This window comes from Mesorhizobium sp., from assembly GCF_004962245.1.
Classification (GTDB): domain Bacteria; phylum Pseudomonadota; class Alphaproteobacteria; order Rhizobiales; family Rhizobiaceae; genus Mesorhizobium.
Window position 1 is genome coordinate 63,526 of sequence record NZ_SUHQ01000023.1, and the last position, 54,370, is coordinate 117,895.

The following is a 54,370-nucleotide window of genomic DNA, read 5'->3' on the forward strand; positions in this document are numbered from 1 at the left end:
CAGTTCTCCAGCGCTTCCTTGATCGCGGCGTTGCCGCGCGTGACCGCATTGTCAAGCGCCTGCTGAGCGGTTTGCTGGCCGGCCAGCATCTTTTCGAGTTCCTCGTTCTGGATATCGCGCACCTGCGGCAGATTCGGCAGGCGTACGCCCTTCGAGTTGTCGGTCGGCGCCTTGCCCGTCATCTGCAGGATGGGTGTCTCGCGGCCGGGGTTCTTGTCATAAAAGCCGGATTTCTTGGTCGCCTCATACGCGGCGAGCGTCACCGGCAGGTATCCCGACTTCTGGTGCAGATATTCTTGCACGTCGGTCTTGGACAGATAGGCGAAGAAGGCCGCGACGCCCTTGTATTGCTCATCCGACTTGTTGCCAAACACCCACAGGCTGGCACCGCCCGGCGTGGTGTTCTGCGGTGCGCCCTTGGCGTCGGTATCATAGGGAAGCTGGCCGATGCCATAGTTCATGCCGGACTTGACGATGTCGCCGAGGCCACCCGACGATTCGGTGAAGATGCCGCATTCGCCGGCAAGGAAGATCTGCTTGGCCTCGGAGGTGCGGCCGCCATATTTGAAGGTACCGTCCTTGGCGAGGTCTGCGAGCGCCTGGAAGTGGTTGACGAAAATCGGTGCGTTGATCTTGAGTTCGACATCACCGCCAGCCAGACCGTTCTGCTGGGTGGCCCACGACACATCATTCCATGCCGCGAAATTCTCCAGATGGATCCAGGTCAGCCAGGTAGAGGTATAACCGCAAGAAGCGGCGCCGCTCGCCTTGATCTTCTTGGCAGCTTCCCACACCTCGTTCCAGGTCTTGGGCGGGTTGTCTACATCGAGCCCTGCCTTCTGGAAGATGTCCTTGTTGTAGTAGAGGATCGGCGAGGAAGAGTTGTACGGGAAGGACAGCATGGTGCCGTCCGGCTTCGAATAATAACCGACGATGCCGGGCAGGTATTGGCTCTTGTCGAAGGTCATGCCAGCACCCGTCATCACATCGGCCACTGGCTTGATCGCACCCTCGGCCGCCATCATCACGCCGGTACCGACGTCGAACACCTGCAGGATATCGGGCGCCTGTCCGGCACGGAAGGCAGCGATGCCCGCATTCAGCGTCTCCGGATAGGTGCCCTTGAACACCGGAACGAGCTCATAATCGCTCTGGCTGGCGTTGAAATCCTTGGAGATCTTGTCCACAACCTCGGCGTTGGCGCCGGTCATGGCGTGCCACCAGCTGATCTGCGTGACTGCAAAGGCGGAGGTTGTGGAAAGCAGGGTCAAGGTGGCGGCAACACCGGCCGCGAAGCCGAAGAACTTCATGTTTCATCTCCCGTTTGTCGTTGGCGAAAGGGGCACTCTCGCAAAGGCAATATGTGCCGCTCGTGACAATTGGACAACGGTTTTGTTGCAGATCGAAGAACTTGATCTCCACTTAAAGTGGTGCACGCCTCCGAATGGGAGCCGATGGAAAGGAATTGCCAAGCCGGCTTACCATTCGACAATGGCAACGGAGACCGGCACAATCGCCAGCGCTCAGTCCGCCCCGCCGAGCGCCGTCTCGACCAGTCGCTTGGCGTCCGGTCCAGACCATTCGGCCGGGCCGTTCATATGGGCGATCAGGCAGCCTTCGCCGTCGATCAGCATGGTCACCGGCAGGCCGAGCGCCAGGCCGCGCGTCTTGAGATCATTGAACAGCGTCATCGTCGAATCGCGATAGTAGCCGAGCGCTTCGACGCCGGTTTCCTCAAGGAACTTCTTCGGCTTGGTGTCGTCGCCGGCATCGACGTTGACCGCGACGACCTCGAACGCGTCGCTGCCCATTTCTTTCTGCAGCGCATCGAGCGCCGGCATTTCGGCGCGGCAGGGCGCGCACCATGTCGCCCACAGATTGAGCAGCACAGTCTTGCCGGCATGGTCGGCGATCGTCATCGGCTTGCCGTCAGGGTCGTTGAAGGCAAGGCCTTTCAGCGATTGCGGCGGATCGGCCGGCAACAGCGCGGCAACCTGGCCGGTGGCGGCCGCCGCGACCGTCTTGGCGCGATCGGCCTTGGCGGCGCAGGCGGCATCGTCCTTGCTGTCGCCAACCGCGACTGGCGCGGGTGCGATGTTGCCAGAACCGCTCTCGCTGACATATACCGCGACCGCGCCGGCAAGCACGCCCGCCACCAAGGCGGCGAGGATGAGGCGCGGGGCCGGGAAAAATCGATTGCCGTCTGCCATTTTCTGAATACTGCTCCGGAGCACGGGTTATAGCGATGAGCGACAAGAAGGCCAGCAACCAGATGTGGGGCGGACGTTTTGCCTCGGGTCCGGCCGCGATCATGGAAGCGATCAACGCGTCGATCTCGTTCGACCGCAAACTCTACGCGCAGGACATCAGAGGCTCGATCGCCCACAGCGAGATGCTGGCGCAAACGGGCATTATTTCGACGGCCGATCAAGAAAAAATCGCTCACGGGCTGAACACGATCCTGGCAGAGATCGAGGCCGGCACGTTCGAATTCTCGACCCGGCTGGAAGACATCCACATGAATGTCGAGGCTCGCCTTGCCGAACTGATCGGTCCGGCCGCCGGCCGCCTGCACACTGCCCGCTCGCGCAACGACCAGGTGGCGGTCGATCTCAGGCTGTGGGTCAAGGACGAGTGCTTTCGCGTCGCCGAGGCGCTGAAGGGCCTGATCACAGCGTTCCTGGAACGCGCCGAGGAGCATGCGGCAACGGTGATGCCGGGCTTCACTCACATGCAGGCGGCGCAGCCGGTGACCTTCGGCCACCACTGCATGGCCTATGTCGAGATGTTTTCGCGCGACCTGTCGCGCGTTCGCGACGCCATCGAGCGGATGGACGAAAGCCCGCTCGGTGCTGCCGCCCTTGCCGGCACCAGCTTCCCGATCGACCGGCACCAGACGGCCAAGGCACTCGGCTTCCGCGAGCCGATGCGCAACTCCCTGGACAGCGTTTCGGACCGCGATTTCGCGCTGGAGTTTTTAGGCCTGGCGGCGATCTGCGCGACGCATCTGTCGCGGCTGGCCGAAGAGATCATCATCTGGTCGACGCCGCAATTCGGCTTCGTCAGGCTGTCGGACTCATTCTCCACCGGCTCCTCGATCATGCCGCAGAAGAAGAACCCCGACGCGGCTGAACTGGTACGCGGCAAGACCGGCCGCGTCACCGGCCATCTGGTCGGCCTGCTGACGGTGATGAAGGGTATGCCGCTGACCTACGGCAAGGACATGCAGGAGGACAAGGAGTCCGTGTTCGACGCCGCCGAGACGCTCGACCTGATGCTGGCGGCGATGACCGGCATGGTGCGCGACATGACGGTGAACGCCGCCGCCATGAAGAAGGCCTCCGGCGCCGGCTATTCGACCGCGACCGACCTTGCCGACTGGCTGGTGCGCGCGCTCGGCCTGCCTTTCCGCGAGGCGCACCATGTCACCGGCCGCGCGGTGGCGCTGGCCGAAGAGAAGAAGATCGGGCTGGACAGGCTGCCGCTGGAAGGTTTGCAGTCCATTCACCCCGGCATCACGGCGGACGTGTTTTCCGTGCTTGCCGTACAGAATTCGGTGAAGAGCCGCACGAGCTTCGGCGGCACAGCGCCGTCGGAAGTGAGGAAGCAGATCCGGTACTGGAAAAAGCACATCGCCAAGGCGTGATGCCAGGGTGCAATGCCAGCAAAACTCGGCTAGAAGCGGCAGGCAAAAGTTTCGGACGGATGGCACGGATGACCGGAAGCAGGATTTTGGTGACACTGACGCTGCTGGCGGCGATGGCGGCCGTTACAGCCTGCGGCAGGAAGTCCGGGCTCGACACGCCCTATGAGGCGGCCGTGCAGGCACGCAAGGACGCCGCGAAGGCCAAGCAGCCCGTGCCGCCGGAGCCGGAAAAACCGGTCGAGGACAAGAAGTTCGTTCTCGATCCGCTGATCTAGAGCCGATGAGATCACCCGATCTCATCGTGCTCCAACTTCCGGAACCACTCTTGTGAACCATTTCGATTACCGCGACGGCGTACTGCATGCCGAGGACGTGGCGATATCAGATATCGCCACAAGCGTCGGCACGCCGTTCTATTGTTATTCGACGGCGACGCTGACCAGGCATTTCCGCGTGTTTGCGCAGGCCTTTGCCGGGCTCGACGCGCTGGTCTGCTACGCCATGAAGGCGAATTCCAACCAGGCGGTGCTAAAGATCCTGGCCAAGCTCGGTGCCGGCGCTGACGTGGTCTCCGAAGGCGAATTGCGCCGCGCGCTGGCCGCCGGCATTCCGGCCAACAAAATCCTGTTTTCGGGCGTCGGCAAGACCGCGCGCGAAATGGATTTTGCGCTCTCGGCCGGCATTCTCTGTTTCAATGTCGAATCCGAGCCGGAACTGGAAATGCTGTCGGCCCGAGCCGTGGCACTGGGCAAGATGGCATCGATCTCGCTGCGCATCAACCCGGATGTGGATGCCAGGACCCACAAGAAAATCTCCACCGGCAAGGCCGAGAACAAGTTCGGCATTCCCTGGCAGAAGGCGCGCCAGGTCTATGCCCGCGCAGCACAACTGCCCGGCATCAAGGTCACCGGCATCGACACCCATATCGGCAGCCAGATCACCGAGTTGCAGCCCTTCGACGACGCCTTCGCGCTGCTGGCGGAGCTGGTCGGCGCGCTGCGTGCCGACGGGCACGCCATCGAGCATGTCGATCTTGGCGGCGGCCTCGGCATTCCCTACCGCGTCGACAACAGCCCGCCTCCCCTGCCGGACGCTTATGCCCAGATCGTCAGGAAGCACGTCACCAAGCTTGGATTGAAGGTGATGTTCGAGCCGGGCCGGCTGATCGTCGGCAATGCCGGCATCCTCGTCTCGCAAGTGATCTTCGTGAAGGAGGGCGATGCCAGGAATTTCCTGGTCGTCGACGCCGCGATGAACGATCTGATCCGGCCGACGCTCTACGACGCCTTCCATGACATCAAGCCGGTGGTGCAGCAGCCGGCCGCGGCGCCGCGCATGACGGTCGACGTCGTCGGTCCGGTCTGCGAGACCGGCGACTATCTCGGCCTCGACCGCGACCTGCCGCGGCTGAAGGCCGGCGACCTGATCGCTGTCGCCACCGCCGGCGCCTATGGCGCGGTGCAGGCCGGTACCTACAACACCAGGCCGCTGGTGCCCGAAGTGCTGGTCGACGGCGACCGTTTCCATGTCGTGCGCCCGCGCCAGACCTATGACGAGCTGATCGGACTGGATTCGCTGCCCGACTGGCTGGAATAGACCATGATCCCGAACCAAAGGTCCGCGTCAGCGAAAAGTGGGAACCGGTTTTCGGAAAAGATCATAGTCAAACAAGAATAGAGCGCCTGCAGCGCTACAGCCGGTGCTGAACAAGCGCTCTGGTCTCGGCAATCCTGTCCTCGTCGCGGCGATAGAACGTCCACTGCTTGATGCGCTTGCTGCGCAAAAGGCCCGCCTGGGTGAGCACCCGCATATGCTCGCTGAGCGTTGCCTGGGTGATCCCGAGCTTTTCCGCGATCAACAGCGCGCAGACGCCGTCCTCGACCAGATCGCCATCCACCTGCGGCGGAAAATGCGCGCGCGGGTCCCTCAGCCAATCGAGGATTTGCAGCCTGCGCTCGTTGGCGATCGCCTTGAAGACATTGACCTCTTGCATTTAGCCATTTTGCTAAGTTACTAAGTGATGTCAACCCTTGGGAGCAGGACATGCTGAACGGCAATATGATCACACGCGAACGCATCATGATCACACGCGAACGCATCGCTTCGATGGAACCGCGCATCCGGCCATTCGTGCGCCACACTCCGGTGCTGCGTGTCGACATGGCCGATTTCGGCCGCCCGCCTCTTAGCGTTGACCTGAAGCTCGAATGCCTGCAGCATTCCGGCTCGTTCAAAGCGCGCGGCGCTTTCACCAATCTTCTCGAACGGCCGGTTCCCAAGGCTGGCGTCGTCGCGGCATCGGGCGGCAATCATGGTGCTGCAGTCGCCTATGCCGCCATGCGGCTTGGTCACAAGGCAACCATCTTCGTTCCCGAAGTGAGCCCGCCGGCCAAGCTGGAACGCATCCGCGGCTACGGCGCCGAACTGGTCGTTGGCGGCGCGCGCTATGCCGAGGCGCTGGCTGCCAGCGAAGACTTTGCCGAAAAGTCCGGCGCGCTGCAGATCCACGCCTTCAACCAGGAGGAGACGCTGGTCGGGCAAGGCACGCTTGGCCTCGAGATCGAGGCCGATCTGCCTGAGCTCGACACGCTGCTGGTCGCCGTTGGTGGCGGCGGCCTGATCGGCGGCATCGCCGCCTGGTTTGCCGGCCGCATCAGGATCATCGCCGTCGAGCCCGAGGGCGCACCGACGCTTTATCGCGCCTTTGAGGCTGGCCGGCCCGTCGATGCGCCGGCCGAAGGCATCGCCGCCGATTCGCTGGCGCCAAAGCGCGTCGGCGAAATGATGTTTCCAATCGCCGAGGCCTTCGTCGAGCGTTCCATACTGGTCAGCGACGACGAGATCATCGCCGCACAGGCGGCGCTTTGGGACCGGGTGCGAATCATCTCCGAGCCGGGCGGCGCCGCGGCCTTCGCGGCAATCCTGTCCGGCCGCTACGCGCCGGCTGCGGGCGAGCGTGTCGCCGTGCTGGTCTGCGGTGCAAACGCCAATCCGGCTAAATTCTGACGATAACGAGGGCAGTCCTGTTCACGTTTTCGGGAACCGCCTCGCCTTCGCCGTGTTTGCTGGTATGTTTCGAGTCGTGAGGTTCGGGCTATCCCGCCCGAGCAGGAAGGGCCGATGACGGAACGACCCACCTTCACCAGCGATCGCAGCCTGGCCGGGCGCCTTGCCCTGAGCCGGTTGGCAACGCGGGTCTCGATGACGGTCGAGCGTGGCTGGCCGTTGCTGCTTCCGCTGGTCATTGTTGCCAGCCTGTTCCTCAGCGTCTCGTGGCTTGGCCTCTTCCTTCTGCTGCCCGATACGGCGCGCATCGGCCTCCTGGCAGTGTTCGGCATCGCAGCCCTTGCCGCGCTCTATCCCCTGAGCTTCTTCCGGGTGCCGTCCAGCGCCGAGATCGACCGGCGCATCGAGGCGGCCAACCAATTGCTGCACAGCCCGGTGCTGGTGCAGACCGACCGGCCGAGCGGCCGGGAAAGCATTTTTTCGCAAGCGCTGTGGCGCGAGCACCAGAAACGCATGGCCGAAAAACTCGGCAACCTCGGTGGCGACCTGCCGCGCACGCGGGTTCCAGAGCGCGATCCGTGGGGGCTGCGCGCGGTGGCGGCGCTTCTGTTGGTCACCGCCTTTGCCTTCTCCTTCGGACCGTCGGGCGGCCGCATCGCAGACGGGTTCAGTGCCCACGCGGCGCGTGACGCCGTGCCGCCGCGCATCGACGCCTGGGTGACGCCGCCGGCTTACACCGGCAGGCCGCCGGTCTTCCTCACCGCCCCAGCCGTCGCCAACCCGGTCGCCGCCAGCCCGGCCCTCGCCAACAATGGCAATCAGGCGGCGTCCGCCTTCACCGTTCCGGAAGGCAGCGATGTCTCGCTGCGCGTCACCGGCGGTTCGGGCGAGGAAACGCTGAGCTACGCCGACGCCGGCGGCAACGCCCGCACCATCGAGCCGACCGGGCAACAGGCCGACACGACCAAGGCGGCGGCAACCCCGGCGACGCCCTCCACAGTACGCCAGTTCACCGGAAAGCTGACGGCCAACGGCACGCTGACGCTGAAATCGGGCGATGACGAACTCGGTCAATGGGCTTTCGCGGTGATCCCGGACAAGCCGCCGCAGATCCGCTTCGTCGGCGAGCCGAAACGCGCTGCCAACGGCACATTCGAACTCAACTATCAGATCGAAGACGACTATGGCGCGGCCACCGCCAAGGCGGATTTCGCGTTGGCCGACCCACCGGCGCCGAATGCGCATCCGCTCTATGGCCCGCCCGAAATGCCGCTGTCGCTGCCGCGCCGCGGCGCCAAGGGGAATGCAGCCAAGACCACGAAGGACCTGACCGAGCATGTCTGGGCGGGCGGCAACATCAAGCTCGCGCTTGTCGCCACCGACGATGCCGGACATGCGGCAACCAGCGAAACCAAGACCCTGGTGATGCCGGAGCGGCCTTTCTCCAACCCGCTGGCGAGGGCCGTGATCGAGCAGCGCCGCATGCTGGCGCTCGACACCAACACCAAGAGCCGCGTGCTCGACCTGATGGACGCGATCACGCTCAGGCCCGAAGACACCTTCGACAACATGGCGCACTACCTCGCTATCATGAGCGCCCGCAGCCGGTTGAAGATGGCCGACAACGACGACCAGTTGCGCGACGAGGTTGCCTATCTGTGGGAGATCGCGCTCGGCATCGAGGAAGGCAATCTTTCGGCGGCCGAGAGGCGGCTGCGCCAGGCGCAGCAGGCGCTGCAGGACGCGATAAAAAACGGCGCCAGCGACGAGGAAATCGACAAGGCGATGAAGGAACTGCGCGAGGCGATGAACCAGTTCCTGCAGGAATTCGCCCAGCGTGCGCAGCAGAATCCGAACGCGCCGCAGATGCAGCAGAACGGCCAGGAACTGCGCCAGAGCGACATCGAACGCATGATGGACCAGATCGAGAATCTGGCGAAATCCGGCGATCGCGACAGCGCGCAGCAATTGCTCTCGCAACTGCAGGACATGATGAACAATCTGCAGGCCGGACGTCAGCAGCAGGGCGGCCAGCAGAACAGCGAGATGCGCCAGCAGATGGACAAGCTCGGCGAGATCATGCGTCGCCAGCAGGAGATGATGAACGAAACCTTCCGCATGGATCAGTTGCAGCGCGGCCAGCGCCAGCGCGGAGAGAACCGCGACGAGCAGTTCGGCGAGAACGGTGAGCAAGGCCAAATGGGCGAACAGGGCCAGCCCGGCCCGGGTGAAGACCGCGATCCCCTCGGCCGGCCGAAGCCGATGACGCCGCAGGAATTCGCCGACGCGCTGAAGCAGTTGCAGGAAGGTCAGGGCAAGCTGCAAGGCGACCTCGACCAACTGAGGAAAGGTCTCGAAGGCATGGGTCTCGAGCCCAATGAAGGATTTGGCGACGCCGGTAAATCCATGGGCAATGCCGAACAGGCGCTTGGCGAGGGCGACGGCGACCAGGCCGTCGGTCACCAGGGCCGCGCGCTGGAGGCGTTGCGCAAGGGCGCCAAGGACATGATGAAGCAGTTGCAGGCCATGCAGGGCGACGAGGGCGGCAGCGAGCAAGGCGGCCGCCAGCAGAACGCCGACCGCGATCCGCTCGGCCGGCCGCGCGCCAGCGAAGGCCCCGATGATGGAAGTTCGGTGAAGGTCCCGGACGAGATCGACGTGCAGCGCGCCCGCCAGATACTCGATGCGATCCGCAAGCGGCTCGGCAACGCGCTCAGCCCCGAAATCGAACGCAGCTATCTGGAACGGCTGCTGGAGCTGAAGTAAAGCCGCCGCTTTTACCGTCGGAAGATCGCCATGCACGGACCGAGGTGGCCACTATCGCCGGGCTGCAATCTTGGCGATATGCTCTACCGGTTGATGAACGCCTCGCGGATCGCTTCTTCCATGCCGTCGATGGCCTCGCCGGAAGCGTTCGGATTGCGGCGCAGCACCACGTTCGAGGAATCGATGTCGCCGAACCCGTCGGCAGCCGTAAGTTCGCGGCAGCCGACCGGGATGTTGCTGCGCGAGATCGGCGCGATTGCCAGCCCGGAGGTGACGGCGAGCCGCAGGCCGCCATTGGTATCGCTGGTATAGGCGACGCGATAGGCGAGGCCGCGCTGTTCTAGTGACTTGATCGCGAAATCCTTGCACCAGCCGGCACGATTGTAGAGCGCGATCGGCACTGGGCGCTCCTCATGCATGTGATGCAGCTCCGACGTCACCCATACGGTGGGGTCATGCATCAGCACCTCACCACCGGAGAGATCCTGCCATTCGAACACTACCGCCAGGTCGAGCGCGTCGGCGGCGAGCGCCGCGATCTGCGCACCGGAATGCGCGTAGCGGACGGTGATGTCGACCTGAGGGTGGCGCTTGGCAAAGGCACCGAGCGCGCGCGACAGGATCGCATGGCCGTATTCCTCCGGGATGCCGATGCGCACCGGCCCGCCAAGCGGCGCCGCGACCATCGATGCCGCCGTCTCGTCCAGCAGCGCGACGATCCGGCGGGCGTTGACGATGAGTTCGCCGCCGCGGCGCGTCAGCACCACCCCCCGCGAGCCGCGCTCGAACAGGCTGTCGCCGACCACATCTTCGAGCTTTTTCATCTGCATCGAAACCGCCGACTGGGTCCGGCCGGCCTGCATCGCAGCCTTGGTGAAATTGCCGGCGTCGGCAACCGCGACGAAGGTGCGCAGCAGGTCGCTGTCGAGCGTGGGCTTCATGCATCCGCCATAAGAAAATTTGATTGCTGGTATCATTCCAATTCGTTTGCAACATGTCAAACGCCGGATAATAGTCGCTTCACCCATTGGATATGCGGCTGCGAAATCGGCCGCGGACCAATCAAAAGTCCTCACTCGTACCCGCTGCCCGAAACGGTGGCGGGTTCTTTTTGCCCGAACGCAGACTCACGCCGCACACGCAGGGAGCCCGTTGAACGACATGCAGAACCGGATCGTCCTCGGCATGGCAAGCCTTTGCCTCGGCGTTCTGGTGTTCTCGCTCCAGGATCCGCTGATCAAGGCCGTATCAGGCACCTATCCGGTGACCGAGGTGATGGCGATCCGCTCCATCGTCGCCCTGCCTATTCTTCTCGTGCTCGTTCATGCCGATGTCGGGCTCAGGGCGATCTTCTCGAAGCGATTTCGCATGCTGACGATGCGCGCCTTCATCCTGTTCACCTCCTATACGGTCTACTATCTGGCGATCGCCGCCCTGCCGCTTGCCGACGCGGTGGCGCTCTATTTCATGGCACCGCTGTTCATCATGGCGCTTGCCGGTCCTTATCTCGGCGAACGGGTGGCGTGGCAGACGCTGGTCACCGTCATGGTCGGGATGCTCGGCGTGCTGGTGATGCTGCGGCCCGGTGCCGGGCTGTTCGACTGGGCGGCGCTGCTGTCGCTGGCCTCGGCGGTGCTTTACGGCTTTTCGCAATTGATGGCCCGCAAGATCGGCGACACCGAATCATCCACAGTCATGGCGTTCTACCAAAACGGCGTCTACCTCTTGGGCGCGGCAGTGCTCGCCGGGCTGTTCTGGCTGGCGGGAATAGGCCACGCCACGCATCCGAGCCTGGAGTTCCTGGTCAGGCCGTGGATCTGGCCGACGCCAATCGATTTCCTGAAGATGGCCGCCTGCGGCTTCGTCGCTTCGGCCGGGATGGTCCTGCTGTCGCAGGCCTACCGGCTGGCGCCCGCCAACAGCGTCGCCACCTTCGAATACACCGGCATCATCTGGTCGCCGCTGTGGGGCTTCCTGTTCTTTGCCGAAGTGCCGCGATCGACCACCGTCATCGGCGCGGCCCTCATCATCGGCGCCGGCCTGTTCGCGCTCAACGCCAATCGGCGCCGGAGCAGTCAGCCGGCAATCGCGGCGACCTGCGATCCAGCCTGAGCGCAATTAGCCTTTCTTCAAGCGAAACAGGCGAGCGCCTGTTCGACGCGCACGCGGATTTCGGCCAGCGTGAACGGCTTCTGCACGACGTCCACAATGACGCCGTTCAATTCCTCGGCGCGCTCGCGCTGGTCGGCATAGCCGGTCATCAGCAAGATCTTCATCGCCGGGAAAAGGGACGCCGCCGCCTTGGCCATCTCGATGCCGTCCATTTCCGGCATGCGGATATCGGAGACGACAAGGTCGTAGCCGCCTCGCGCCGCGCGGATCAGGGCAAGCCCTTGCGCGCCGTCGGCGGCGATGTCGATCATATGCCCGGCGCGTTCGAGCGCGCGGGCGGCGAGGGTGCGGACGGACTCATCGTCCTCGACGATCAGGAGCTTTGCCATAGGCAATGTTTGGCGGGGAAAAGTTGACTTTTCCTGAACCGCAAACGACGCCTGAGACAAAATCTAATGTATGTCGCCCAAAAGTGCGCAGCGGTTGCGGCAACGACATGCTTAAAAACAAGGGCTTAGAGCGCGTCGCATGAATCAGACGCGGCGCGCTTTAGGCGTCGCCCTTGACGATGCCGACAAAGGGCAGTTCGCGAAAGGCGTGGGCGACATCCATGCCGTAGCCGACGACGAAATAGTCGGGGCAGTCGAAGCCGACATAGTTGGCATTGAGCGCGGTCTGGCGGCGCATGCGCTTGTCGAGCAGCACGGCAATGGCGCAGCTTTTGGCGCCGCGCGACAGCATCAGGTCGCGGGTGAAGGACAGCGTCTTGCCGGATTCGAGAATGTCGTCGATCAACAGCACGTCGCGGCCGGCGACCTCATTGTCGATGTCGCGCAGCACCCTCACCTCGCCGCTGGTGGTGCCGGCGCCATAACTGGAAATGAAGATGAACTCGACCTCGGGCGACAGGCCGACATCGTGCATGGCGCGGATGAGATCGGCGGCGAAGATGAACGATCCTTTCAGCACCGAAATCACCAGAAGGTCCTGATAGTCGTGCCCGGCGATCTCCTTGGCGAGCTCCAGATTGCGGCGGGCAATCGCCGACGCCGAAAACAGAACCTCGATATCCTTGCCGCGCACGACTGGCATTGGCAGCCTTTCCAAAAATATTCGCCTAGTTGGCGAAAGCGACCGAAACGGCCCTCACTCCGTTTCTAGGCACCTCGAGCCGGCTGGAAAAGCCAAATCTTTCACCGGGCGCCAGCGAACGGCTGGAGGTTGCCAGCGTGTAGCGGGTGATGCGCCCATCCTTGCCGGTGACCCGGATCTCCAGCGGCGGCGGTGGCGACGGGCCAGCGCCGTCATTCGCGGCTTCGCCGTCGACGAACAGGACGGGCCTAAGTCCGGACGCATCGACACGCGACGTGACGCCTGAGATGCTGAATGCATCGCCCGTTTCCGGTGCAGCGAGAAGAAACGGCGCCTGGCGCACCAGCGCGTGCCCGCCCGAAACCCAGAAGGCTGCAAACACGGCACTGAGGCCGGCGATCCAGAAGATCGGCCCGCCGCGCGATGCTCGCGACCGTTCCATCGCGGCTTCAGGTTTGCGCAGCATGTCCATGCCTTCGATGGATGGCGTGGCAATCACGCGCGAAAGCGGCGGTGAAGGGTCTATGCCGGCGGCGAAGCGCGGCAGCACCTGATAGTCGGCATCGACAATGTCATCGGCTGGGCCGCGCATGATGCGTTCCGGTGCGGCAGCCGCATCGGTCATGATTTCGCCGGAAATCGGGCGCGCGGTTCGATCCTCAGCCATACGGCCCCAGCACTACAGCACCTGTTCGCTCTTCGTTTCTTTTGCGTAAACGGAAATGGTTAACGCTTCCCCTCCGGAGCCCTTGTGACGCGCCCAAAAAACCTCAGAGTTAACCGCCGGTTAACCATGCCGGCCGATGGTCTTTTCTCAGAGAAGGCTGGCTCGTCGCCACCACAAGTTTCAGGTCGTCGAACGTGATCCGCTTCGAAAATGTCGGCCTCCGCTATGGCATGGGTCCGGAAATCCTCCGCGACATCTCCTTGCACATACCGGAGCGCTCCTTCCAGTTCCTGAGCGGCCCTTCGGGCGCCGGCAAGACGACGCTGCTGCGGCTTTTGTTCATGTCGCTTAAACCGACGCGCGGGCTGATCACCATCTTCGGCAAGGACCGCTCGCGCATCTCGCGCACGGAGCTGCCGCATCTGAGGCGGCGCATCGGCGTGGTGTTCCAGGACTTTCGCCTGCTCGACCACATGACGACCTATGAGAATGTGGCCTTGCCGCTGCGCGTGCGCGGGCGCGAGGAGGCGAGCTACCGCACCGATGTGACCGAGTTGCTGAAATGGGTCGGCCTCGGCGAGCGCATGCATGTGCTGCCGCCAGTGCTGTCGGGTGGTGAGAAGCAGCGCGCCGCGATCGCCAGGGCGCTGATCGAGCAACCCGAGATCCTGCTTGCCGACGAGCCGACCGGCAATGTCGATCCGCCGCTGGCGCGGCGCCTGTTGCGGCTGTTCATCGAACTCAACCGGCTGGGCACCGCGGTGGTGATCGCAACGCACGATCTCGGCCTGATGGAACAGGTCGACGCGCGACGTATGATCCTGGCTGGCGGAAGGCTGGATATCTATGACTGACCTTTCCGTTGACCACGTCGAAGACCAACACGCCGAGCGGGCTCGGACGACGCAGCGCGTTCAGCGCAAGATGGCACCGATCGTGCCGGCGCAGAACATCGCCGGCCGGGCACTGGTCCTGGTCATCGCCATCATGACGTTCCTCTCCTGTCTGACTTTCGGTGCGGTGACGCTGGTGCGCGATACCGCCTCGGTCTGGGAGAACCAGATCTCGCGCGAGGCGACGATCCAGATCAAGCCGGTCGACGGCCTCGACATGGAGGCGGCACTTGCCCAGGCCTCGCAGATCGCCAGCGAATTTCCCGGCGTGAAGGCTACCCGGATCGTCGACCGTGACGCCACGGCGCGGCTTTTGGAGCCTTGGCTGGGTTCGGGTCTCAACATCGACGACCTGCCGGTGCCGCGTCTGGTCATCGTCACCATAGACGAGAATAACCCGCCCGACTTCGCGGCGATGCGCGCCGCGATCACGCCGAAACTGCCAAGCGCAGCTCTTGATGACCATCGCACCTGGGTCGACCGGCTGGTGGCTATGGCCCGTACCACGGTGACCATTGGCGTCGCCGTGCTGGCGCTGATGCTGTCGGCAACGGTGCTGACCGTGGTGTTCGCAACGCGCGGCGCCATGGCCGGAAACGGCCACATCATCGAGGTGCTGCATTTCGTCGGCGCCGAAGCGCGCTTCATCGCGCGCGAATTCCGCCAGCATTTTCTGGTCACCGGCATGAAGGGCGCAGCCGCCGGAGGTGCGGCGGCGGTGTTCGTCTTCATCGTCTTTTCATGGTGGTCATCACGCAATATGGCGACGCCGCAGGCCGATCAGGCGACCGCCCTGTTCGGCAATTTCGCCATCGGTTCGGCAGGCTATCTCGGCGTTGCCCTGATGGTGCTGGTCATCGGTGTTCTGACGGCGGCGACCTCCCATGTCACCGTCGTCACCTATCTCAGCGACATCGATGTCCGCCAACCGGACGCGGGGTGATCACGGATAGAGAATTAGCGTAACGTAATGTGTGCTTTTTCACCTACTAAACGCCGCATTTCGGGGTTAACGATAAGATGATGGACGCGCGCGACTCGACCGGAACGGCTGGACAGTTGCCCTTGGTGATTACGCGTTCCCGCGAGCGCACCAAGTCCAGCCGATTGGTTGGCGCATTGCGCATCTCCGCTCTCTTTCTCCTCGTGCTTGCAACGCTGTTTGCCGGCGGTTTCGGCTGGTTCGCCAACACCGTCAGCCATCTCACGACGCCCGCCAATCCGGCAAAGGCCGATGCCATCATCGTGCTGACCGGCGGCCACTCGCGTCTCGACGCCGCTATGGGCCTGCTTGCCTCCGGCAAGGGCGAGCGGCTGCTGATCAGCGGCGTGCATCCTTCCGCCAGCCGCCGCCAGCTTCAGGTCGCGACCCGCGGCGACAAAAGATTGTTTTCCTGCTGCGTCGACATCGATCGCGCCGCGCTCGACACGATCGGCAACGCCGAGGAAAGCGCCAAATGGGTGGAGGACCACGCCTATGGCACCGTGATCCTCGTCACCAACAACTATCACATGCCGCGCAGCCTGCTGGAGATGGGCCGGCTGCTACACAAGGCCAAGCTCGAGCCCTATCCGGTGGTCAACAGCAATCTTGGCAATGGCGGCTGGCTGACCAAGCCCAGGGCGCTGCGCGTCCTGTTCACTGAATACAACAAATATCTGCTGGCGCTGGCGCGCGGCATCGTGCCGGTGAAGCCAACGCCAACCGGCATCGCGCTCGCAGAAATTTCGACAGCCGAAGACTGAGCAGTCTGCGCATCGTGCCTCATCCACGCAGGCGCGCGATCTCCCGTTCGAGCCATTCGATACGCTTATCCCGTTCGGCCAGCGCCGCCGCCACATCGGCGGCTTCGAAACGTTGTGGAATGTGCTGCGGGCAATTGGAATCCCAGGCCGAAACCGTGAACAGGATGATTTGCTCGGGGCGCGCCTTGTAGCCTTCCGGCATCAGCTTCGCCATCAGTTCAGGGTCGTCCTCGACGACACGCGCGCTGCCCCAGATCTTGATGCGCTGCCGGTGGGCATAGTCGATCAGGAACAGAAAAGCGCGGGGGTTATCGTCGAGATTGCCCTGGGTGATGAATTGCCTGTTGCCGGCGAAATCCGTGAATCCGATGGTCCGATCGTCGAGCACCTTGAGAAAGCCGGCCGGCCCGCCGCGATGCTGGATGTAGGGCTGGCCGTCACCATTGGCCGTCGACAGGAAGATGCTGGTCTGCGCCTCGATGAAGGCGGCGAGATCGGGCGTGATGTCAGCTTGCCAGCCGCCGCGCGCCTCGACACGGGCATAGGCCTCGCGTGAGCCCTTACGGGACTGGATCGCCTTGACGGTTGGGGTGAAGGCGACATCGCTGGTGAAGGCGTGAGCATTCATGGGAAGGCTCCTTCAAAGGCCGAGTTCCGTTAGAGAGGGATGGTCGTCCGGCCGTCGGCCGAGCGGCCAATGGTATTTTCGGTCGGCCTCGCGAATCGGCAGATCGTTGATGCTGGCGATGCGCAAGCGCATCAATCCATGTTCGTCGAACTCCCAGTTCTCGTTGCCGTAGCTGCGAAACCACGAGCCGCTGTCGTCGTGCCATTCATAAGCGAAACGCACGGCGATACGATTGTCGCGGAAGGCCCAGACCTCCTTGATGAGCCGGTAGTCGCATTCGCGATCCCATTTGCGTGCCAGGAAAGCCTGGATGGCCTCGCGCCCTTGCAGGAACTCGGCCCGGTTGCGCCAGCGGCTGTCGACTGTGTACGCAAGCGCGACCCGTGCCGGATCACGGGAATTCCAGGCATCCTCCGCCATGCGTGCCTTTTGTGCGGCGGTCTCGGCGGTGAATGGCGGGAGCGGCGGGCGGCTTTCAGACATGAGAACTCCTTGCGAGGGCTGACGCTGCGATCGACGATACGCTGGTCGCTGAATTCAGGCTGCCCTGCGGGCGGAAACGACCGGAAAGTCGATCTCCGTCCTGGCAACCTCATTGATATAATTGGTCCAGACATTGAGAGCGACATGCTGGACGATCTCGATGATCTGCGCATCATCGTAGCCTGCGAGCCTGACCGCGCTGAGATCCTCGTCACCGATATGGCCGCGGTCGCGCGCAATCTTGGTGGCGAAACGCACGGCTGCGGCGGCCTTGGAATCGTTGGACCCGCCGCCGCGGTTGGCGACCATCTCGGCATCGTCAAGCCTGGCAAGGTTCCTGCCGAGATAAGTGTGGGCGGAAAGGCAGTAGCTGCAGCCATTGATCTCGGCGACCGCCAGGGCGATGCGCTCGCGCGTCGGCGCGGGCAGGCGGCCCTTGGCAAGCGCTCCGGACAGGCCGAGATAGCCTTCGAGCGCAGCTGGGCTATTGGAAACGAGCCTGAAAAGGTTTGGGACGACGCCGAGTTGCTTCTCGACGGCATGCAACATCGGCTGCGACGCAGCAGGCGCGGCCTCTATGGATGCGGGTGTGGGGATACGGGGCATTGGCATTTCCTTCTCGTCGATCAGTTTCGCACCGAAAATGGACCCTTCCATCTTCCGGATGTAGATGGCATATGTACAATCAATCCTTCCATTTTTCGGGAGAAGTATGGATCGCCTCGAAGCCATGTCGCTTTTCGTCGCCGCGATAGAGGCCGGCAGCCTTTCGGCCGCCGGACGCCGTTTCGGCATCCCGCTTGCAACGGTCAGCCGCAAGGTCTCCGACCTGGAGCGGCATCTGAAGACGCGTCTCCTGAACCGCTCGACGCGGCAACTGACGCTGACCGACGCCGGTCACGCCTACCTCGCTGCCTGCCGTCGCATTCTCGACGAGGTCGGCGAGGCCGAGCGGACCGCCGCCGGCGAATACAGCACCCCGACGGGCGAACTGATCATCACCGCACCGATCGTCTTTGGCCGCCTGCATGTGCTGCCGGTCGTCACCGGCTTCCTCGGCGCCTACCCCGACGTGGCCATCCGCCTGATGCTCGCGGACCGGATAACCCAATTGACCGAGGAGCACATCGATCTCGCCGTCCGCATCGGCGAGCTTCCCGACTCGAGCCTGGTGGCCACCCGCGTCGGCTCGATCCGGCGCGTTGTTTGCGCAAGCCCGGCCTATCTGGCTAAGCACGGCACGCCGGACACTCCGAGAGACCTCGTGGCACACAGCTGCATCACCTTCGAGGGGCTCACCGCTCCCGCCGCATGGACTTTTGCCGCCGGCAAGACCGAACTCGCTGTTCCGATCCGCTCACGGCTTCGGGTCAACACCGCGGAAGCGGCGATCGATGCCGCGATTGCCGGCGTCGGGATGACCAGGGTGCTTTCCTACCAGATCACGGCTGCCGTGCGGTCGGGCACACTCTGCGCCGTGCTGGAGGCATTCGAGCCACAGCCATGGCCGGTGAGCCTCGTGCATGTCCGCCAGGGCCTGCTGCCGGTGAAACTGCGTGCGTTCCTCGATTTCGCCGCCCCACGCCTGAAGAAGCGGCTGGCGCAAGCGACGTGGCAGGCCTGACGAGCGGATAGCGCTCATCAAAATCGGGGCGATGTCCGTCGTCGCACCGTTTCCTTTTTGCCCGCGCTTGGTGTACCAACGCACACCTCCTCACCGGGCCCTTCCTGCATGCTTTATGTCCGCTCGCTGGCGTTCAACTTCGTCTTCTACGTCAATCTGATCGTCCAGATGATCCTCTGGACCCCGTACTATTTCCTGTCGCCGCGCCACCGGGCCTGGTTCGTACCGAAATTCTGGTCGCGCACCTGCATGTGGCTCTATGACAAGATCGCCGGCACCAAAAGCGAGATCACCGGCCAGGAAAACCTGCCCGACGGTTCCTTCATCCTGGCGCCGAAGCACCAGTCCTTCTGGGATGCGATCGCCTTCTTCCCCTTCCTGCAGGATCCGCTCTACATCCTGAAGCGGGAACTGACCTGGATCCCCTTCTTCGGCTGGTACATTCTGAAAATGCGGATGATTCCGGTCGACCGCGGCAGCCGCTCGAAAGCGCTGAAAGCGGTGGTTGCAGCGACCAGGCAGGAGCTGGCGCGCAATCCCCGCCAGTTGATCATCTATCCCGAGGGCACGCGCCGGGCGCCGGGCGACGAACCGGCCTATAAATACGGCATCGTCGAGATCTATGCGCAGCTTGGCGTCCCGGTGGTGCCGGTCGCCCATGTCGCCGGCCTCTACTGGCCACGCCGGAAATTCCTGCGCTATCCCGGCACGATCAAGGCCCGCTTCCTGCCGGCGATCCCGCCGGGCCTCGGCAAGGAGGAATTCATGGAACGGCTGATCGGCGAGACGGAAGCCGCCTGCGACCAGTTGCTCGTCGAGGCGTCCCGTGCGCCGAACCCGCCGCCCATGCCGCCGACGGCGGTGAAGCGGCTGAGGGAACTGGCCTCCGATACCCCGGCCTGAGCCACTTGCCAGATCGACAGGTCCCCTAGGGAATCACGGCCAGCGCGGTGGCCAAAACCAGTGTCGCCGCGAATGTCAGATTGATGATTCGCGAGGCCAGCGGCTTGCGCAGGAACCGCGCAAACGCTGCCCCGGCGAGAAGCCACAGGACATGGATGGCGATGATCATCAAGGCAAGGACCACCAGCTTGAGCCCTGAGTCGAGATCACCGGCCGATGACGTGCCGGCGAACACGGCGGCAATCGCCACATAGGCTTTTGGGTTGGCGACGGCCAGAAGAAATCCGCCCAGGAACGTAGGAAGCACTGTCTCGCTGGTACGCGCCGCCGGAGGCGGAGCCGTTGCAATCTTGAAGGCGAGGTAGAGGATGTAGGCTGCGGATGCGGCAGCCAAGAGCGGTGTGAGCTTCGGCACGGAGGCAAGCATGGCCGTGATGCCCGTCGCCACAATCAGAAGCACGGCGACCGTGCCCAGAATGATGCCCGAGGCGTAGCGGAGCGAATCGCGCAGGCCAAAGGCGGCGCCAACGGCGGTGACGCTTATCGTCGCCGGCCCCGGACTGCCCATGACAACCGCCGCTGCCAGGACAAGCGAGAGCAATTGCTGCCATAGGTACGGGTGGGAAAAAACTTGTCCGGCCATGCGTCGTCCCCGCATCTTGCGACGATGCAGGGACGATACGGCAAGGCAGCGCCGAGCGTCTTGAACGATCGTGCACCCCCTCCGCGGCCAGGGTGTCCCAGGGTGTCCTTGACGCATCCGCTGCTTAATGTCCTGGGATACGCAAGCAGCCAACTCACATGGGGCTACGCACTCGCGCCGTCGAGCTCGGCGATGTCGTCTGCACTGAGCTTCAGCGATGCGGCGCGGACGAGGCTGTCGACCTGGTCCAGCGTCGTGGCGCTGGCGATCGGCGCCGTGACGCCGGGCCGCGCGATCACCCAGGCGAGCGCCACTTCCGCCTGCTTGGCCGAGTGACGCGCCGACACGGCGTCGAGTGCCGCCAGGATGCGCATGCCTCGCGCATTGAGGTAGTCCTTCACGCCGTCGCCACGCGCGCTTTTGCCGAGATCGGCTTCGCTGCGGTACTTGCCGCTCAAAAACCCCTTGGCGAGGCTGAAATAGGTGATGACGCCGATAGCCTCGGCCATACACAGATCGCGGAGCGGCCCATCGAAGGAGGCGCGATCGTGGAGATTGTATTCCGGCTGCAGCACCGCGTAGCGCGGCAGGCCGCGCAGGCTTGCCACATCGAGCGCGGCGCGCAACTGGCCGGCATCGAGATTGGAGGCGCCGACATAGCGGATCTTGCCCTTGGCGAGCAGCTTCTGGTAGGCGCCGAGCGTTTCCTCGTAGGGGGTGGTCGGGTCCGGCCAGTGCGACAGATAAAGATCGATGACATCGGTCTGCAGCCGCTTCAGCGACGCATCGATGGCCTTTTCGATATAGGCGGCGGAGAGGTCTTTCCTGCCCTGCCCCATATCCGACCCGACCTTTGTGATCACCACGACCTCGTCGCGGTTGCCGCGGCTCTTCATCCACTTGCCAATGATGGTTTCAGATTCGCCGCCCTCGTTGCCGGGCACCCAGCGCGAATAGGAATCGGCGGTGTCGATGGCGTTGAGGCCCGCGCCGACGAACCGGTCGAGCAGGTCGAAAGAGGTTTTCTCGTCGGCGGTCCAGCCGAAGACGTTGCCGCCCAGAACCAGTGGCGCGATGGATAGGTCGGTTTGACCGAGACGACGTTTCAGCAAGACTGATCTCCGTGGGGAATGGAAAGGAACGGGCGAAAGCCCCATGACGGGCTTAACCTATGGCGTGCCGCACCGACGTCAAAGGGCCGGCCGTCTTTTCCCCCGATCAGCGCGCTTCACAAAGGCGCGACCCGCCGCGCCACCTCTTCCAGCCAGTGGTCGCGGATACCCAGCGCCTCGAGGTGCTCCAGCGTGCTGGACACGTAGTCCTCGTTCTTTCCCGACTGGCCAACGGCGCCACGAACGACGGTCGCCGCATCGGCCGCGTCGAGCGCGCCGGCATATTGCTCGTGGCTACGGTCGACCACATAGGCGACCGCCGAGACCATCTCGCCCCCACCCCTATTACACTCATCGAGGCGAATGCTAAGCGTGCGCTCGAGATAGACATTGGTGACCAGCTCGCGGTCGCGCAGATAGGCGATGACCTCGTTGCGCAGATCGCCGGGAACGCGGAAAGCCAGCCCGATGCAGGAGCCGCCGCGATCGAGGCCGAGCACAAGGCCGGGCCGTTCGCGCGTGCCGCGATGCACGAACGAGTAGACGCACAGCGACCGGCGGTAGCCGTGAAGGCGGGCGCGGCGCGTCTCGACATGCGCGAATCCCGGCCGCCAGATCAGCGAACCGTAGCCAAAAACCCAAAAATCGCCCATATCGCCACGCCTGGTTGCAACACCCGCACTGGAATCACCCCGCTGCAATCGGTGTTTTTTGAATTCATCTCCAGCTACCTGATGTTGCCGGAAACGACAGTCCCTCTGCAACACGCGCCAACGAGAGCCTCAGCATGACGTCAAGTGACGAGCGCCCGCCGAATTTTCGCCGCCGCCTCTTCTGGCTTGGTGCTGTCATCGTCGTGCTGTTCGGCCTCTACAGCGCCGGTTGGTTCTACCTGGCAGACAAGGTCAAGATCGAGGCCGACAAAGCGGTGGCCGAGCTCAACGGCAATGGCATCGAGGCGGACTGCGCCAACCTCACGGTCAGCGGCTATCCGCTGAGCTTCGCTGTTTCCTGCGACAGTCTGGCTTATCAGGACGACGCCAGAAACGTCGCCGCCTCGCTCGGCAGCCTCAACGCAGTCACGCGCATCACCCAGATCCTGTCGCCTGGCGCCGACCTGCGCGGGCCGCTCAGGACCTCCGTCCCGGGGATGACGCCGCTGTGGATCGACTGGGATAATCTGCGAGCGAATGTGAAACTGTCCTGGCCCCTGCCCCGGCGCGTTTCACTGGAGGCCGAGGGCCTTTCCGCCCAGACCGATCCGGCGGATGGCACAGACCCGGTCGAGCTGTTCAGCGCAGGGACAGCGGCCGGACAATTGCGTCCGAATGGCCAGGACATCGACTATGCCGGGAGTTTTACCGATCTCGAAATCGATCCGCAGGCGATCGATGGCCGCGTGCTGCCGCCGCTCGACGGCGGCGGCGATGTGACGCTGAAGAACGGCGTGGCGCTGATCAAGACGCAGCCAAGGAGCCTGCGCGGCCAGGCGATCGATATCGGCAAGCTCGATCTGTCGTCGGGAACCGCGCGCATCACCGTTTCCGGGCCGGTGTCGATCGATGCCGACGGCCTGATCGACGCCGACCTGATGATCAAGCTCAGCGACCCGAAGGCCGTAGCGGCAATCCTCGGCAAGGCCATCCCCGAGCAGAAGAGCCAAATCAAAACGGGCTTTGCCGGGCTGGCGCTGCTTGGCAACGAACCGTCGATGCCCCTCAAGATCGTCAAGGGCAAGGCATCGCTCGGTTTCATCCCGCTGGGCAAGATCAAGCCGGTCGATTAGACCATGATCCCGAAGCTGCAGTTCGGAAAAGATCATGGTCAAACAGGAAGATAGATGAACACCCCGGTGAAGCTCCTGAGTGTTGGCGCGCTGACGCTCGATACGATCCTTCGCGTCGATACGCTTCCGACACATCAGGGCAAGTTCATCGCGCCCGACGGCGTCCAGATCGCCTCGGGCATGGCTTCGAGCGCGGCCTGCGTCGCACGCCGTCTCGGCGCCGAGGTGTCGCTGTGGGCAAGCACAGGGGATGACGCCGTCGGCGATCAACTGGTCGCCAGGATCGAGGCCGAGGGCGTCGATTGCAGCTTTGTCCGGCGCGTCAGTGGAGCACGGTCGGCGCTGTCGGCCATCTTGGTCGACACGCATGGCGAGCGCATCATCGTTCCTTTCTACGACAAGCTGGCCCAGGCCGACCCCAAGGCGCTCCCCACCCAAGATCTCACCCCATTCGACGCCGTGCTGGTCGACGTGCGTTGGCCGGGCGCCGCGGCTCTGGCGCTCGAGGCGGCGCGCGCAATCGGCCGTCCGGCCATACTGGACGCCGACACCGCGTCACGGGACGTGCTGGAACGCCTGTTTCCGCTGGCCTCGCACATCGTCGCGTCGGAGCCGGCGGCCGTCATTCTCTGCGGCGAGGAGCGAAGCCCGCAAAAGGCCTGCGAAGCGCTGGCCAGACGCACCGATGCATTCGTCGCCGTGACCGGCGGCGCGGCAGGAAGCTGGTGGTTTGACCGCTCGGTGGGCTCCGTGCGCCATGTCGCGGCGCCAAGGATCAAGGCCGTGGATACGCTTGCCGCCGGCGACGTGTTTCACGGCGCCTTCGCCGTCGGGCTGGCGGAGGCGATGCCGGTCGAACAGAGTTTGCGCTTTGCCAGCGCCGCCGCCGCGCTCAAATGCCTGCGCTTCGGCGGCAGGCTCGGCGCACCGGACAGGGCCGAGACGCTGGCGATGGTCGCCGCCCATTGGCCTGCCGACTGACCGGCAGGATCGAGGCAATCTATCCCTTCGGCGGGTGCTCGACCGCCTGCCGGCCGAAGTCCGGTACGTCGATGTCCTGGCCGGCCTCGATGATCGAGCGGCGGACGGCGCGGGTGCGAGTGAACAGGTCGAACAGCTTTTCGCCGTCGCCCCAGCGGATCGCCCGCTGCAGCGAGGCCAGATCTTCCGAGAATCGCGCCAGCATTTCGAGGATGGCATCCTTGTTGTGCAGGCAGACATCCCGCCACATGGTCGGATCGGAAGCGGCAAGGCGAGTGAAGTCGCGAAAGCCGGAGGCCGAATATTTGATGACCTCGGACTTGGTCACCGACTGCAGATCGTCGGCGGTGCCGACGATGTTGTAGGCGATGATGTGCGGCAGATGCGAGACGATGGCCAGCGTCATGTCGTGATGCTGGGGATCCATCGTGTCGATGTTGGAGCCGCAGCGGCGCCAGAATTCCGAGAGCTTTTCCAAGGCTGCCGGATCGGTGCCCGGCAAAGGCGTGAAGATGCACCAGCGGTTTTCGAACAGCTCGGCAAAGCCGGCATCCGGACCCGATTTTTCAGTGCCGGCCAGCGGATGGCCGGGAATGAAATGCACACCAGCCGGCACATGCGGCTCAATTTGCGCGATGACCGACGCCTTGGTCGAGCCGACATCGGTGAGGATGGCGCCCTGCTTCAGCGCCGGTGCGATTTCCTCGGCGACCTCGCCCGAAGAGCCGACCGGTACCGAAACGATGACCAGGTCGGCATCGCGGACCGCCTCTTTCGCATCTATCGTGTAGGAGGAGCCGAGACCGAGTTCCCTTGCCCGCGCCAGCGTGGTTTCGCTTCGCGTCGAGATGGCAACGTGGCGGGCAAGGCCTTCGCGGCGGATGACGCGTGCCAGCGACGAGCCGATCAGGCCGATGCCGACCAGCGCGATCTTTTCGAACATCGGTGATGTCATGGTGTTCTAGCTTTTCAGAAATGTCGTGAGAGCGGCGACAACGCCGCGATTGGCCTCTTCGGTGCCGATGCTCATACGCAGTGCATTCGGGAAGCCGTAACCGGAAACGCGCCGCAATATGTAGCCGCGCGCGGAGAGGTAATCGTCCGCAGCTTCAGCCGAATGCTTTTTGTCCTCGGGAAAGTGGATGAGGACGAAATTGCCGACGCTCGGCGTCACCCGCAGCCCGAGCTTGGTCAGTTCCTCGCTCACCCATGACAGCCAGGTCTCGTTATGCGCTACGCTGCGCTCGACATGGGCACGGTCGCGGATCGCGGCAATGCCGGCCTCGATCGCCGTCGCGTTGACGTTGAAGGGACCGCGCACGCGGTTGATCGCGTCGACGATGTGCATCGGTGCGTACATCCAGCCGACCCGCGCGCCGCCGAGGCCGAGCTTGGAGAAGGTGCGGGTCATGACCACGTTTTCCGCGCCGGCTACAAGTTCGACGCCGGCTTCATAGTCGTTGCGGCGGACATATTCGGCATAGGCGGCATCCAGCACCAGAAGCACGTTCCGGGGCAGGCCGGCATGCAGGCGGCGCACCTCCTGGAACGGCAGATAGGTGCCGGTCGGGTTGTTGGGATTGGCGAGGAAGATGATCCTGGTACGCGGTGTCACGGCGGCGAGGATCGCATCGACGTCGGCGCGCTCGTCGGTTTCCTTGACCGACACCGGGACGGCACCTGCCGACTGGATGTAGATCTTGTAGACCATGAAGCCGTGTTCGGTGATGATGGCTTCGTCGCCGGGCGCGAGATAGGTCTGCGCAAGCAGGCCCAGAATTTCGTCGGAACCATTGGAACAGATGATGTTCGCCGGGTTGAGGCCATGCACCTCGGCGATCGCTTCCCTGAGGCGCCTGGCGGTGCCGTCGGGATAGATGTCGAGCCTTGCAGCGACGTCGCGCGCGGCCTCTATCGCCTTCGGCGAGGGGCCGAGCGGGTTTTCGTTCGACGACAATTTGTGGACCTTGGCGACACCGGCCGGCGCTGTGCTTTTGCCCGGCACATAGGCTTCGATGTCCATGATCCCCGCGCGGGGCGTTGGACGTGCCTGATCCGATGCCTGGTTCATATTGCAAAAATCCGTCGAGAGAGCGCTTCCGCCCGGAGGCCGCAGCGGAAATACAAGCCGTGGCCTGGAATGTCGAGAGGCGGCAATCATGGGTGAGCGGCTGGTCGTGTCGGCTGACCGTTGACGCCGGGGCGCGCCGGTCCTAGAAGAGAGGCGAAATACCGTGGTGATTTGGCCGGTCGGCTTGCAGCCACGTTAAACAACTCGCTAAAGGGCCGTTTGCATCCTGTAACCGGCTTTTGCGAAGGCAATGCCGGTTTTTTGTTGTCCGTTGCCGGCCGGACAACCGCATCGGCCCGAAAATCGGAATCGATTTTCGGAAAGCGCGATGGGTTGGTGTAAGAGGGACGCGATGGTCGCGCTGCGCGCTAAAAGAACCAACAACGAGGCCGACGAGCCGTCGAGCCCGGTGTTGCGTTTCGGTGCCGACAAGCCGCTCAAGCTCGACGCCGGCACGCTGCTGTCGCCGTTCCAGATCGCCTACAAGACCTACGGCACGCTCAACGACGCCCGCGCCAACGCCATCCTCGTCTGCCATGCGCTGACCGGCGACCAGCATGTCGCCAGCACCAATCCGGTGACCGGCAAGCCGGGCTGGTGGGAAGTGCTGATCGGCCCCGGCAGGATCATCGACACCAGCCGCTACTTCGTCATCTGCTCCAACGTCATCGGCGGCTGCCTCGGCTCCACCGGTCCCGCCTCGACCAACCCCGCCACCGGCAAGCCCTACGGGCTCGACCTGCCGATCATCACCATCCGCGACATGGTGCGGGCGCAGTTGATGCTGGTCGACCATTTCGGCATCGAAAAACTGTTCTGCGTGCTCGGCGGCTCGATGGGCGGCATGCAGGTGCTGCAATGGGCGTCGAGCTATCCGGAGCGCGTTTTCTCAGCGCTGCCGATCGCCACCGGCGCGCGCCATTCCTCGCAGAACATCGCTTTCCATGAGGTCGGCCGGCAAGCGGTGATGGCCGATCCGGACTGGCATGGCGGCAAATATTTCGAGCATGGCAAGCGCCCGGAAAAAGGACTGGCGGTGGCGCGCATGGCCGCTCACATCACCTATCTGTCGGAGGCGGCCCTGCACCGGAAATTCGGCCGCAACCTGCAGGACCGTGAAGCGCTCACCTTCGGTTTCGACGCCGACTTCCAGATCGAGAGCTATCTGCGCCATCAGGGCATGACCTTCGTCGACCGCTTCGACGCCAATTCCTATCTCTACATGACCCGGGCGATGGACTATTTCGACCTCGCCGCCGACCATGGCGGACGGCTGGCCGACGCCTTCGCCGGCACCAAGACCCGTTTCTGCCTGGTCTCCTTCACGAGCGACTGGCTGTTCCCGACCGAGGAGAGCCGCTCGGTCGTTCACGCGCTGAACGCGGCCGGTGCCTCGGTATCCTTCGTCGAGATCGAGACCGATCGCGGCCACGACGCCTTCCTGCTCGACGAGCCGGAGCTGTTTGCCGCCATCAACGGATTCATCGCCTCGGCGGCCCGCGCCAGGGGGCTCAGCGCATGACCCGGAAAAGTTGCAGACTTTTCGGATCAGGATCATGCGCCAAGCAAAAGGCGGGACCATGAGCGTCAACCATGCCCAGCGCGTCGACCTCGAAGTCGTCGCCGATCTCATCCCGGCGCAGTCGCGGGTGCTGGACGTCGGCTCCGGCGACGGGCTGCTGCTCGAATTGCTGCAGGCAACGAAGCAGGTCGACGGCCGCGGGATGGAATTGTCGCAGCGCGGCGTCAACGAATGCGTGGCGCGCGGCCTGTCCGTCATCCAGGGCGACGCCGACAAGGACCTCGAATTCTATCCCGACAAGGGTTTTGATTTCGTCGTCCTGTCGCAGACCCTGCAGGCGACCCGCAACCCGAAGCTGGTGCTCGACGAGTTGCTCAGGATCGGCAAGCACGCCATCGTCTCCTTCCCCAATTTCGGCCACTGGCGGGTGCGCCTCTCGCTGTTTCTCAACGGTCGGATGCCGGTGACCAAGGACCTGCCCTACTCCTGGTACGACACGCCCAACATCCATTTCTGCACCATCCGCGACTTCGTCAATCTCTGCGACGAACTCGGCGCAACGGTGGAGAAGGCAACCGCGCTCGACGCCAACGGCCAGAAGATCGGCCTCTCGATGCCATGGTGGTTCTGGAATTTCTTTGGCCAGCAAGCGGTCTTCCTGCTGAGGCGATAAGAGCCGCTCGCGGCCGGCCCTTCCCTATTCAAGAACGTCGGTGGCCTTGTGCGGATGCCTGACGCCGTCGACGAAGAACACATCGGACCGGGAATTGTCGGTACGCAGCGGCAATATCTCTTGATAGGCGGGCGAGTGGTACCATCCGCGCGCATGCTGCAAGTCTGGAAACTCGATAATGACGAGGTGCCCCGGCCAGGTGTTTTCAACCACGTCCACCTCGCTGCCGTGCACGATGAAGCGCCCGTCAAACGGCTCCAGTGTGGCATCGATCTTCTGCAGGTATTCGACGATTTGCGGCCCCGGCGTGACCTGGTGCATATGGGCGACGGCATAGGCGGTCATGGCTGTACTCCCTGATGGATTCGAAGCCGGACTACCGGCTTGATAGAAGTAGTTTGCCGAGACGTTGCGCGCTGGTCGATTACCCCGAAGGTAATGATACTGGGTACAAGAACCGCCCCCACCTCCCGGCAAAATCTTACCGATTAAGCTCCGGAAAATACGGATCGGAAAAGAACCGCCGGTCGCGCTCGCCTTGCAAACAGTCGATGGGAGCTGCCGCTCCGATCCGGATCGGCCCGGGATCGGCCCAGGGATGGGCAATACCACTGACCTCGAGGACCAGCTTGCGGCGTATGGCGGTCACGAATTCGGAGGCGGCATAGACCGGCAGCACGAAGGAGCCGGGCCCGCCGGTAACGCACTCGGCATAATATTGGTCGAGATGGCTGAAGCTAGGCGACGGGCTGATCAGGATCGGCAGGCCGTTGACGACGATGCCCTTCGCCACCGCGGCGTCGCGTGTCGTGGTGACGGGCATCCCGATATTGTTGGGGCCATCGCCTGAAATGTCGATGACCCGGCGCGGCGCGTCGAAAGCGGTTCCATCGAAGAGCTTCGCGCCAAAGGCGAGCGCACCGGAAATCGAGGTGCCGCGAAAGCTCCTGAAAGGGCGGGCCTCGATCTTGTCGGCGAAAGCGTCGGCGCTCTCTGCACCGTCGACAACCTGCCAGGCAATGACCGCATCGTCGCGGACGGTGCCCGCCCATTCGAAATAGGTGAGCGCAATGCGGCCGGTCACACCCAAACGCACCGCATTGATGAAGTCTGGGTGGCGCAGCGCCTCGACGTAACCGGCGCGCTGCAGGGCGAATTCCCTTTCGTCCATCGAGTGCGAAATGTCGACCGCCAGCACCAGTTCGACATCCACGGCAATGGTATCGGCGGGCGCGGCCAGTGGTGCTGCCTGAGCGCAGGCAAGGCAGGCAAGCAGGCTAGTGCATGTCGCCCAAAAGCGTGCAGCGGTTTTGGGGTGCCTACATGCATGGAAACAAAGACTTAGAGCGCGTCGCATGACTCCCTTCAATGGGACGCGCTTTAGGCGCGTCAAGCATCGGTCCAACGCCGCAGACGTCCGAACGATGCCGTGATCTTTCGCTGCGATCACGGCGAAATAAAGCTTGCCTGCGTATGACCGGCTATTCCTCTTGATAGGCTGGGGCGATGGCCGGGGGTGGCTCGATCGCGCCGGCCTTGACACGGACTGGCTTGAGAGCCGGTCGGTCGACGTCTTTCACGATCGTCAGTGACCGCGGAAAGAATTCAATGTTGTGCTGACCACGGCCGATATTGAGGATCGCGGCGTCGGCAAGACGCGCCTTCAGCATCGACAGCACCCGCCTCAGCGTCACGCCGTCGAACGTATCCAGAGCCTCGTCGATGATCACCCATTTTGGCTGCCGCAAGACAAGTCGGGCAAAGGCAAGCAGGCGCTGCTCGTCTTCGCCCAGTTCACGCTCCCAGCGCGCGGAGCGGTCGAGCGAGGACGACAAGCGCTCGAGACCGACCTCGGCAAGCACCGCCGAGATCTCGGCATCGTCCGCCGTGGCCGTGCCGTCGGCATGGTTGAGCACCTCGCGCAGCGTGCCGAGCGGGAAATAGGGGGTGCGTGGAACGAAGGCGAGCACTGCTCCGGCCGGCATGCCGATACGCCCGCTTCCCCACGGCCACAGACCGGCAATGGCGCGAAAGAGCAGCGTCTTGCCGGCGCGCGGCTCTCCCGTGATCATGATGCGCTCGCCGGCGCGGATTTCGACATGCGGCTCGGCAAGTCTCGTGCATCCATCCGGCGACGCAACCTCGAGTGCCTCGAATGTCAGGCTACCGTCCGGGTTCTCGCCGAACGCGATGCGCCTTTCGGTGTGGTGAAGCACGTCGGTTTCGCCAAGCGCAATGCGGAAGTCGGCAACCCGCATCAGCGTGGCCCGCCAATCGGCGATGCCGCCGATATTGTTGATGAACCAGCGCAGCGACGAGTGGACCTGGTTGAAGGCCCCGACCGCCATCATCAGCCCGCCGAAGCTGATATCGCCGGCGAAATAGACCGGCGCCGCGACCAGGATCGGCGCAACGACGGTGATCCAGCCATAGGTATCGGTCACCCAGGAAAGATTGATCTGTGCGCTGTAGATGCGCCGCATGGCGCCGAGCAGGCTGCCAAGGTCGAGTTCAAGCCGTCGTTTCGCGTCAGCCTCGCCATGCGCAAGGGCGATGGCATCGACATTCTCATTGACGCGGACCACCGAGGATCGCAGCTCCGCTTCACGCGTATAGCGGTCGTTGTTGAAGCGAATGAGCGGCCGTCCGACAAGCCAGCTCAGCCAGGAGGCGGTGCCGGCATAAAGGATCGCGGCCCAGACCATGTAGCCGGGTATGGCCAGTGAATAGCCGCCGACATGGAAGACGAAGCCCGAAGACAGCGTCCATAAGACGCCTACGAAGGAAACAAGCAGAATGAGCGACTGCAGCAGGCCGATGCCGAGACCGGTGGAGAGATCGGAGAGATGCCCGGCATCCTGCTGCATGCGTTGGTCGGGGTTGACGCCGATGGCGCCGGCGTTGGCGAGCCGGAAGGCGCGGCTGGGCCGCATCCATTCGTCGATCAGGTCGAGCGTCAGCGCCTCACGCAGCTTCAGCCGGATCATCTGGTCGAGCCAGGTCTGGCCGATATTGAGCACCACAAGCCCACCGGCAATGGCGGCAAAGACAACAAGCTGATGCAGGAAGCCCTGCATGTCGCGGCGTGCGATCGCGTCGTAGAAAGGCTGATTCCAGCGGTTGAGCAGGATCTGTCCGATCGAGGTTGCCACAATGACGGCTATGACGCCTATCGACATCCACAGCAGCGTCTTGCGAACCGGCGAGGTCGTCAGCGCCAGCCGGATTGTCGCGAGCTGGTCGCGCAGGCTGCTGGCCTCAACCGACGCGGCACCCGGCCGTGCGTTGGCCTTGTCGTCCGGATGATCAGCCATAAGCGAGATCCTTGCATGCGAAAGTGGTGCTAACCCGGTAACAGGCCCAGTCACCGGCATCGACGGGGCACACCCGAACCTGTCCTCGACAGATAGGTGAGAAAAAGCGCAATTCCCTTCACGAACGCGTCACTCGGTCAGCCGGCGACGGTGCGTTCCCGGCCTGGGACAGCCGACCGAGTCTTGTGGCGCCATGTGGCGAGAAAACCGGCACGAAGACGCGGCGGGAGGCGCGCTGGACGACCGGCACGCCCTGATAGAGCCGCTTCTGCGCCTCGACCACGATGACGCCGGAAAAGATCGGCCAGAACCTGCGGCCGGCGCGCTCCAGCACATTGTGGAACCGCATCATGAAGCGTCGCCGCGATGGCGGGAAGAACAGGGCATCGGACCAGGCCGCGGGCGTGAAGTTTGCTTCGCGCAGCAGTTCGGTGAGCTGGCCGCGCGAGAACGGTCGGCCGCTGCCGAAAGGCGTATGCTCGAAACGGGCCCAGACACCGCGCCGGTTGGGCACGACGATGACGACGCGGCCGGCGGGCGACAGCACCCGCCAGATTTCGTTCAGCGTTTCGCGCGGGTTCTCGGCATGCTCGAGCGAATGGACGAGCAGCATGCGGTCGATGGAGGCATCGACCAGCGGCAACTCCTCATCGAAGACCAACGCGGTCGCGGTCGGCCCCGTGGCCGGCCAGACCACCGCGCCTTGCGTCGCCGGCATGAAGGCAAAGACGCGCTCCGCGTCTGTGCCAAACCGCTCGAGCCACGGCAATGTGTAACCGAGGCCGACCAGCCGCTCATTGGGTATAACAGCCCATATCGAGGACAGCGCCATGGTGATCGAGCGTTCGGCCAACCGCCCGAGCGTGGTCGAATAGAAGGAGCGGAGATCGACGATATCGGAATGCATGCGCGGGACGGTATATTCGATGCTGTTCAAGTTCAACAAAGGCGGATGACATCGGCGGGCAAGCGCCCTATGTCTGCGGCGGCAAGGGGGCCACGAAGGAGAGAGACGCGATGCCGGTTGAAATCGAACAGTTCATGTGCCGCAGCGACAATTTCGGTGTGCTGGTGCATGACCCGAAAAGCAGCCAGACCGCGATCATCGACGCGCCCGAGGAGGCGCCGATCCTGGCCGCGATCGAGCGTACCGGCTGGACGCCGACCATGATCCTGACCACCCATCATCATGTTGACCATGTCGAGGCCAATCTGGCGCTGAAGGAGCGCTTCAAGCTGCGCATCGTCGGACCGGAGGCGGAAAGGGCCAAGATCCCCGGCATCGACGAAACCGTCGAGCAAGGTTCGGTCGTCCACCTCGGCGAGGAGAGGATCGACGTGATCGCCACGCCCGGCCACACGGCAGGCCATGTCTCCTATCATCTGCCGGCGTCGAAAGTGGCGTTCACCGCCGATACGCTGTTCGCGCTCGGCTGCGGCCGGCTGTTCGAATGCAAGCCGCCGGTGATGTACGATTCGTTGAAAAAGCTCGCGGCATTACCGGCCGAGACGGTCGTCTATTGCGGCCATGAATATACGCTCGCCAACGCCCGCTTCGCGCTGACCGTCGACCCGACCAACTCGGCTTTGAAGGAACGCGCCGCGAAGATCGAAGCGCTGCGCGCCGATGGCAAGCCGACGCTGCCGACCACCATCGGCGAGGAACTGTCGACCAATCCGTTCCTGCGGTGGCACGATCCGGCAATCCGCAAGCATCTCGGTATGGAGAAGGCCTCCGACGCCGAAGTGTTCGCCGAGATCCGCAAGCGCAAGGATAATTTCTGAGCACCATGGCGCATGACCCCGCACCGAAGGTCAGCGTAGCAAAAATCGGAATCGATTTTCGCTGGGGATCATGCGCAAAATCAAAGTGCTACAGCGTCCTTTGCGCGTCCAACAGGACGCGCGGTGCTGTAGCGGTCTGGAAACCGTGAAGTTCTGGAGGCAATGACCAGTTCCGCCGAAATCATCGCCACGCTCGGCCTGAAACCGCATCCGGAAGGCGGCTGGTATGCCGAGACCTTCCGCGATGGTGCGGAAGGCGCGCGCGGCCATTCGACCGCGATCTATTTCCTTTTGGAGCAGGAGCAACTGTCGGCCTGGCACCGCGTCAAGGACGCGGCCGAGGTCTGGCATTTCTATGCCGGCGCCCCGCTGGCGCTGTCGATGCATCAGGAAGGCGGGCCGGTGATCGAGCAGGTGCTCGGCACGGCACTGGCGGCGGGCGAGCGGCCGCAGGTCGTCGTGCCGGCAGGCTGGTGGCAGTCGGCACGCAGCCTGGGCGAGTGGACGCTGGTCGGCTGCACCGTGGCGCCGGGCTTCGATTTCGCCGCCTTCGAGCTGGCCGCGCCGGGCTGGAGCCCTAACCCAGCAAGAAGCCCATCGTGATGCCCAGCTGGGCGGCGTAATACAGCACCCAGACCGCGTAGCGCATCCAGACGCGGTGCCGCGAGATGGCGGACAGCAGGAACCTTTCCGAGGCGAGCAGCCCGTCGGACGCGATGAACAGCACGGCGCCGCCGATCACCCAGACATGGCTCAGGGTGAGTGCTGAAATCCCCATGGCAAGGATTGCCGCGATATAGACGCTGATCGGAAGGCGCAGGGCGGGGCCGACACGGTGCCAGAGCGCAAACAGCATGGCGAGCGAAAACACGATCATTGCCACGGCAATCGCCGCGCGCCACGGCTCGGCCAAGAGCAGCCTGATTCCACCGCCGGAGCCCAGGAACAGCGCGACACAAAGCATATGTGCAACGAGAAAACTGGCCAGCGCGCCGAGGAAGGCCTTATCGCCGTCGCGCGACAGCAAGGCATCACCGATGGCGCAGAGCGCAAGCGCAGTGACGAGCAACCCCGGACCGCCCTGCAGCAGGGCCAGCACGGCGAGCAATGCCGCGGCCAGTGTCTTGACCGCCAAGCGTGCGAGGCTCAGTGGCATATCGAGGGTCAAGGCATAAATGATCGCCGCCACCACCGAAAACAGCAGCGTCGCATTGGCATTGGCTTCGATGCCGCCGGGAAACGGCGTCACGCACCGGCCTCGCTCGTTGCCTGCCTGCGCAACAACAGCGATTTCGCCGCAAGGATTGCCCCGCCGGTGATCAGCACGCAGGCGGCAAGGATGCGCAAGGACGGCTCGGCGAAGCCGGCGGCAATCAGCACCAGCGTCGACAGCAGCGGCGCGGCATAGCTCGCCGCGCCAAGCACCTGTATGTTGCCGCGCTTGACGCCGATATCCCAGGCGTAGAAGGCCGCGCCCACCGGCATCAGCCCGAGGCCGAGCACGGCCAGCCACTGGCCGGCGCCGTCAGGCAGCACCGTCTCTTCCAGCGCGAGATGGCAGACAAGCGAAAGCGCGGCCGTAGCAGCGCAGAACCAGGTGACGATGCTGGTCGGCACCGACGGGAAGCGCCGTGACAGCAGCGAATAGGACGACCACAGCACCGCGCAGACGCCGGCCATCGCATAGCCGAAGGCATAGCGCGCGTCGAAGGCAAGGTCGCCGCCCTTGGTGACGATCAGGAAAGTGCCGGCGAGGCCGAGCAGTGCGCCGACGACATGGTTCCAGGCCAGCCGCTCGCCCGGCATCAGCGCCGATCCGAGCACGATCAGCAGCGGCCACAGATAGGCGATGAGGCTCGCCTCCACCGCCGGCGCGTTGCGCAGCGCGGTGAAGTAGAAGAAGTGGTAGCCGAACAGGCCGGCAATGCCGATCACCCAGACTTGCGGCGGTATCTTCTCGCTCCTGTCGGCGGCCGGCATGAACAGCCGCGCAACGAGCCCGACGCCGGTGCCGATCGTGAAGGTGATCGCCGAAAGCAGGAACGGCGGCACCGCACCCGACGCGTCCGTAAGCAACGCCAGCAGCGCCCACATGGCGACCGCCGAGAAGCCGATCAGTGTTGCGCGCCCCATATCCGTCTCCGGCGGCGCGCGATCGCGCCTATTCTGTAACTTCGAACCGCCCCGCACTGACGGTGAGAGTGCCGATTTGCGTGCTGACCGTGGCGTGGATCGGCGCATATACGCCGGTTTGGCCAACCGGTGCAAACGTTACCATGATTCGGCTGCGATTCTTCAAGTAATTCAAGGCCTTGCGATTCTTGCGGTAACCCGCCACCGGCTCAAAACCCATCCTGCAAGTGACGGTATCGCCCTCGTAGCCCCGCACCGATGTCGAACCCTTCGAATCGTACGTCAAAGTCAGATTGGCGCGCATCTCGCCGTCATAGAGTTTCACCGTGCGCCCGCAGACCTTGTCGAGACTATCGGCATGGATGACGGTGGCGGCCATCGGGTCGAGCACCGACGCGAGATCGTTGGCGCCCAGCGGTATCCAATTCCTGGGATTACGCTTCCTCGGCGCAGGCACGACCTTTGTCGCGGTAACAGTGCCATTGGCGAACTGGATATCGATCATCGACGTTTTCTCGCCCGACTTGTAGTCGGCACGGAACGCCTGCGGCTGCAATTGCGTGCCCGAAATGCGCCCCTTTGACGAGATCGTGCCTCGCGTGTCGTCGAAAATTGTGGCGAGGCCGGCGCTGGAGACGCTGCCGTCGATCGAATAGGTGTCGCCTTCGTAACTGCTGGAAAAGGTTGCTTTCGCCACCGAGAGGCCAAGGAACGACACCGTATACTCGCCCTTGAAGGATCGTGGCGCGGCGGCGGACGTTGACGTAGGCAGCGCAACGGCGAGCAAGACAGCAAGAGCATGAGACGAACGAAGCATGGCGGCGATCGGTCCTCGATTTTCGGCCGGAGATGGGCAATTCCGGCCTGGCATGTCCCTGTGCGACCGCTTATAGGCTGAATTCCGGCCTTTATGTGAAAGGCGCCGTCACACCGGGCGCAAGCCTGAGCTTGACGCATCGGCGAAATGCAACTATGGAACGCCAACTTTTTCCATAAGGCCGCCTGACCGAAACCGCGCGCCACCCGGCGCGGGCACAAAGGTTTGGTCAGACCGAGAACTGAAGGTTTAGAACCATGTCCCGCACCTGCGAACTCACTGCCAAGGCAGTCATGTCCGGCAACAATGTGAGCCACGCCAACAACAAGACTAAGCGTCGCTTCCTGCCGAATCTCGTCAATGTGACCCTGATCTCGGAAGCGCTTAACCAGAATGTGCGCCTGCGCATTTCGGCCAACGCACTGCGCTCGGTCGAGCATCGCGGCGGTCTCGACGCCTTCCTCGCCAAGGCCGACGCCAAGGAACTGTCGCAGCGCGCCCGTCTGTTGAAGAAGCAGATTGCCAAGAAGCTGGCCGAACAGCCGGTCGCTTAATTCTTCAGGCGACCGCCTTCCAAGGAGTGTCGTCCGAACTCGGCATGACACTTCGCTGGTTCCATTACCCAGGATAAAAAAATGATCTTTTTCTCCCGATACCTGCCCTTCGTGGCCGCTATGGCGCTTGTCGTCGTGGCGTCGAACGTCCTCGTTCAGTTCCCGATGCAAGGCGCAGTCGGCGGCCTGTCGCTGGCCGACATTTTGACCTGGGGCGCCTTCACCTACCCCTTTTCCTTCCTGGTCACCGACCTTGCCAACCGCCGCTACGGCCCGGCGGTGGCGCGCCGGATCGTCTTTGTCGGCTTCATGACCGCAGTGATCTGCTCGATCCTCGTCCCGCCCTTGCTGTTCCGCCACGGCCTGATCGAGTTCGAGACGACCGCCGAGCGGCTGGTGCGCATTGCTGCGGCTTCTGGCACCGCGTTCTTGATCGCACAATCGCTCGATGTGGCCGTGTTCAACCGGTTGCGCCGGCAGAGCTGGTGGCGGGCGCCGATCGTCGGCACGCTGGTCGGCTCGGTGTTCGATACCGCCGTGTTCTTCACCGTCGCCTTTTCAGCGGCCTTCGCCTTTGCTGGCCCGAACGATGGCTTCGCGCTCGAGACCGCGCCGCTGATGGGCGTGCTGCCGATTGAGGCCATGCGCTGGGTGTCATGGGCGCTCGGCGACCTGGCGGTGAAGCTGATCATCGCGGTGGTAGCGCTGATCCCCTACCGGCTGCTTGCCGCCCGCTGGAGCCAGCCCGCACTGGCGGTATAGACCATGATCCCGAAAAGTGGAATCCGGTTTTCGGAGAAGATCATGGTCAAACAAAGAGTTAAGCTGTGATCCCATGGGTCCAGCTCGATACCGCGAAAACGCCTGACGGCGACCACGAGCTTCGCCTGAAACGGCGCGGCACCGAATTCTCAATCATGCTCGGCTCGAACGAGCTGATGAACAGCCGCCTCAGCGGCTCCGAGGAAGCGCTGGCGAGACTGTCCTGCCAGAGGATTGCCGGCCGCAGGCAACCGAAAATCCTGATCGGCGGGCTGGGCATGGGTTTTACGCTGCGCGCGGCCCTTGCCGAGCTTGGCGCGGATGCCGGTATCGTTGTCGCCGAGCTGGTGCCCGCCGTCGTGGCGTGGGCGCGCGGCCCGATGGCCCCGGTGTTCGGCGGCTGTCTCGACGATCCGCGCGTGACGGTTCGCGAAGCGGATGTCGGACAACTCATACGGTCGGAAGCCTCTGCCTGGGATGCCATCCTGCTCGACGTCGACAACGGGCCTGAGGGGATCGTCCACAAGGCCAATGATGCTCTTTACAGCATTGCCGGGCTGAACAGCGCGAGAGCAGCGCTTAAACCCGGCGGCGTGCTGGCGGTGTGGTCGCAGGGGCCCGATAGCGGCTTTACACGCAGACTCAAGCAGGCGGGCTTCGCGGTCGAGGAAATCAAGGTCCGCGCCAACGGCAAACGCGGCGCGCGCCACGTCATCTGGATCGCGACCAACGGACCCCGGCCCGCAGCAGCCAGCACGAAGCTGTAGACCTATATTCGGCCGTTCCCGCCGACTGCCTTCAATCCTCGTGCAGAACAAATTCCAGGTAAAGATTGCGCTGCAGGATCGAGTGGTTGTCGTCCGAGATCAGCGACACCATCAGCGCGCCGTCATCGCGGGTCCAGGCATCCAGCCCTTCCATATTGTCGATCTGGTAGCCCATATCGGCCTCCATCAGCACCGGTCCGTCGGCAACGGCGCCCTTCTCGACGCTTTCGCCATAGATACGCCTCAGCCGCATCTTGACGCCACCGGCCATCGAAAAACTGCGCTCCAGCAGCAGGAGGTCGCCATCCGGCAGGAAGGCGCCGTCGGTGATGTCGAAATCGCCGTTGCGCTTGACGGTGAAGACGCCCTTGTGCGGCCCATCGATGATGGCGGCATAGATGTTGCCTGATTTGTCGAGGCTCTTTTCCGACACCACGACCAACCCGCCCTGATGCTGGCCGTTTGGATTGGCATGGGTGACGGTCTCGAAGCCACGATTCAGGCGAAGCTCCCGGGCCGGAACCAGGAAATCCAACTGCTTGAACGGCGCTTTCATATTGTCCGGATCGATGCTGAATTGGGCGACACGCTGCTGGCGCTCGAAGCCGACTGTGGCGATGCCGCCCTTGACCGCGAGGCCTTCGGCGTCGACCTCCCACTTCTCGTCGATCGGCTGGCCTGATCCATCGACCATCGGCTGCATGCGGAAATTCTGAATGCCGGCGGGGCGCTTGTCGGCATCGTGGATAACGGTGCCGAAGAACCAGAAGCCGGTGTCGGCGACGCCGATGAAATCACTGCCGGGCTTGAGAAAGCGAAACGCCGACAGCCCGCCCAAATCGCGTGACGGCGAGGTCATCTCCAGTCCGCCGACGAATTCGAGCGGGCCGAACCGTTCTTCGTCGCGGCCGATATGAAACCGGGTTATCGGCCGTACCGAGACTTCGATCGGCTCGACCAAAACCGGGCTGGCGACGATGGCCGGCGACAAGGCGATGCCGGCAACAAACAGCGCTGCGGCGGCGAAAAGCGTCTGCCGAAAGCCGCCCCGCGAAAAACTCATCCGGCGCGCCGCATGCTGCCGCGTCGTGTGTCCCGCGCGCTTTCCTCGCCGAACAGCGAAGCGAGCTGCTCGGTCATGGCGCCGGCCAGTTCCTCGGCATCGACGATGGTGACGGCGCGGCGATAGTAGCGGGTAACGTCGTGGCCGATACCGATGGCCAGAAGCTCGACCGGCGAGCGCGTCTCGATCAGTTCGATGACGGCGCGAAGATGCCGTTCGAGATAGTTGCCCGGATTGACCGACAGTGTCGAATCGTCGACCGGCGCGCCGTCCGAGATCATCATCAGGATCTTGCGCTGCTCCGGCCGGGCGATCAGGCGGTTATGCGCCCACAGCAGCGCCTCGCCGTCGATGTTTTCCTTGAGCAGGCCCTCGCGCATCATCAGGCCGAGATTGCGGCGCGCCCGCCGCCACGGATGGTCGGCGGATTTGTAGATGATGTGGCGCAGATCGTTGAGCCGCCCGGGATTCGGCGGCTTGCCTTCCTTCAGCCATTTCTCGCGTGCCTGCCCGCCCTTCCAGGCGCGGGTGGTGAAGCCGAGGATCTCGACCGAGACGCCGCAGCGCTCCAGCGTGCGCGCCAGGATGTCGGCGCAGGTGGCGGCGACCGTGATCGGCCGGCCGCGCATCGAGCCCGAATTGTCGAGCACCAGCGTCACCACCGTGTCGCGGAATTTGGTGTCGCGTTCCTGCTTGAAGGACAGCGGTTGCATCGGGTCGATGACGACGCGCACCAGCCGCGCCGGATCGAGATAACCCTCTTCGAGATCGAAATCCCAGGAGCGGTTCTGCTGCGCCATCAGGCGGCGCTGCAGCCGGTTGGCCAGCCGGCCGACGACGCCGGACAGGTTGGCAAGCTGCTTGTCGAGGAAGGCGCGCAGCCGATCCAGCTCCTCCTCCTCGCACAGATCCTCCGCGCCCACCGTCTCGTCGAAGGCGGTTGTGAAGACCTTGTAGTCGATCTCCTTCGACAGATTGGCGAAGGGATCGTCGTTGCGGCGCGCTTCGCCGGGCGTCTCGGCATCGGCATCGTCATCGTCGGACAGGTCGTCGGCGGTGGCATCTGACGCCTCCGTCTCGGCCGATTGCTCGTCGTCGGACGATGCCTCGGCGTCGTCGGACTGCGACTGCTCGGAGCCGGAATCCTCTTCGCCGCCTTCCTCGCTCTGCTCCTCGCCTTGCGGCTGGTTGTCGTCATCGTCCTCCGAGTCTTCTGTCTCCTGGTCGTCGCCGAGTTCCTCGGCCATTTCCATGGAAGCCAGCATCTCACGCACGACACGCGCGAAGGCCTGCTGGTCGTCGAGCTTTGCCGACAGCCCGTCGAGATCTGCGCCGGCTTTCTCCTCGACCCAGGGGCGCCAGAGGTCGACCAGCCGCTCGCCGCTCTTCGGCACGGCGCGGCCGGTCAGCTTTTCGCGCACCATCAAGGCCAGCGCCTCCTCGATCGGCGCGTCGGCCTTGTCCTTGACGTCGACGAGGTTCGCCTTGGCGTATTTGTCCTCGAGCATCGAGCCGATGTTGTCGGCCACACCTTGCATGGCGCGAGAACCGATCGCCTCGACGCGGGCCTGCTCGACCGCATCGTAAACGGCGCGGGCCTGCTTGCCCTCCGGCGCCAGTCTAGTGTGGATGCGCGCGTCGTGGCAGGCGCGCTTCAGCGCCATGGAATCGCCGAGGCCGCGGGTGATGGCGATGTCGGCCTTCGACGCTTTCTTCGGCAGTTCGGGCAGCCGGGCGCGGCTGCCCGCGAGCGCCGGCCGATCCTTGGCGAAACCGACTTCGAGATCCTTGTCGCCGGCAATCGCGCGCATGCAGACGGTGACGGCGCGTTTGAAGCTGTCGGCTTCAGAACCCGTCTTCGACTTGTTGCGCGTGTTGTCGCCCGGACCCGCCATCGATCATTCCTTGGAGCACGATCTTGCCCGAAAATCCGTGCGACTTTTCAGAACCACGCTTAGCCCAGCACCACATTGGCGGCTGATTCGGGCAGATCTTCACCGAAGGCGCGCTGGTAGAACTCGGCCACGAGCGAGCGTTCCAGTTCGTCGCACTTGTTGAGGAAGGTCAGCCGGAACGCCATGCCGATGTCGCCGAATATCTCGGCATTCTCGGCCCAGGTGATGACCGTGCGCGGGCTCATGACGGTCGAAAGGTCGCCGTTGATGAAGGCCGAACGCGTCATGTCGGCGACGCGCACCATCTTGTTGACGATCTCCTTGCCCTTGCCGTCGCGATAGTGCTTGGCCTTGGCCAGCACGATGTTCACCTCATTGTCGTGCGGCAGATAGTTCAGCGTGGTGACGATCGACCAGCGGTCCATCTGCGCCTGGTTGATCTGCTGGGTGCCGTGATAGAGGCCGGTGGTATCGCCGAGGCCGACCGTGTTGGCGGTGGAAAACAGCCGGAACGCCGGATGCGGGCGGATGACCCGGCTCTGGTCGAGCAGCGTCAGCCGGCCCGACGATTCGAGCACGCGCTGGATGACGAACATGACGTCCGGGCGGCCGGCATCGTACTCGTCAAAGCACAGCGCGACATTGTGCTGGTAGGCCCAGGGCAGGATGCCGTCGCGGAATTCGGTGATCTGCAGCCCTTCCTTGACGACGATCGCGTCCTTGCCGACGAGATCGATGCGGCTGACATGGCTGTCGAGGTTGACGCGCACCATAGGCCAGTTGAGGCGGGCGGCGACCTGCTCGATATGCGTCGACTTGCCGGTGCCGTGATAGCCCGACACCATGACGCGGCGGTTGTAGGCGAAACCGGCGAGGATCGCCATCGTCGTGTTCTTGTCGAACAGATAGTCCGGATCGATGTCGGGCACATGCTCGCTCGTCACCGAATAGGCCGGCACCACCATCTTGGACTCGAAGCCGAATTTCTCCTTCACCGACACGGTGGTGTCGGGCAGGTTGGCGATGTCGCGATCGACCTTGTTCATCTCTATCAACGTCTCCACGGGCGAAACGCCTGATTTCGCCGGCAATCGATTTTGTCCGGGGGCGGTCTTAGAGCCTTTTCCAACCTTATGAAAGTTGGAAAACGACACGGACCGTAAGGTCGCTCAGCACAATCCTGCCTGCTTGAGCACGCGATAGGCATGAAGCACATCGCGGAACCGGTCTTCCGAACCTCTGTCGCCGCCATTCGCATCCGGATGGTGGCGTTTCACCAGTTCCTTATAGCGCGCCTTGATATCCTTGCCAGTCGCCTTTGTATCAAGACCAAGCGTTTCCAGCGCCTTGGCCTCAAGCGGCTTGGCCTTGCGCGCATGCGCCGCGCGCGGATCCTTCGGACCGTTGAACAGGTCGAACGGGTCACGCATGCGGTTGTAGTAGCCGGCGCGGCCGGAACGCTGCTGGGCGAAATCGGGAGAAGATCGCGTCGAGGCGCCGTTGATGCCCATCTTCCAGGTCGGCCGGTGGCCGGTCATCGCTTCCTTCTGGAAACGAGCGATCTCGGTGTCGGGAACGCCGGAAAAATAATTGAAGCCCTTGTTGTACTCGCGCACATGATCGAAGCAGAACTGGAAATACTCGCCCTCCTTCATGCGTCCGACCGGCGCACGATGGGTGCCAGCCTCCTTGCAGCCGTCCCATTGGCAGATCGGCGAGCGCGACTTCAGCTCCGCATCCTTCTCCGGCCGGATACGAATCTTCTCGAAATATTTGGGATACGGTTTCATCTCACCCATTTATGGGCTGTTCGCTGATGCGAAACAAGAATTGACATTTTCGCGATGATCGCCCTAACCGCTGAATCGCGGCATAAAGCGGGCGATTGGCGGATTTTGTCGCGGCGACGGCATTGCGCGTCCTCCTGGACGCGCAATGAGCTCCGATTTTCGGGGTCATGCGCCGGCCATATGTGGTGAAGGGAGGTGCGAATGTCCATACAGTCGACGATGGAAGGCAAGTTGAAGACGGCGTTCTCGCCGGAGCGGCTGGTTATCATCAACGAAAGCCATCTGCATGCCGGCCATCACCATCAGGACTCCGACCATCACGGCACCTATGACGGCACCGGCGAGACGCATTTCCGCGTCCGCATTGTCTCCTCGGCCTTTGCCGGCATGAGTCGCATCGACCGCCACCGCGCGGTCAACGAATTGCTGGCCGACGAGTTGAAGGCTGGTGTTCATGCGCTGGCTATCGAGCCGGCCGCACCGGACGAAAAGACCAGATGGTAGGCATCAGCCGAGCGCCGACTTCAGGAAAATCATCACCGCAGAGGTCAAGGCGTCGCCTTCGTCGCCGAAATCGCGATTGATCGACATGTGCGAATAGGCGCGACCGTCGAACAGCGTCACCTCCGTTCCGGTCGCCCGCAGGCGCTCGGCGAAGGCCCGTGAAACTGTCGCGCGACCGGATGCGCGCGAATAGGCGATGAAGGACGGCGGATGTTTGCGCCCGCCGATATGGGCGGCAGGCGACAGCGCGCGCCACTGCGCGGGGTCGGGAAAGGCCCTGGCATAGGCCCGTGTCAAGCCGCCGCTCCTCGCAAGCGCCTCCAGGTCATAGGCCTTGGTATCGCCAAGGATGAGCGCTGCGACACCGGGCAGGCCGCCGCGCAGGCCGGTCAATGCAGCGAGATGGCAGCCGGCCGAATGGCCCATCACCGCTATCCGGTTCGGATCGCCGCCGTGTTTGACGATATTGGCGCGCACGTAACGATATGCCTGCTCGACATCCTTGGCCTGGGTGGCGACATCGACCTTGGGCAGCAGCCGGTAGTCAATGGAGACGAAGCAGAAGCCGTTGTCGAGCAGGAAGGCCGGCTTGGAATCCACGTTGGTGCGATTGCCGGCCCGCCAGGCACCACCATGGATAAAAAAGACCACAGGCAGGCCGCGTGCGCCATCGCGCGAGTAGATGTCGAGCCTGGCCGGTCCGTAGTCGAAGGTTTGCGGAGACGGCGAACGCCGGCGCGATGCCGCCGAGGCGCTGGCCGGCAACAAAGCCATTGACATCAAAAGCAGGGTTCGCCGATCGATCACCGTCATCTCCAGACAGCCCAGTCGAAAGTGCACGCCGGCGCGGCGAGCGTCCAGTCAGGATTGGTAAGTCGGACCAGAACCTAAACCTCGCCAGCCGGCCTGATCCTCAGCCTTGCGATCCGGTTCTTGTCGCGCTTCATGACGACGAAGCGCTTGCCGTGAAAGGTGAAAGCCTGCTTCTCGTCCGGGATCAATTGCGTCTCGTGGATGACGAGACCGGCAATGGTGGTGGCTTCTTCGTCCGGCAGGTTCCAGCCGAGCGCCCGGTTCAGGTCGCGGATCGACACAGTGCCGTCGACGACGACGGAGCCGTCGGCTTCCTGCTTGACGCCCTGCATGTCGACATCGTGCTCGTCGGCGATCTCGCCGACGATCTCCTCGATGATGTCCTCCAGCGTCACCAGCCCCTCGACCTCGCCATACTCGTCGACGACGACGGCGAAATGCGCCTTGCGACGCAGGAAGGCGTTGAGCTGCTCCTGCAACGTCGTGGTATCGGGCACGAACCACGGTTTTGAAGCAATCTTCATCACGTCGATCTTGGAAAAGTCGTTGCCCACATCGTTCAGCGCGCGCAGCAGGTCCTTGGCGTGCAACACGCCGACGATGTTGTCGAGCGAGCCCTTCCACAAGGGCATGCGGGTGTGCGGGCTCTGCAGGATCTCGCGCACCACCGCTTCCGGCGGATTGTCGGCATTGACCGAGCGCATGTTGGTGCGGTGGACCATGACATCGGACACCTCGAGTTCGTCGAGATCGGAGAGGCGGCCGATGCGGACGGGGTCCTCGCGCACCACCTGGCCATCGCGCCGAAAATCGTCGCTCGCGCCGCGCGATTCATCATGGTTCTGCGGCTCGATGCGCAGGAGCTTGTAGCCGAAGGCCGCGAGCAGGCGCGCGCGAAAGGCGAAAGCGAGCAGGCCGAGCCCGGCAAGGACAGCAGCGACGATCCAGCCGGTCTCGTTCATCCCGGGCTGCTGCTCTGCTGACCCGGGCGGCTTTTCCGCCGATCCGGGCGGCTTTCCTGCCGACCCGGATGGTTCTCCTTCAGAAACGACAACACTTCCGACGCCGGCACATCCCTGGCGATGAAGGCCTGGCCGATGCCGTGTGTCAGGATGAAGGTCAGCGCGCCGCGCGACACCTTCTTGTCCTGGGTGATGAAGGCAAGCAGCGCCTCGGCATCAGGCAATTCGCCCGGAATGTCGGTCATGCGCCAGGGCAGCCCAACGGCGCGAAAATGCGCCTCGACGCGCGCCGCATCGTCGGGGCTTGCCAGATTGAGGCGTGACGAAAAGCGATAAGCCAGCGCCATGCCAATGGCGACCCCCTCGCCATGGACGAGACGGGCGCTGTCATAGCGGGTGGCGGCCTCCAGCGCATGGCCGAACGTGTGGCCGAGATTGAGCAGCGCGCGGTCGCCGGTCTCGAACTCGTCGCGGGCGACGACGTCGGCCTTGGCGCGACAGGCTTCGGCGATGGCCTGCGCCCGCTCCGGACCGCCGGCAAACACTTGGCCCCAGTTCTCCTCCAGCCAGGCGAAGAAGTCCGGGCGGTCGATGAGCCCATATTTGGCGAGTTCGGCGTAACCCGCCCTGAATTCCCTGATCGGCAGCGTGTCGAGCACTTCGGTGTCGGCCAGCACCAGTTTCGGCTGATGGAAGACGCCGACGAGGTTCTTGCCGCGCGCACTGTTGATGCCGGTCTTGCCGCCGACCGAGGAGTCGACCTGGGCGAGGAGCGAGGTCGGAATCTGCACGAAATTCATGCCGCGGCGTACAATGCCGGCGGCAAAGCCGGCCAGATCGCCGATGACGCCGCCGCCGAGCGCGATGACGACATCGCCGCGCTCGAGCCTTGCGGCGAGCACGCCGTCCACCACCTCCTCGAGATGCGCGAAACTCTTGGTCTTTTCCCCAGCCGGCAGCGTGATAATGGCAGGCTCGATGCCGCCCTGTTCGAGGCCGGCCTGCAACGTTTCAAGGTGTGTCGTGGCGACATTGTCGTCGGTAACCACCGCGGCACGCGTGCCGGGCAGGCGGCGCGAAATCTCGGTGCCTGCGCGGGACAGCAAGCCGGGGCCGATCAATATGTCGTAGGCACGGTCGCCAAGCCCGACTTCGACGGTGACTGTCGCATTGGCGCTCACGACCGCACCTCGCCTGTCTCGGCTGCAACGCCGAAATGCCGGCAAAGCGCGCTCACCACCTCGGCCGCAATGACCTCCTTGCGATCGTCGCGGGTCGGCACGGTGACATCAGCGGTTGCGTAGACCGGATAGCGCTCGACCATCAATCGCTCGATTACAGCGCGGGGATCGGAGCTTTTCAGGAGCGGCCGGTTCTGCTTCTTGGAAACGCGGTCCATCAGAAGGTCGATCTCGGCTTTCAGCCATACCGACACGCCATGGCCCGCAATGGCCTCCCGCGTCTGCGCACTCATGAAGGCGCCGCCGCCGGTCGACAGCACCTGCGGGCCGTGTTCCAGCACGCGCAGGATGACGCGCTGCTCCAGCGCCCGGAACTCGGTCTCGCCATAGCGTTCGAACAGGTCCGGGACGGTCATGCGCGACACGCTTTCGATCTCCTGGTCGCTGTCGATGAAAGGCAGCCCCAGCATCCCCGCCACCTTGCGGCCGATCGCCGTCTTGCCTGCGCCCATAAGGCCGACAAAGACGACGGAACGGTCACCCAGCCGGCCGAGCAGCGCGGCATGGCTTTCATCAGGAGGATTTGCTGGCAGCGCGTTCATGACACCATGATGCTTCTAATGCATGTCGCGCAAAAGTGCGCAGCGGTTTTGCGATAACGACATGCATAAAATCAAACTCAAAAGCGCGTCGCATGAATCCGTTTCAAACGCGACGCGCCCTCTTTGCCGGCGTATCGACATCAAAAGCCTGTTTGCGTCAAGCGTGACGCGCGCCGCGCGTCGCTTGAGCTTCGTCCTTGAATTGGCCGGATTGGCGTCTCATAAGGGCACAGGGTTTGGAAACGCAGAACAAGAAGACGGGCGAAAATTGATGCCGACACTGTTTCGCTTTGTCGTGACGCTCACGATTCTGGCCGGCATTGTCTATGGCGCGATGTTCGCTCTGGCGATGTTTGTCGAGCCGAGAAAGACCGAAATGAGCGTGCGCATTCCTCCGGAAAAGCTGAATCCCAAGAAATGAACAGCGCGGCCCGCATCGAAGCCTTTCTGGAAATGATGAGCGCCGAGCGGGGCGCTGCCGAAAACACGCTTTCCAGCTACCGCCGCGACCTCGAAGACGCCTCAGTCGAAATCGATGGCGGGCTGGCGGGTGCCGCCGCCGCCGATATCCGCGCCTATCTCGACGATATCGCCGCGCGCGGTTTTGCCGCCACCTCGCAGGCACGCAAACTGTCGGCGATCCGCCAGTTCTTCAAATTCCTTTATGCCGAGGGCCTGCGCAGCGACGACCCGACCGGAACCCTGGACAGTCCGAAGAAAGGCCGGCCGCTGCCGAAGACGATGAGCGAGGCCGATACCGGCCGGCTGATCGACCGTGCGGCGCAAGAGGCAGGCGACGCCGCACTGAACGACGGCGACAGACTGGCGGCGCTGCGCCTGCATGCGCTGGTCGAGGTGCTCTACGCCACCGGCCTGCGCGTTTCCGAGCTGGTCGGCCTGCCGGTGACGGTGGCGTTGCGCGACGATCGTTTCTTCATGGTGCGCGGCAAGGGCGACAAGGAACGCATGGTACCGCTGTCGGCAAAGGCGTGCATGGCGATGCGGGCCTGGCTCACTGCCCGGGCAACGGTGCCGGCTTTCGCAGACAGCCCGTTCTTGTTTCCGGCAGCAAGCGACAGCGGCTATCTCTCCAGGCAGGTCTTCGCCCGCGACCTGAAGGGCCTTGCCGCGCGAGCCGGCATCGCCTCGGCGAAAATATCGCCGCATGTGCTGCGCCATGCCTTCGCCAGCCATCTCCTGCAGAACGGCGCCGATCTCAGGGCCGTGCAGCAGTTGCTCGGCCATGCCGACATCTCGACCACCCAGATCTACACCCATGTGCTGGAGGAGCGGCTTGTGCGACTGGTCAACGATCATCATCCGCTTGCCGACTAGGCGTCATATCGCTATGTGAGGCGACGTTCCGCCGCTCGGAGCCTTTGTTTCCTAGGTTCCGCCAGTCATTGCCTTCCGACTTACCGGTCCGCTCAAGAATGTACAATTACCTCGATTTCGAAAAGCCGATCGCCGATCTCGAAGGCAAGATCCTCGAGCTGAAGAAGCTTGCCGAGAACGGTGAGGCGGTCGATGTCGGCGATGAGATCGGCCGTCTCGAGAAACGCGTCCGCGATGCGTTGCGCGACATCTATAAGGCACTGACGCCATGGCAGAAGGTGCAGGTGGCGCGCCATCCGGACAGACCGCATTGCGTCGACTATATCAAGGGTCTGTTCAGCGATTTCACACCGCTCGCCGGCGATCGCAATTTCGGCGAGGATCAGGCGATCGTCGGCGGCTTCGCCCGGTTCCGCGGTGAACCGGTGGCGATCATCGGTCAGGAAAAAGGCTCGGATACGGCGAGCCGCTTGAAGCATAATTTCGGCTCGGTACGACCGGAGGGCTACCGCAAGGCGGTGCGGCTGATGGAACTCGCCGATCGTTTCAATATCCCGTTGCTGACATTGGTCGACACGGCCGGCGCATATCCCGGCGTCAATGCAGAGGAGCGCGGTCAGGCGGAGGCCATCGCCCGTTCGACCTCTGCCTGTCTCGGCCTGAAGGTGCCGTCGATCTCGGTGGTCATCGGCGAAGGCGGCTCGGGCGGCGCCATTGCGATCGCCACCGCCAACCGCGTCTACATGCTCGAACACGCCATCTATTCGGTGATCTCGCCGGAAGGCGCTGCCTCGATCCTGTGGCGCGACACAACCCGCTCGAAGGATGCGGCGACCAACATGAAGATCACGGCTCAGGACCTGCTCGAGCTGAAGATCATCGACGCCATCGTTCCCGAGCCGCTCGGCGGCGCCCATCGTGGCCCGGAAGCGGTGATTGCCGCCACTGGCGACCTCATCGCGAAGACGATGAAGGAATTCTCCGGCGCCAACACCGATTTTCGCGAGCAGCGCCGCGAGAAATACCTGGCTATGGGCCGGAACCTTTAGGGCGAGACGATTTCGGCGGCGCAATGTGGCAAGATTGAGCACCTTCGCCACAAAATTGCCGCTGCATTCGGTTCAATCAGATTGCCGTGAGGGATAGCGCCCGGCGCTTGCGGTAAGGAATTTTCAAGGTTAACGGGTTTAGGGTGGGGCTGATGGCGCTGATGCCTGCAGTCCGAAAGAAAAAAGACATAGCCATACGCATGTTTGCCAAGCTTGCCCGCACCGGACTTCTGATTGCCGCGATAGGGGTCGCCGGCTGCACCGATTCTTCGATGAAGGATTTTTCCCCCCAGGCCAACAAGCAGCTGCCCGACAAGATCCTGGCCAACATGAAGGCCAAGGGCATGACCCGCACCTCGCCGGTGATGGCCCGCATCTTCAAGGAAGAGGGCAAGCTCGAAATCTGGAAGGCCAAGACCAACGGCCGCTACGACATCGTCGCCAGCTACGACATCTGCAAATGGTCGGGCAAGCTGGGCCCCAAATTCACCGAAGGCGACCGTCAGGCGCCGGAAGGCTTCTATACGGTCCGTCCGTCGCAGATGAATCCGCGGTCGAGCTACCACCTTGCCTTCAACATCGGCTATCCCAACGCCTACGACCGCGCCAATGGCCGCACCGGTTCCCATCTGATGGTTCATGGCGCCTGCTCGTCGTCGGGCTGCTATTCGATGACCGACGCGCAGATCGAGCAAATCTACGCCTTCGGCCGCGATGCCTTCCAGGGCGGCCAGACCGAATTCCAGATCCAGGCCTTTCCGTTCCGCATGACCGCCGCCAACATGGCGCGCTATCGCAAGGATCCGAACTACGAATTCTGGAAGATGCTGAAGGTCGGCTACGACAATTTCGAGATCACCAAAGTGCCGCCGAAGGTCGACGTCTGCGAGAGGCGCTATGTCTTCAACCAGGTCGCGGCCGACGGCGCGACCTTCGATCCGACCGGCGCCTGCCCCACGACGACACAGCCGGATTCGCTGAAGAGCGCCTTCAATGCCTACCAGAGCACCTACGAAGCGGCTTTCAACGGCGCGGTCAAGGCCAGCGTGCCGGCCCCCAAGCCGACCATCGCCGGCATCAAGGAAGCCAGCATCGTTTCCGACTGGTCCAAGCGCCGCGCCCGCGGCGAACGCGTGCCGATCGAGCCGCCGTCGCTCAACGCCGACGGCTCGCTGACGGAGACGGCGCGCATGGGCCGCATCGATTCGCCGGCGGGCCGCAAGATGGCCGCGCTCGACGCCGAGAAGGCCGCCAAGCAGAAGGCCGAGGAGCAAAGGCTTGCCGCGATAGAAGCAGCCAAGGCCGAGAAAGAGGCGGCAAGGATTCAGTCCCTGGCTGAAGAGGAAGCGGTCAGGGTCGCGGCCGAAACGCCTGTCGCCACTGCAACGATCGCGCCCGCCGAGGCCGCCCCGGTGACCGAAACGCAGGCGGCGAGCGCGGAGGCCAGCACAGCGACAAAGCTGAAGAGGAAGCTGCTCGGCATGTTTGGCGGCTGAGGCTTCTCACCTTGACCGAGCGCGCTGCTATTTACGATCTGAAGGGGCTGAACTGTCCCTTGCCGGTGCTCAAGGCGAAGAAACGGCTGGCGGGGATGCAGCCGGGCAGCCAGCTTTGGCTGGAGACCACCGACCCACTCGCCGTCATCGACATTCCCTCCTTCTGCGCCGAGAGCGGTCATCATCTAGTCGAATCCACAGCGGTTTCCGGCGGCCATCGCTTTCTGGTCGAGCGCGGCGATATCGCCTGAGTTCGGCGATCTTCCGCCAGCCTCGTGTCTCGAATTGAACTCCGAGGAAAGCCTACCGCCCGGCGATGGCCAGCGGGTTGTTCTCCAGCGCTGCGCGGTCGGGTGTGTCGATCGACGGCCGGTTGGTGAAGGCGGCAAACAGCCGGCGGACGTAATCTTCCGGCATGTCGAGCGTGATCAGCACCAGCCTTGTGCCGCGTTGGCCGTCCGGCCAGGACGGCAGCCGCGCCGGCGGATGCAGGATCTTCTGCACGCCGTGGACGACCAGCGGCCGCGCCGGGTCTTCCAGCAATTCGATGATGCCCTTCATGCGCAGCAGGCGCTCGCCATGCGCCGATCGCAGCAGGTCCAGGAACATCTCGATCGCCGAAAACGGCACCGGCCCATCATGGACGAGCGCGTGGGAGCGCACACGGGAATCGTGCCGATGGTCGTGGTCATGGTCGCCGTGGTCATGGTCACCATGGTGGTGATGGTCATGGGCGGCTTCCTCGCCCAGCCAGCGCCGCACGTCGGCGGACTTGGTGGCTGGGTTGTAGAGGCCGCAATCGAACAGCGCCGCCACATCGGTCCTCCTGTCACCGGCATCGAGCAGCTCGGCACCCGGATTGATTTGCCGCAGCCGGGTCCGCAAGGCCTCTAGATCACGCGAATCGGTGGCCAGATCGGCCTTCGTCAGCACGATGCGGTCGGCGACGGCCACCTGCTTCACCGCCTCGACATGGGCGTCGAGCGTCGCACTGCCGTTGACCGCGTCGACCAGCGTGATGACGCCGTCGAGCCGGAAGGCCTGGACCAGCGCCGGATGCCCCATGATCGACTGCAGCACCGGCGCCGGATCGGCGAGGCCGGTGGTTTCGATGACGATGCGGGCAAGCCGGGCGATGCGGCCGGTCTGCAACCGGTCGACGAGATCGGCCAGCGTGTCGACCAGTTCGCCGCGCACCGTGCAGCAGAGACAGCCGTCTGAAAGCTGGATGATGCCGTCGGAGGCTTGCTCGACCAGGAGATGGTCGATTGCGACCTCGCCGAACTCGTTGATGATGACCGCGGTGTCGGCGAGCGCCGGATCCCTGAGCAACCGGTTGAGCAGCGTCGTCTTGCCGGCGCCGAGAAAACCGGTCAGCACCGAGACAGGGATGGGAAAGCCGCTGCTCATCAGGCTAGTTCAAGGCCTTGGCGGGCTGGTTGTCCTGGGGCGCAGTGGCGGAACCGATCACTGTCGGTTCGGCACCGGGTGGCTGCGGCAGGTCGGGCCGCCAGGTCGGCAGCGGCACGTCGGAATACTCCCGGCCCGATGCATCGAGCATGGCCTTCGGCTTCGGCCCGGTGGCGCCACCAAGGCCGACAGCGACCAATGTCGGCACGTGGTCGAGCTTTTCCCGATAGGGGGATTTTGGCGCATCCTTGTCGCCGACCGGGGCGGCAGCTTCCGACTGCTCCTTAGCCGGCTTTTTCTTGCAAAGCTCGTCACGCAGATCATTGACGGACGTCGTGTCGCCATAGACAGGCAGCGCCGCGACCGTGGTCCGGCTCGACTCAGGCGCCGCGAAACCCTGGTCGAGCAATCTCGCCGTGGTCTCGGCACGTGTAATGGCCGACTGTTCGCCGAGCACCACGGCGACCAGCGTGCGGCCGTCGCGCGTTGCCGAGCCGATCATGTTGAAGCCCGAGGGGCAGACGAAGCCCGTCTTCATGCCGTCGGCACCCGGATAGCGGCCGATCAGAAGATTGTAGTTCGGGATCTGCTTCTTGCCGACGGCGAGGCCCTCGATCGAGAACCAGGGGGCATATTGCGGAAATTCCGTGCGGATCGCCATCACCAGCAAGCCGAGGTCGCGCGCCGTCGTGTACTGGTCCGGCGAAAAGAGCCCGTTCGGGTTGACGAAATGCGATCCGGTCATGCCGAGCCGGCGCGCCTCGGTGTTCATGCGTTCAGCGAAAGCGGCTTGCGAACCGCCGATGTTCTCGCCGACCGCCATGGCGACGTCGTTGGCCGATTTGACCAGCATCATCTTCAGCGCATTGTCGAGCCGCATGACGGAGCCCGGTTTGAACCCCATCTTGCTCGGCGGCTCGCCGGCGGACCGTTTCGTGACCTTGATCGGCGAATCGAGCTGAACCTCGCCGGCCGCGATTGCGCGGAACGTCACATAGGCGGTCATCAGCTTGGTCAGCGAGGCCGGATACCAGCGCTTGAAAGCCTCCTGATGCTGGAGGATCTTGCCGTTTTCCAGGTCGAACACGATCGCCGGATTGGCGAGAGCCGGTCCGGCCAGCACCGGAAGCGCCACGGCGCCCGCCAGCAATAGTCTAGGGAAATGCCTGTACCGCATCGTGAAATCCGAAATCGCCTCTTGCCGTAGTCGCCCCTGGCTCCGTAAGGTTTCGTTACGCGATCGCCAGCAAAGTGGATCCGACCCTCTGCCCGGACCATAGTTGCGGTGCTATTTAGCCTATGTGACGTCAAGATGGCAAAGTGCCTGACAATCACAATTGCAAAACAGCAGGCATAATCGCAAAACAGCAGGCCAAGACCGTCTGCTCCAACAGCGAGATGGAACCATCATGCCAATCCTGAACCGCGCCGCCGAAATGCAAGACGAGGTCGCCGGCTGGCGCCGTCATCTGCACCAGACTCCGGAGCTGAATTTCGACGTCTTCAAGACCGCCGCCTTCGTCACCGAGAAGCTGAAGGCCTTCGGCTGCGACGACGTGGTGACCGGGCTCGGCAAGACCGGCGTCGTCGGCATCATCCGCGGCCGCCAGGGTGATGGCACGACCATCGGCCTGCGCGCCGACATGGACGCGCTGCCGCTCAACGAGATCACCGGAAAGCCCTACGCCTCGACCGTTCCAGGCAAGATGCACGCCTGCGGCCATGACGGCCACACCGCGATGCTGCTCGGCGCCGCCAAATATCTGGCCGAAACGCGCAATTTT

Annotated in this window: 59 protein-coding genes and 1 riboswitch (2 of these 60 running past the window's edge); of the genes, 27 read left to right on the forward strand and 32 right to left on the reverse strand. The window is 63.6% G+C overall.

What is annotated here, in order from left to right:
- Together ugpB and E5X88_RS23040 are read right to left on the reverse strand one after the other, a co-directional pair.
- Window positions 1-1,310, reverse strand: the 5' portion of a protein-coding gene (gene ugpB / locus E5X88_RS23035) for a sn-glycerol-3-phosphate ABC transporter substrate-binding protein UgpB (protein ID WP_292165411.1). It extends 1 nt beyond the left edge of the window; 1,310 of the gene's 1,311 nt are visible here — the first part of the coding sequence; its start codon is at window positions 1,308-1,310; its stop codon straddles the left edge of the window (only 2 of its three bases are visible, at window positions 1-2).
- A 213-nt stretch (window positions 1,311-1,523) separates the two neighbouring features.
- Complete coding sequence (locus tag E5X88_RS23040) at window positions 1,524-2,210, reverse strand: TlpA disulfide reductase family protein (protein ID WP_292165412.1); 687 nt, start codon at window positions 2,208-2,210, stop codon at window positions 1,524-1,526.
- Between the two features lie 35 nt (window positions 2,211-2,245).
- Between E5X88_RS23040 and argH the strand changes: the two genes are divergently transcribed.
- The 3 genes from argH (at window position 2,246) to lysA (ending at window position 5,242) form a co-directional block, all read left to right on the forward strand.
- Complete coding sequence (gene argH, locus E5X88_RS23045) at window positions 2,246-3,646, forward strand: argininosuccinate lyase (RefSeq protein ID WP_292165413.1); 1,401 nt, start codon at window positions 2,246-2,248, stop codon at window positions 3,644-3,646.
- A 68-nt stretch (window positions 3,647-3,714) separates the two neighbouring features.
- Window positions 3,715-3,921: a hypothetical protein gene (locus tag E5X88_RS23050; RefSeq protein ID WP_292165415.1), complete on the forward strand. Its 207-nt coding sequence runs from the start codon at window positions 3,715-3,717 to the stop codon at window positions 3,919-3,921.
- A 52-nt stretch (window positions 3,922-3,973) separates the two neighbouring features.
- Complete coding sequence (lysA, locus tag E5X88_RS23055; RefSeq protein WP_292165417.1) at window positions 3,974-5,242, forward strand: diaminopimelate decarboxylase; 1,269 nt, start codon at window positions 3,974-3,976, stop codon at window positions 5,240-5,242.
- A gap of 94 nt (window positions 5,243-5,336) precedes the next feature.
- On the opposite strand, the gene E5X88_RS23060 is transcribed toward lysA, so the two are convergent.
- Window positions 5,337-5,639: a metalloregulator ArsR/SmtB family transcription factor gene (locus E5X88_RS23060; protein WP_292165419.1), complete on the reverse strand. Its 303-nt coding sequence runs from the start codon at window positions 5,637-5,639 to the stop codon at window positions 5,337-5,339.
- Window positions 5,640-5,689: 50 nt separating this feature from the next.
- Between E5X88_RS23060 and E5X88_RS23065 the strand changes: the two genes are divergently transcribed.
- A complete protein-coding gene (locus tag E5X88_RS23065) occupies window positions 5,690-6,652 on the forward strand; it encodes a threonine/serine dehydratase (protein ID WP_292165421.1) in 963 nt (320 codons plus the stop codon).
- Window positions 6,653-6,766: 114 nt separating this feature from the next.
- The gene (locus tag E5X88_RS23070) at window positions 6,767-9,418 is read left to right on the forward strand and encodes a TIGR02302 family protein (RefSeq protein ID WP_292165423.1); all 2,652 of its coding nucleotides are present in this window, start codon (window positions 6,767-6,769) and stop codon (window positions 9,416-9,418) included.
- An 83-nt stretch (window positions 9,419-9,501) separates the two neighbouring features.
- Here the strand turns inward: E5X88_RS23070 and E5X88_RS23075 are convergent, their stop codons facing one another.
- The gene (locus E5X88_RS23075; protein ID WP_292165425.1) at window positions 9,502-10,359 is read right to left on the reverse strand and encodes a LysR substrate-binding domain-containing protein; all 858 of its coding nucleotides are present in this window, start codon (window positions 10,357-10,359) and stop codon (window positions 9,502-9,504) included.
- 220 nt (window positions 10,360-10,579) lie between these two features.
- On the opposite strand from E5X88_RS23075, the gene E5X88_RS23080 reads away from it, so the two are divergent.
- Window positions 10,580-11,530 (forward strand): DMT family transporter, encoded by a 951-nt coding sequence (locus tag E5X88_RS23080; RefSeq protein WP_292165518.1) that lies wholly within the window; start codon window positions 10,580-10,582, stop codon window positions 11,528-11,530.
- Between the two features lie 17 nt (window positions 11,531-11,547).
- Here the strand turns inward: E5X88_RS23080 and E5X88_RS23085 are convergent, their stop codons facing one another.
- From E5X88_RS23085 to E5X88_RS23095, 3 genes are all read right to left on the reverse strand, one after another.
- Window positions 11,548-11,919 (reverse strand): response regulator, encoded by a 372-nt coding sequence (locus E5X88_RS23085; RefSeq protein ID WP_292165427.1) that lies wholly within the window; start codon window positions 11,917-11,919, stop codon window positions 11,548-11,550.
- A gap of 160 nt (window positions 11,920-12,079) precedes the next feature.
- Entirely contained in the window at window positions 12,080-12,622 is a 543-nt protein-coding gene (gene hpt, locus E5X88_RS23090) for a hypoxanthine phosphoribosyltransferase (RefSeq protein WP_292165429.1), read from the reverse strand.
- 25 nt (window positions 12,623-12,647) lie between these two features.
- Complete coding sequence (locus E5X88_RS23095; protein ID WP_292165430.1) at window positions 12,648-13,247, reverse strand: hypothetical protein; 600 nt, start codon at window positions 13,245-13,247, stop codon at window positions 12,648-12,650.
- 236 nt (window positions 13,248-13,483) lie between these two features.
- Here E5X88_RS23095 and ftsE point away from each other — a divergent pair, with 236 nt between their 5' ends.
- The 3 genes from ftsE to E5X88_RS23110 all read left to right on the forward strand — a co-directional run bounded on the left by ftsE (window position 13,484) and on the right by E5X88_RS23110 (window position 15,928).
- Window positions 13,484-14,143 (forward strand): cell division ATP-binding protein FtsE, encoded by a 660-nt coding sequence (gene ftsE / locus E5X88_RS23100; RefSeq protein ID WP_010911739.1) that lies wholly within the window; start codon window positions 13,484-13,486, stop codon window positions 14,141-14,143.
- Window positions 14,136-15,125 carry an ABC transporter permease gene (locus E5X88_RS23105; RefSeq protein WP_292165431.1) on the forward strand — a complete coding sequence of 330 codons (990 nt, stop codon included), beginning with the start codon at window positions 14,136-14,138 and terminating at the stop codon, window positions 15,123-15,125. The genes ftsE and E5X88_RS23105 overlap by 8 nt, the downstream gene beginning before the upstream one ends.
- A 77-nt stretch (window positions 15,126-15,202) precedes the next feature.
- On the forward strand, window positions 15,203-15,928 hold the full coding sequence (locus E5X88_RS23110) for a YdcF family protein (RefSeq protein ID WP_292165432.1): 726 nt from the start codon (window positions 15,203-15,205) through the stop codon (window positions 15,926-15,928).
- 19 nt (window positions 15,929-15,947) lie between these two features.
- Here E5X88_RS23110 and E5X88_RS23115 read toward each other — a convergent pair whose 3' ends face one another.
- From E5X88_RS23115 to E5X88_RS23125, 3 genes are read right to left on the reverse strand one after another with little or no spacing between them, the layout of a single operon-like run.
- Complete coding sequence (locus E5X88_RS23115) at window positions 15,948-16,556, reverse strand: pyridoxamine 5'-phosphate oxidase family protein (protein WP_292165434.1); 609 nt, start codon at window positions 16,554-16,556, stop codon at window positions 15,948-15,950.
- Window positions 16,557-16,568: 12 nt separating this feature from the next.
- On the reverse strand, window positions 16,569-17,039 hold the full coding sequence (locus E5X88_RS23120) for a DUF1348 family protein (RefSeq protein ID WP_292165436.1): 471 nt from the start codon (window positions 17,037-17,039) through the stop codon (window positions 16,569-16,571).
- 54 nt (window positions 17,040-17,093) lie between these two features.
- A complete protein-coding gene (locus tag E5X88_RS23125) occupies window positions 17,094-17,645 on the reverse strand; it encodes a carboxymuconolactone decarboxylase family protein (protein WP_292165438.1) in 552 nt (183 codons plus the stop codon).
- A 106-nt stretch (window positions 17,646-17,751) separates the two neighbouring features.
- On the opposite strand from E5X88_RS23125, the gene E5X88_RS23130 reads away from it, so the two are divergent.
- Window positions 17,752-18,663 (forward strand): LysR family transcriptional regulator, encoded by a 912-nt coding sequence (locus E5X88_RS23130; RefSeq protein ID WP_292165440.1) that lies wholly within the window; start codon window positions 17,752-17,754, stop codon window positions 18,661-18,663.
- Between the two features lie 108 nt (window positions 18,664-18,771).
- A complete protein-coding gene (locus tag E5X88_RS23135; protein ID WP_292165442.1) occupies window positions 18,772-19,566 on the forward strand; it encodes a 1-acyl-sn-glycerol-3-phosphate acyltransferase in 795 nt (264 codons plus the stop codon).
- 25 nt (window positions 19,567-19,591) lie between these two features.
- On the opposite strand, the gene E5X88_RS23140 is transcribed toward E5X88_RS23135, so the two are convergent.
- The 3 genes from E5X88_RS23140 to E5X88_RS23150 all read right to left on the reverse strand — a co-directional run bounded on the left by E5X88_RS23140 (window position 19,592) and on the right by E5X88_RS23150 (window position 21,974).
- Window positions 19,592-20,209, reverse strand: coding sequence for a LysE family translocator (locus E5X88_RS23140; protein ID WP_292165444.1), 618 nt, complete (start codon window positions 20,207-20,209; stop codon window positions 19,592-19,594).
- Between the two features lie 164 nt (window positions 20,210-20,373).
- Window positions 20,374-21,321, reverse strand: coding sequence for an aldo/keto reductase (locus E5X88_RS23145; protein WP_292165447.1), 948 nt, complete (start codon window positions 21,319-21,321; stop codon window positions 20,374-20,376).
- 116 nt (window positions 21,322-21,437) lie between these two features.
- Window positions 21,438-21,974, reverse strand: coding sequence for a gamma-glutamylcyclotransferase (locus E5X88_RS23150; RefSeq protein WP_292165448.1), 537 nt, complete (start codon window positions 21,972-21,974; stop codon window positions 21,438-21,440).
- A 134-nt stretch (window positions 21,975-22,108) separates the two neighbouring features.
- Between E5X88_RS23150 and E5X88_RS23155 the strand changes: the two genes are divergently transcribed.
- Window positions 22,109-23,107, forward strand: coding sequence for a DUF2125 domain-containing protein (locus E5X88_RS23155; protein ID WP_292165450.1), 999 nt, complete (start codon window positions 22,109-22,111; stop codon window positions 23,105-23,107).
- Between the two features lie 54 nt (window positions 23,108-23,161).
- Window positions 23,162-24,088, forward strand: coding sequence for a sugar kinase (locus E5X88_RS23160; protein ID WP_292165452.1), 927 nt, complete (start codon window positions 23,162-23,164; stop codon window positions 24,086-24,088).
- 19 nt (window positions 24,089-24,107) lie between these two features.
- On the opposite strand, the gene E5X88_RS23165 is transcribed toward E5X88_RS23160, so the two are convergent.
- Entirely contained in the window at window positions 24,108-25,043 is a 936-nt protein-coding gene (locus E5X88_RS23165; protein WP_292165453.1) for a prephenate/arogenate dehydrogenase family protein, read from the reverse strand.
- Between the two features lie 6 nt (window positions 25,044-25,049).
- Complete coding sequence (hisC, locus tag E5X88_RS23170; RefSeq protein WP_292165454.1) at window positions 25,050-26,159, reverse strand: histidinol-phosphate transaminase; 1,110 nt, start codon at window positions 26,157-26,159, stop codon at window positions 25,050-25,052.
- A gap of 153 nt (window positions 26,160-26,312) precedes the next feature.
- A riboswitch (SAM riboswitch) is annotated at window positions 26,313-26,390 on the forward strand.
- Between the two features lie 121 nt (window positions 26,391-26,511).
- Between hisC and E5X88_RS23175 the strand changes: the two genes are divergently transcribed.
- Together E5X88_RS23175 and metW are read left to right on the forward strand one after the other, a co-directional pair.
- Window positions 26,512-27,681, forward strand: a complete 1,170-nt coding sequence (locus tag E5X88_RS23175; protein WP_292165455.1) for a homoserine O-acetyltransferase — start codon at window positions 26,512-26,514, stop codon at window positions 27,679-27,681.
- Window positions 27,682-27,739: 58 nt separating this feature from the next.
- The gene (metW, locus tag E5X88_RS23180; RefSeq protein ID WP_292165520.1) at window positions 27,740-28,354 is read left to right on the forward strand and encodes a methionine biosynthesis protein MetW; all 615 of its coding nucleotides are present in this window, start codon (window positions 27,740-27,742) and stop codon (window positions 28,352-28,354) included.
- A 24-nt stretch (window positions 28,355-28,378) separates the two neighbouring features.
- Here metW and E5X88_RS23185 read toward each other — a convergent pair whose 3' ends face one another.
- The 4 genes from E5X88_RS23185 to E5X88_RS23200 form a co-directional block, all read right to left on the reverse strand.
- Window positions 28,379-28,699, reverse strand: a complete 321-nt coding sequence (locus E5X88_RS23185) for a DUF1330 domain-containing protein (RefSeq protein ID WP_292165457.1) — start codon at window positions 28,697-28,699, stop codon at window positions 28,379-28,381.
- 136 nt (window positions 28,700-28,835) lie between these two features.
- Window positions 28,836-29,573, reverse strand: a complete 738-nt coding sequence (locus tag E5X88_RS23190) for a DUF1194 domain-containing protein (RefSeq protein ID WP_292165522.1) — start codon at window positions 29,571-29,573, stop codon at window positions 28,836-28,838.
- A gap of 262 nt (window positions 29,574-29,835) precedes the next feature.
- Window positions 29,836-31,668: an ABC transporter ATP-binding protein/permease gene (locus E5X88_RS23195; protein WP_292165459.1), complete on the reverse strand. Its 1,833-nt coding sequence runs from the start codon at window positions 31,666-31,668 to the stop codon at window positions 29,836-29,838.
- Between the two features lie 118 nt (window positions 31,669-31,786).
- On the reverse strand, window positions 31,787-32,575 hold the full coding sequence (locus E5X88_RS23200) for a methyltransferase domain-containing protein (protein ID WP_292165524.1): 789 nt from the start codon (window positions 32,573-32,575) through the stop codon (window positions 31,787-31,789).
- 110 nt (window positions 32,576-32,685) lie between these two features.
- Here E5X88_RS23200 and gloB point away from each other — a divergent pair, with 110 nt between their 5' ends.
- Entirely contained in the window at window positions 32,686-33,453 is a 768-nt protein-coding gene (gloB, locus tag E5X88_RS23205; RefSeq protein WP_292165461.1) for a hydroxyacylglutathione hydrolase, read from the forward strand.
- A 162-nt stretch (window positions 33,454-33,615) separates the two neighbouring features.
- Entirely contained in the window at window positions 33,616-34,056 is a 441-nt protein-coding gene (locus tag E5X88_RS23210; RefSeq protein ID WP_292165463.1) for a cupin domain-containing protein, read from the forward strand.
- Here E5X88_RS23210 and E5X88_RS23215 read toward each other — a convergent pair.
- From E5X88_RS23215 to E5X88_RS23225, 3 genes are read right to left on the reverse strand one after another with little or no spacing between them, the layout of a single operon-like run.
- Window positions 34,031-34,702 carry a lysoplasmalogenase family protein gene (locus E5X88_RS23215; RefSeq protein WP_292165465.1) on the reverse strand — a complete coding sequence of 224 codons (672 nt, stop codon included), beginning with the start codon at window positions 34,700-34,702 and terminating at the stop codon, window positions 34,031-34,033. The two genes, E5X88_RS23210 and E5X88_RS23215, sit on opposite strands and share 26 nt — an antisense overlap.
- Window positions 34,699-35,586 carry an EamA family transporter gene (locus tag E5X88_RS23220; protein ID WP_292165467.1) on the reverse strand — a complete coding sequence of 296 codons (888 nt, stop codon included), beginning with the start codon at window positions 35,584-35,586 and terminating at the stop codon, window positions 34,699-34,701. Before E5X88_RS23220 ends, E5X88_RS23215 begins: the two co-directional genes overlap by 4 nt.
- Before the next feature lie 28 nt (window positions 35,587-35,614).
- Entirely contained in the window at window positions 35,615-36,403 is a 789-nt protein-coding gene (locus tag E5X88_RS23225; RefSeq protein WP_292165469.1) for a DUF3108 domain-containing protein, read from the reverse strand.
- Window positions 36,404-36,660: 257 nt separating this feature from the next.
- Here E5X88_RS23225 and rpmB point away from each other — a divergent pair, with 257 nt between their 5' ends.
- The 3 genes from rpmB (at window position 36,661) to E5X88_RS23240 (ending at window position 38,486) form a co-directional block, all read left to right on the forward strand.
- Window positions 36,661-36,957 (forward strand): 50S ribosomal protein L28, encoded by a 297-nt coding sequence (gene rpmB / locus E5X88_RS23230; protein ID WP_292165471.1) that lies wholly within the window; start codon window positions 36,661-36,663, stop codon window positions 36,955-36,957.
- Between the two features lie 81 nt (window positions 36,958-37,038).
- Window positions 37,039-37,719 (forward strand): queuosine precursor transporter, encoded by a 681-nt coding sequence (locus E5X88_RS23235; RefSeq protein ID WP_292165473.1) that lies wholly within the window; start codon window positions 37,039-37,041, stop codon window positions 37,717-37,719.
- A 65-nt stretch (window positions 37,720-37,784) separates the two neighbouring features.
- Window positions 37,785-38,486 (forward strand): hypothetical protein, encoded by a 702-nt coding sequence (locus E5X88_RS23240; protein ID WP_292165474.1) that lies wholly within the window; start codon window positions 37,785-37,787, stop codon window positions 38,484-38,486.
- Window positions 38,487-38,517: 31 nt separating this feature from the next.
- Here E5X88_RS23240 and E5X88_RS23245 read toward each other — a convergent pair whose 3' ends face one another.
- The 4 genes from E5X88_RS23245 to E5X88_RS23260 all read right to left on the reverse strand — a co-directional run bounded on the left by E5X88_RS23245 (window position 38,518) and on the right by E5X88_RS23260 (window position 43,243).
- Window positions 38,518-39,549: an esterase-like activity of phytase family protein gene (locus E5X88_RS23245; protein ID WP_292165475.1), complete on the reverse strand. Its 1,032-nt coding sequence runs from the start codon at window positions 39,547-39,549 to the stop codon at window positions 38,518-38,520.
- Complete coding sequence (cobT, locus tag E5X88_RS23250) at window positions 39,546-41,444, reverse strand: cobaltochelatase subunit CobT (RefSeq protein WP_292165476.1); 1,899 nt, start codon at window positions 41,442-41,444, stop codon at window positions 39,546-39,548. The genes E5X88_RS23245 and cobT overlap by 4 nt, the downstream gene beginning before the upstream one ends.
- Before the next feature lie 59 nt (window positions 41,445-41,503).
- Window positions 41,504-42,490: a cobaltochelatase subunit CobS gene (cobS, locus tag E5X88_RS23255; protein WP_292165477.1), complete on the reverse strand. Its 987-nt coding sequence runs from the start codon at window positions 42,488-42,490 to the stop codon at window positions 41,504-41,506.
- 123 nt (window positions 42,491-42,613) lie between these two features.
- Complete coding sequence (locus tag E5X88_RS23260; RefSeq protein WP_145720135.1) at window positions 42,614-43,243, reverse strand: J domain-containing protein; 630 nt, start codon at window positions 43,241-43,243, stop codon at window positions 42,614-42,616.
- A gap of 192 nt (window positions 43,244-43,435) precedes the next feature.
- Here E5X88_RS23260 and E5X88_RS23265 point away from each other — a divergent pair, with 192 nt between their 5' ends.
- Window positions 43,436-43,738: a BolA family transcriptional regulator gene (locus E5X88_RS23265; RefSeq protein WP_292165480.1), complete on the forward strand. Its 303-nt coding sequence runs from the start codon at window positions 43,436-43,438 to the stop codon at window positions 43,736-43,738.
- Window positions 43,739-43,741: 3 nt separating this feature from the next.
- Here the strand turns inward: E5X88_RS23265 and E5X88_RS23270 are convergent, their stop codons facing one another.
- The 4 genes from E5X88_RS23270 to E5X88_RS23285 form a co-directional block, all read right to left on the reverse strand.
- Complete coding sequence (locus E5X88_RS23270) at window positions 43,742-44,545, reverse strand: alpha/beta hydrolase (RefSeq protein ID WP_292165482.1); 804 nt, start codon at window positions 44,543-44,545, stop codon at window positions 43,742-43,744.
- An 80-nt stretch (window positions 44,546-44,625) separates the two neighbouring features.
- Window positions 44,626-45,513, reverse strand: coding sequence for a transporter associated domain-containing protein (locus E5X88_RS23275; protein ID WP_292165483.1), 888 nt, complete (start codon window positions 45,511-45,513; stop codon window positions 44,626-44,628).
- Window positions 45,510-46,694 carry a 3-dehydroquinate synthase gene (gene aroB, locus E5X88_RS23280; protein ID WP_292165484.1) on the reverse strand — a complete coding sequence of 395 codons (1,185 nt, stop codon included), beginning with the start codon at window positions 46,692-46,694 and terminating at the stop codon, window positions 45,510-45,512. Before aroB ends, E5X88_RS23275 begins: the two co-directional genes overlap by 4 nt.
- Window positions 46,691-47,296, reverse strand: coding sequence for a shikimate kinase (locus E5X88_RS23285; RefSeq protein WP_292165486.1), 606 nt, complete (start codon window positions 47,294-47,296; stop codon window positions 46,691-46,693). Before E5X88_RS23285 ends, aroB begins: the two co-directional genes overlap by 4 nt.
- Before the next feature lie 271 nt (window positions 47,297-47,567).
- On the opposite strand from E5X88_RS23285, the gene E5X88_RS23290 reads away from it, so the two are divergent.
- The 5 genes from E5X88_RS23290 (at window position 47,568) to E5X88_RS23310 (ending at window position 51,427) form a co-directional block, all read left to right on the forward strand.
- Window positions 47,568-47,717: a histidine kinase gene (locus E5X88_RS23290; RefSeq protein ID WP_292165526.1), complete on the forward strand. Its 150-nt coding sequence runs from the start codon at window positions 47,568-47,570 to the stop codon at window positions 47,715-47,717.
- The gene (locus tag E5X88_RS23295) at window positions 47,714-48,631 is read left to right on the forward strand and encodes a site-specific tyrosine recombinase XerD (RefSeq protein ID WP_292165488.1); all 918 of its coding nucleotides are present in this window, start codon (window positions 47,714-47,716) and stop codon (window positions 48,629-48,631) included. Before E5X88_RS23290 ends, E5X88_RS23295 begins: the two co-directional genes overlap by 4 nt.
- A 98-nt stretch (window positions 48,632-48,729) precedes the next feature.
- A complete protein-coding gene (locus E5X88_RS23300) occupies window positions 48,730-49,680 on the forward strand; it encodes an acetyl-CoA carboxylase carboxyltransferase subunit alpha (protein WP_292165491.1) in 951 nt (316 codons plus the stop codon).
- Window positions 49,681-49,880: 200 nt separating this feature from the next.
- The gene (locus tag E5X88_RS23305) at window positions 49,881-51,176 is read left to right on the forward strand and encodes a murein L,D-transpeptidase family protein (RefSeq protein ID WP_292165528.1); all 1,296 of its coding nucleotides are present in this window, start codon (window positions 49,881-49,883) and stop codon (window positions 51,174-51,176) included.
- An 11-nt stretch (window positions 51,177-51,187) separates the two neighbouring features.
- Window positions 51,188-51,427: a sulfurtransferase TusA family protein gene (locus E5X88_RS23310; RefSeq protein ID WP_292165493.1), complete on the forward strand. Its 240-nt coding sequence runs from the start codon at window positions 51,188-51,190 to the stop codon at window positions 51,425-51,427.
- A gap of 52 nt (window positions 51,428-51,479) precedes the next feature.
- On the opposite strand, the gene E5X88_RS23315 is transcribed toward E5X88_RS23310, so the two are convergent.
- Together E5X88_RS23315 and E5X88_RS23320 are read right to left on the reverse strand one after the other, a co-directional pair.
- Window positions 51,480-52,586, reverse strand: coding sequence for a GTP-binding protein (locus E5X88_RS23315; RefSeq protein ID WP_292165495.1), 1,107 nt, complete (start codon window positions 52,584-52,586; stop codon window positions 51,480-51,482).
- Window positions 52,587-52,590: 4 nt separating this feature from the next.
- Entirely contained in the window at window positions 52,591-53,763 is a 1,173-nt protein-coding gene (locus E5X88_RS23320) for a D-alanyl-D-alanine carboxypeptidase family protein (RefSeq protein ID WP_292165498.1), read from the reverse strand.
- 232 nt (window positions 53,764-53,995) lie between these two features.
- On the opposite strand from E5X88_RS23320, the gene E5X88_RS23325 reads away from it, so the two are divergent.
- A protein-coding gene (locus E5X88_RS23325) for a M20 aminoacylase family protein (protein WP_292165500.1) crosses the window boundary here: on the forward strand, window positions 53,996-54,370 show its beginning. The gene runs 789 nt beyond the window's last position; 375 of the gene's 1,164 nt are visible here — the first part of the coding sequence; it begins with the start codon at window positions 53,996-53,998; its stop codon lies beyond the right edge, outside the window.

Excerpts from the sequence above, each read along its gene's own strand:
- E5X88_RS23125 (WP_292165438.1), bottom strand. The coding sequence starts at position 17,645 with ATGCCCCGTATCCCCACACCCGCATCCATAGAGGCCGCGCCTGCTGCG.
- E5X88_RS23175 (WP_292165455.1), top strand. The coding sequence starts at position 26,512 with ATGGTCGCGCTGCGCGCTAAAAGAACCAACAACGAGGCCGACGAGCCG.
- E5X88_RS23220 (WP_292165467.1), bottom strand. The coding sequence starts at position 35,586 with ATGGGGCGCGCAACACTGATCGGCTTCTCGGCGGTCGCCATGTGGGCG.
- E5X88_RS23115 (WP_292165434.1), bottom strand. The coding sequence starts at position 16,556 with ATGAATGCTCACGCCTTCACCAGCGATGTCGCCTTCACCCCAACCGTC.
- E5X88_RS23185 (WP_292165457.1), bottom strand. The coding sequence starts at position 28,699 with ATGACCGCCTATGCCGTCGCCCATATGCACCAGGTCACGCCGGGGCCG.
- E5X88_RS23195 (WP_292165459.1), bottom strand. The coding sequence starts at position 31,668 with ATGGCTGATCATCCGGACGACAAGGCCAACGCACGGCCGGGTGCCGCG.
- E5X88_RS23260 (WP_145720135.1), bottom strand. The coding sequence starts at position 43,243 with ATGGGTGAGATGAAACCGTATCCCAAATATTTCGAGAAGATTCGTATC.
- E5X88_RS23275 (WP_292165483.1), bottom strand. The coding sequence starts at position 45,513 with ATGAACGAGACCGGCTGGATCGTCGCTGCTGTCCTTGCCGGGCTCGGC.
- E5X88_RS23075 (WP_292165425.1), bottom strand. The coding sequence starts at position 10,359 with ATGAAGCCCACGCTCGACAGCGACCTGCTGCGCACCTTCGTCGCGGTT.
- E5X88_RS23300 (WP_292165491.1), top strand. The coding sequence starts at position 48,730 with ATGTACAATTACCTCGATTTCGAAAAGCCGATCGCCGATCTCGAAGGC.
- cobS (WP_292165477.1), bottom strand. The coding sequence starts at position 42,490 with ATGAACAAGGTCGATCGCGACATCGCCAACCTGCCCGACACCACCGTG.
- E5X88_RS23130 (WP_292165440.1), top strand. The coding sequence starts at position 17,752 with ATGGATCGCCTCGAAGCCATGTCGCTTTTCGTCGCCGCGATAGAGGCC.
- E5X88_RS23070 (WP_292165423.1), top strand. The coding sequence starts at position 6,767 with ATGACGGAACGACCCACCTTCACCAGCGATCGCAGCCTGGCCGGGCGC.
- E5X88_RS23080 (WP_292165518.1), top strand. The coding sequence starts at position 10,580 with ATGCAGAACCGGATCGTCCTCGGCATGGCAAGCCTTTGCCTCGGCGTT.
- E5X88_RS23295 (WP_292165488.1), top strand. The coding sequence starts at position 47,714 with ATGAACAGCGCGGCCCGCATCGAAGCCTTTCTGGAAATGATGAGCGCC.
- E5X88_RS23140 (WP_292165444.1), bottom strand. The coding sequence starts at position 20,209 with ATGGCCGGACAAGTTTTTTCCCACCCGTACCTATGGCAGCAATTGCTC.
- gloB (WP_292165461.1), top strand. The coding sequence starts at position 32,686 with ATGCCGGTTGAAATCGAACAGTTCATGTGCCGCAGCGACAATTTCGGT.
- E5X88_RS23040 (WP_292165412.1), bottom strand. The coding sequence starts at position 2,210 with ATGGCAGACGGCAATCGATTTTTCCCGGCCCCGCGCCTCATCCTCGCC.
- E5X88_RS23095 (WP_292165430.1), bottom strand. The coding sequence starts at position 13,247 with ATGACCGATGCGGCTGCCGCACCGGAACGCATCATGCGCGGCCCAGCC.
- E5X88_RS23085 (WP_292165427.1), bottom strand. The coding sequence starts at position 11,919 with ATGGCAAAGCTCCTGATCGTCGAGGACGATGAGTCCGTCCGCACCCTC.
- E5X88_RS23165 (WP_292165453.1), bottom strand. The coding sequence starts at position 25,043 with ATGACATCACCGATGTTCGAAAAGATCGCGCTGGTCGGCATCGGCCTG.
- metW (WP_292165520.1), top strand. The coding sequence starts at position 27,740 with ATGAGCGTCAACCATGCCCAGCGCGTCGACCTCGAAGTCGTCGCCGAT.
- E5X88_RS23160 (WP_292165452.1), top strand. The coding sequence starts at position 23,162 with ATGAACACCCCGGTGAAGCTCCTGAGTGTTGGCGCGCTGACGCTCGAT.
- cobT (WP_292165476.1), bottom strand. The coding sequence starts at position 41,444 with ATGGCGGGTCCGGGCGACAACACGCGCAACAAGTCGAAGACGGGTTCT.
- E5X88_RS23245 (WP_292165475.1), bottom strand. The coding sequence starts at position 39,549 with ATGAGTTTTTCGCGGGGCGGCTTTCGGCAGACGCTTTTCGCCGCCGCA.
- E5X88_RS23155 (WP_292165450.1), top strand. The coding sequence starts at position 22,109 with ATGACGTCAAGTGACGAGCGCCCGCCGAATTTTCGCCGCCGCCTCTTC.
- E5X88_RS23320 (WP_292165498.1), bottom strand. The coding sequence starts at position 53,763 with ATGCGGTACAGGCATTTCCCTAGACTATTGCTGGCGGGCGCCGTGGCG.
- E5X88_RS23135 (WP_292165442.1), top strand. The coding sequence starts at position 18,772 with ATGCTTTATGTCCGCTCGCTGGCGTTCAACTTCGTCTTCTACGTCAAT.
- rpmB (WP_292165471.1), top strand. The coding sequence starts at position 36,661 with ATGTCCCGCACCTGCGAACTCACTGCCAAGGCAGTCATGTCCGGCAAC.
- E5X88_RS23285 (WP_292165486.1), bottom strand. The coding sequence starts at position 47,296 with ATGAACGCGCTGCCAGCAAATCCTCCTGATGAAAGCCATGCCGCGCTG.
- hpt (WP_292165429.1), bottom strand. The coding sequence starts at position 12,622 with ATGCCAGTCGTGCGCGGCAAGGATATCGAGGTTCTGTTTTCGGCGTCG.
- E5X88_RS23235 (WP_292165473.1), top strand. The coding sequence starts at position 37,039 with ATGATCTTTTTCTCCCGATACCTGCCCTTCGTGGCCGCTATGGCGCTT.
- E5X88_RS23200 (WP_292165524.1), bottom strand. The coding sequence starts at position 32,575 with ATGCATTCCGATATCGTCGATCTCCGCTCCTTCTATTCGACCACGCTC.
- E5X88_RS23210 (WP_292165463.1), top strand. The coding sequence starts at position 33,616 with ATGACCAGTTCCGCCGAAATCATCGCCACGCTCGGCCTGAAACCGCAT.
- E5X88_RS23065 (WP_292165421.1), top strand. The coding sequence starts at position 5,690 with ATGCTGAACGGCAATATGATCACACGCGAACGCATCATGATCACACGC.
- E5X88_RS23105 (WP_292165431.1), top strand. The coding sequence starts at position 14,136 with ATGACTGACCTTTCCGTTGACCACGTCGAAGACCAACACGCCGAGCGG.
- E5X88_RS23120 (WP_292165436.1), bottom strand. The coding sequence starts at position 17,039 with ATGTCTGAAAGCCGCCCGCCGCTCCCGCCATTCACCGCCGAGACCGCC.
- E5X88_RS23265 (WP_292165480.1), top strand. The coding sequence starts at position 43,436 with ATGTCCATACAGTCGACGATGGAAGGCAAGTTGAAGACGGCGTTCTCG.
- E5X88_RS23315 (WP_292165495.1), bottom strand. The coding sequence starts at position 52,586 with ATGAGCAGCGGCTTTCCCATCCCTGTCTCGGTGCTGACCGGTTTTCTC.
- hisC (WP_292165454.1), bottom strand. The coding sequence starts at position 26,159 with ATGAACCAGGCATCGGATCAGGCACGTCCAACGCCCCGCGCGGGGATC.
- E5X88_RS23150 (WP_292165448.1), bottom strand. The coding sequence starts at position 21,974 with ATGGGCGATTTTTGGGTTTTTGGCTACGGTTCGCTGATCTGGCGGCCG.
- E5X88_RS23305 (WP_292165528.1), top strand. The coding sequence starts at position 49,881 with ATGTTTGCCAAGCTTGCCCGCACCGGACTTCTGATTGCCGCGATAGGG.
- E5X88_RS23290 (WP_292165526.1), top strand. The coding sequence starts at position 47,568 with ATGCCGACACTGTTTCGCTTTGTCGTGACGCTCACGATTCTGGCCGGC.
- E5X88_RS23110 (WP_292165432.1), top strand. The coding sequence starts at position 15,203 with ATGATGGACGCGCGCGACTCGACCGGAACGGCTGGACAGTTGCCCTTG.
- E5X88_RS23060 (WP_292165419.1), bottom strand. The coding sequence starts at position 5,639 with ATGCAAGAGGTCAATGTCTTCAAGGCGATCGCCAACGAGCGCAGGCTG.
- E5X88_RS23050 (WP_292165415.1), top strand. The coding sequence starts at position 3,715 with ATGACCGGAAGCAGGATTTTGGTGACACTGACGCTGCTGGCGGCGATG.
- argH (WP_292165413.1), top strand. The coding sequence starts at position 2,246 with ATGAGCGACAAGAAGGCCAGCAACCAGATGTGGGGCGGACGTTTTGCC.
- E5X88_RS23225 (WP_292165469.1), bottom strand. The coding sequence starts at position 36,403 with ATGCTTCGTTCGTCTCATGCTCTTGCTGTCTTGCTCGCCGTTGCGCTG.